Annotated in this window: 61 protein-coding genes and 1 tRNA gene (1 of these 62 cut by a window edge); 31 read left to right on the top strand and 31 right to left on the bottom strand. The window is 64.7% G+C overall.

All coding sequences use genetic code 11. The features are described from left to right. Positions 1-15 precede the first annotated feature (15 nt). The 6 genes from AC1D1F_RS03155 (at position 16) to pth (ending at position 4428) form a co-directional block, all read left to right on the top strand. Positions 16-537 (top strand): outer membrane lipoprotein LolB, encoded by a 522-nt coding sequence (locus AC1D1F_RS03155; RefSeq protein WP_477695942.1) that lies wholly within the window; start codon positions 16-18, stop codon positions 535-537. A gap of 39 nt (positions 538-576) precedes the next feature. Beyond that, positions 577-1497: a 4-(cytidine 5'-diphospho)-2-C-methyl-D-erythritol kinase gene (gene ispE, locus AC1D1F_RS03150; protein WP_477695943.1), complete on the top strand. Its 921-nt coding sequence runs from the start codon at positions 577-579 to the stop codon at positions 1495-1497. 85 nt (positions 1498-1582) lie between these two features. Continuing rightward, a tRNA-Gln gene (locus tag AC1D1F_RS03145) sits at positions 1583-1659 on the top strand. A 231-nt stretch (positions 1660-1890) separates the two neighbouring features. Further along, positions 1891-2865 carry a ribose-phosphate pyrophosphokinase gene (locus AC1D1F_RS03140; protein ID WP_477653185.1) on the top strand — a complete coding sequence of 325 codons (975 nt, stop codon included), beginning with the start codon at positions 1891-1893 and terminating at the stop codon, positions 2863-2865. 113 nt (positions 2866-2978) lie between these two features. Continuing rightward, positions 2979-3674, top strand: a complete 696-nt coding sequence (locus tag AC1D1F_RS03135; RefSeq protein WP_477653184.1) for a 50S ribosomal protein L25/general stress protein Ctc — start codon at positions 2979-2981, stop codon at positions 3672-3674. A gap of 151 nt (positions 3675-3825) precedes the next feature. Continuing rightward, complete coding sequence (gene pth, locus AC1D1F_RS03130) at positions 3826-4428, top strand: aminoacyl-tRNA hydrolase (protein ID WP_477677173.1); 603 nt, start codon at positions 3826-3828, stop codon at positions 4426-4428. Positions 4429-4469: 41 nt separating this feature from the next. On the opposite strand, the gene AC1D1F_RS03125 is transcribed toward pth, so the two are convergent. The 5 genes from AC1D1F_RS03125 to AC1D1F_RS03105 all read right to left on the bottom strand — a co-directional run bounded on the left by AC1D1F_RS03125 (position 4470) and on the right by AC1D1F_RS03105 (position 8865). Continuing rightward, the gene (locus tag AC1D1F_RS03125) at positions 4470-4739 is read right to left on the bottom strand and encodes a YfhL family 4Fe-4S dicluster ferredoxin (RefSeq protein ID WP_477653182.1); all 270 of its coding nucleotides are present in this window, start codon (positions 4737-4739) and stop codon (positions 4470-4472) included. A gap of 2 nt (positions 4740-4741) precedes the next feature. Beyond that, entirely contained in the window at positions 4742-5242 is a 501-nt protein-coding gene (gene coaD, locus AC1D1F_RS03120; protein ID WP_477677172.1) for a pantetheine-phosphate adenylyltransferase, read from the bottom strand. 89 nt (positions 5243-5331) lie between these two features. After that, on the bottom strand, positions 5332-5985 hold the full coding sequence (gene rsmD / locus AC1D1F_RS03115; RefSeq protein ID WP_477677171.1) for a 16S rRNA (guanine(966)-N(2))-methyltransferase RsmD: 654 nt from the start codon (positions 5983-5985) through the stop codon (positions 5332-5334). Further along, the gene (locus AC1D1F_RS03110; protein WP_477696008.1) at positions 5982-7346 is read right to left on the bottom strand and encodes a M16 family metallopeptidase; all 1365 of its coding nucleotides are present in this window, start codon (positions 7344-7346) and stop codon (positions 5982-5984) included. Before AC1D1F_RS03110 ends, rsmD begins: the two co-directional genes overlap by 4 nt. A 19-nt stretch (positions 7347-7365) precedes the next feature. Further along, positions 7366-8865: a M16 family metallopeptidase gene (locus tag AC1D1F_RS03105; RefSeq protein WP_477695944.1), complete on the bottom strand. Its 1500-nt coding sequence runs from the start codon at positions 8863-8865 to the stop codon at positions 7366-7368. 73 nt (positions 8866-8938) lie between these two features. On the opposite strand from AC1D1F_RS03105, the gene ftsY reads away from it, so the two are divergent. Beyond that, the gene (gene ftsY / locus AC1D1F_RS03100) at positions 8939-10063 is read left to right on the top strand and encodes a signal recognition particle-docking protein FtsY (protein WP_477677170.1); all 1125 of its coding nucleotides are present in this window, start codon (positions 8939-8941) and stop codon (positions 10061-10063) included. A 9-nt stretch (positions 10064-10072) separates the two neighbouring features. Here the strand turns inward: ftsY and AC1D1F_RS03095 are convergent, their stop codons facing one another. The 3 genes from AC1D1F_RS03095 to AC1D1F_RS03085 are packed head-to-tail and all read right to left on the bottom strand — an operon-like array spanning position 10073 to position 12764. After that, positions 10073-11086 (bottom strand): YeiH family protein, encoded by a 1014-nt coding sequence (locus AC1D1F_RS03095; RefSeq protein WP_477677169.1) that lies wholly within the window; start codon positions 11084-11086, stop codon positions 10073-10075. A 50-nt stretch (positions 11087-11136) separates the two neighbouring features. Beyond that, positions 11137-11916: an inositol monophosphatase family protein gene (locus tag AC1D1F_RS03090; protein WP_477677168.1), complete on the bottom strand. Its 780-nt coding sequence runs from the start codon at positions 11914-11916 to the stop codon at positions 11137-11139. A 2-nt stretch (positions 11917-11918) separates the two neighbouring features. Beyond that, entirely contained in the window at positions 11919-12764 is an 846-nt protein-coding gene (locus AC1D1F_RS03085; RefSeq protein WP_477677167.1) for a GntR family transcriptional regulator, read from the bottom strand. Positions 12765-12832: 68 nt separating this feature from the next. Here AC1D1F_RS03085 and AC1D1F_RS03080 point away from each other — a divergent pair, with 68 nt between their 5' ends. The 9 genes from AC1D1F_RS03080 (at position 12833) to AC1D1F_RS03040 (ending at position 21563) form a co-directional block, all read left to right on the top strand. Beyond that, positions 12833-13114 (top strand): UxaA family hydrolase, encoded by a 282-nt coding sequence (locus AC1D1F_RS03080; RefSeq protein WP_007862870.1) that lies wholly within the window; start codon positions 12833-12835, stop codon positions 13112-13114. Between the two features lie 151 nt (positions 13115-13265). After that, positions 13266-14441, top strand: coding sequence for a UxaA family hydrolase (locus tag AC1D1F_RS03075; protein ID WP_477677166.1), 1176 nt, complete (start codon positions 13266-13268; stop codon positions 14439-14441). A gap of 13 nt (positions 14442-14454) precedes the next feature. Beyond that, positions 14455-15381 carry a hydroxyacid dehydrogenase gene (locus tag AC1D1F_RS03070; protein WP_477677165.1) on the top strand — a complete coding sequence of 309 codons (927 nt, stop codon included), beginning with the start codon at positions 14455-14457 and terminating at the stop codon, positions 15379-15381. Then, positions 15381-16391 carry an Ldh family oxidoreductase gene (locus tag AC1D1F_RS03065; RefSeq protein WP_477700655.1) on the top strand — a complete coding sequence of 337 codons (1011 nt, stop codon included), beginning with the start codon at positions 15381-15383 and terminating at the stop codon, positions 16389-16391. Before AC1D1F_RS03070 ends, AC1D1F_RS03065 begins: the two co-directional genes overlap by 1 nt. Before the next feature lie 26 nt (positions 16392-16417). Further along, positions 16418-17392 carry a Bug family tripartite tricarboxylate transporter substrate binding protein gene (locus AC1D1F_RS03060; protein WP_477677164.1) on the top strand — a complete coding sequence of 325 codons (975 nt, stop codon included), beginning with the start codon at positions 16418-16420 and terminating at the stop codon, positions 17390-17392. Positions 17393-17528: 136 nt separating this feature from the next. Beyond that, positions 17529-17993, top strand: a complete 465-nt coding sequence (locus tag AC1D1F_RS03055) for an Mpo1 family 2-hydroxy fatty acid dioxygenase (protein ID WP_477695945.1) — start codon at positions 17529-17531, stop codon at positions 17991-17993. Positions 17994-18075: 82 nt separating this feature from the next. Then, the gene (locus AC1D1F_RS03050; RefSeq protein ID WP_477677162.1) at positions 18076-18363 is read left to right on the top strand and encodes a hypothetical protein; all 288 of its coding nucleotides are present in this window, start codon (positions 18076-18078) and stop codon (positions 18361-18363) included. Positions 18364-18612: 249 nt separating this feature from the next. Next, positions 18613-19548, top strand: a complete 936-nt coding sequence (rpoH, locus tag AC1D1F_RS03045) for an RNA polymerase sigma factor RpoH (protein WP_436156763.1) — start codon at positions 18613-18615, stop codon at positions 19546-19548. A 215-nt stretch (positions 19549-19763) separates the two neighbouring features. Next, positions 19764-21563, top strand: coding sequence for a 7TM diverse intracellular signaling domain-containing protein (locus AC1D1F_RS03040; protein WP_477695946.1), 1800 nt, complete (start codon positions 19764-19766; stop codon positions 21561-21563). Between the two features lie 18 nt (positions 21564-21581). On the opposite strand, the gene AC1D1F_RS03035 is transcribed toward AC1D1F_RS03040, so the two are convergent. The 5 genes from AC1D1F_RS03035 to AC1D1F_RS03015 form a co-directional block, all read right to left on the bottom strand. Continuing rightward, entirely contained in the window at positions 21582-22211 is a 630-nt protein-coding gene (locus AC1D1F_RS03035) for an SCO family protein (RefSeq protein ID WP_477675969.1), read from the bottom strand. Between the two features lie 13 nt (positions 22212-22224). Continuing rightward, entirely contained in the window at positions 22225-23145 is a 921-nt protein-coding gene (gene cyoE, locus AC1D1F_RS03030; protein ID WP_477675968.1) for a heme o synthase, read from the bottom strand. Between the two features lie 9 nt (positions 23146-23154). After that, positions 23155-24288: a COX15/CtaA family protein gene (locus tag AC1D1F_RS03025; RefSeq protein ID WP_477675967.1), complete on the bottom strand. Its 1134-nt coding sequence runs from the start codon at positions 24286-24288 to the stop codon at positions 23155-23157. A 38-nt stretch (positions 24289-24326) separates the two neighbouring features. Continuing rightward, positions 24327-24959 (bottom strand): hypothetical protein, encoded by a 633-nt coding sequence (locus AC1D1F_RS03020; RefSeq protein ID WP_477675972.1) that lies wholly within the window; start codon positions 24957-24959, stop codon positions 24327-24329. Positions 24960-25027: 68 nt separating this feature from the next. After that, on the bottom strand, positions 25028-25786 hold the full coding sequence (locus AC1D1F_RS03015) for an SURF1 family protein (protein WP_477675966.1): 759 nt from the start codon (positions 25784-25786) through the stop codon (positions 25028-25030). An 18-nt stretch (positions 25787-25804) separates the two neighbouring features. Between AC1D1F_RS03015 and AC1D1F_RS03010 the strand changes: the two genes are divergently transcribed. After that, positions 25805-26035, top strand: coding sequence for a twin transmembrane helix small protein (locus AC1D1F_RS03010; RefSeq protein WP_477675965.1), 231 nt, complete (start codon positions 25805-25807; stop codon positions 26033-26035). Positions 26036-26118: 83 nt separating this feature from the next. Here the strand turns inward: AC1D1F_RS03010 and AC1D1F_RS03005 are convergent, their stop codons facing one another. The 8 genes from AC1D1F_RS03005 to AC1D1F_RS02970 form a co-directional block, all read right to left on the bottom strand. Then, positions 26119-27036, bottom strand: coding sequence for a cytochrome c oxidase subunit 3 (locus AC1D1F_RS03005; protein WP_477675964.1), 918 nt, complete (start codon positions 27034-27036; stop codon positions 26119-26121). A 77-nt stretch (positions 27037-27113) separates the two neighbouring features. Continuing rightward, entirely contained in the window at positions 27114-27326 is a 213-nt protein-coding gene (locus AC1D1F_RS03000) for a DUF2970 domain-containing protein (RefSeq protein WP_477675963.1), read from the bottom strand. Further along, a complete protein-coding gene (locus tag AC1D1F_RS02995; protein ID WP_477675962.1) occupies positions 27323-27934 on the bottom strand; it encodes a cytochrome c oxidase assembly protein in 612 nt (203 codons plus the stop codon). The genes AC1D1F_RS03000 and AC1D1F_RS02995 overlap by 4 nt, the downstream gene beginning before the upstream one ends. Positions 27935-27955: 21 nt before the next feature. Further along, positions 27956-28069, bottom strand: a complete 114-nt coding sequence (locus tag AC1D1F_RS02990; protein WP_477675961.1) for a cytochrome oxidase small assembly protein — start codon at positions 28067-28069, stop codon at positions 27956-27958. 22 nt (positions 28070-28091) lie between these two features. Beyond that, positions 28092-29726 (bottom strand): cytochrome c oxidase subunit I, encoded by a 1635-nt coding sequence (ctaD, locus tag AC1D1F_RS02985; RefSeq protein WP_477675960.1) that lies wholly within the window; start codon positions 29724-29726, stop codon positions 28092-28094. Between the two features lie 100 nt (positions 29727-29826). Next, positions 29827-31002 carry a cytochrome c oxidase subunit II gene (coxB, locus tag AC1D1F_RS02980; RefSeq protein ID WP_477675971.1) on the bottom strand — a complete coding sequence of 392 codons (1176 nt, stop codon included), beginning with the start codon at positions 31000-31002 and terminating at the stop codon, positions 29827-29829. A gap of 137 nt (positions 31003-31139) precedes the next feature. Further along, positions 31140-31640, bottom strand: a complete 501-nt coding sequence (locus tag AC1D1F_RS02975) for a DUF2244 domain-containing protein (protein ID WP_477653152.1) — start codon at positions 31638-31640, stop codon at positions 31140-31142. Positions 31641-31828: 188 nt separating this feature from the next. Beyond that, complete coding sequence (locus AC1D1F_RS02970; RefSeq protein WP_477675959.1) at positions 31829-32731, bottom strand: methyltransferase domain-containing protein; 903 nt, start codon at positions 32729-32731, stop codon at positions 31829-31831. A gap of 71 nt (positions 32732-32802) precedes the next feature. Between AC1D1F_RS02970 and AC1D1F_RS02965 the strand changes: the two genes are divergently transcribed. The 3 genes from AC1D1F_RS02965 (at position 32803) to AC1D1F_RS02955 (ending at position 34601) form a co-directional block, all read left to right on the top strand. Then, positions 32803-33579, top strand: a complete 777-nt coding sequence (locus AC1D1F_RS02965; protein ID WP_477675958.1) for a ComF family protein — start codon at positions 32803-32805, stop codon at positions 33577-33579. A 44-nt stretch (positions 33580-33623) separates the two neighbouring features. Continuing rightward, positions 33624-34100: a tRNA (uridine(34)/cytosine(34)/5-carboxymethylaminomethyluridine(34)-2'-O)-methyltransferase TrmL gene (trmL, locus tag AC1D1F_RS02960; RefSeq protein ID WP_477675957.1), complete on the top strand. Its 477-nt coding sequence runs from the start codon at positions 33624-33626 to the stop codon at positions 34098-34100. Between the two features lie 180 nt (positions 34101-34280). Further along, a complete protein-coding gene (locus AC1D1F_RS02955) occupies positions 34281-34601 on the top strand; it encodes a hypothetical protein (RefSeq protein ID WP_477653148.1) in 321 nt (106 codons plus the stop codon). A gap of 21 nt (positions 34602-34622) precedes the next feature. On the opposite strand, the gene AC1D1F_RS02950 is transcribed toward AC1D1F_RS02955, so the two are convergent. Both AC1D1F_RS02950 and AC1D1F_RS02945 read right to left on the bottom strand, forming a co-directional pair. Continuing rightward, the gene (locus tag AC1D1F_RS02950) at positions 34623-35078 is read right to left on the bottom strand and encodes a MaoC family dehydratase (protein WP_477675956.1); all 456 of its coding nucleotides are present in this window, start codon (positions 35076-35078) and stop codon (positions 34623-34625) included. A 72-nt stretch (positions 35079-35150) separates the two neighbouring features. Next, positions 35151-35768: a nucleotide-binding protein gene (locus AC1D1F_RS02945; RefSeq protein ID WP_477675955.1), complete on the bottom strand. Its 618-nt coding sequence runs from the start codon at positions 35766-35768 to the stop codon at positions 35151-35153. Positions 35769-35839: 71 nt separating this feature from the next. Between AC1D1F_RS02945 and kefF the strand changes: the two genes are divergently transcribed. Both kefF and kefC read left to right on the top strand, forming a co-directional pair. Further along, the gene (gene kefF, locus AC1D1F_RS02940; protein ID WP_477675954.1) at positions 35840-36538 is read left to right on the top strand and encodes a glutathione-regulated potassium-efflux system oxidoreductase KefF; all 699 of its coding nucleotides are present in this window, start codon (positions 35840-35842) and stop codon (positions 36536-36538) included. Next, on the top strand, positions 36538-38388 hold the full coding sequence (gene kefC / locus AC1D1F_RS02935; RefSeq protein ID WP_477695948.1) for a glutathione-regulated potassium-efflux system protein KefC: 1851 nt from the start codon (positions 36538-36540) through the stop codon (positions 38386-38388). Before kefF ends, kefC begins: the two co-directional genes overlap by 1 nt. Positions 38389-38448: 60 nt before the next feature. Here kefC and AC1D1F_RS02930 read toward each other — a convergent pair whose 3' ends face one another. The 6 genes from AC1D1F_RS02930 to AC1D1F_RS02905 all read right to left on the bottom strand — a co-directional run bounded on the left by AC1D1F_RS02930 (position 38449) and on the right by AC1D1F_RS02905 (position 45462). After that, a complete protein-coding gene (locus AC1D1F_RS02930) occupies positions 38449-40632 on the bottom strand; it encodes a serine/threonine-protein kinase (RefSeq protein ID WP_477675952.1) in 2184 nt (727 codons plus the stop codon). Positions 40633-40805: 173 nt separating this feature from the next. Beyond that, entirely contained in the window at positions 40806-41696 is an 891-nt protein-coding gene (locus AC1D1F_RS02925; RefSeq protein ID WP_436156578.1) for an adenylate/guanylate cyclase domain-containing protein, read from the bottom strand. 281 nt (positions 41697-41977) lie between these two features. Then, positions 41978-42733, bottom strand: a complete 756-nt coding sequence (locus AC1D1F_RS02920; protein WP_477675950.1) for a sulfite exporter TauE/SafE family protein — start codon at positions 42731-42733, stop codon at positions 41978-41980. Positions 42734-42866: 133 nt separating this feature from the next. After that, positions 42867-44069: a 3-oxoadipyl-CoA thiolase gene (pcaF, locus tag AC1D1F_RS02915; protein ID WP_477695949.1), complete on the bottom strand. Its 1203-nt coding sequence runs from the start codon at positions 44067-44069 to the stop codon at positions 42867-42869. Positions 44070-44098: 29 nt separating this feature from the next. Then, the gene (locus tag AC1D1F_RS02910; RefSeq protein WP_477678503.1) at positions 44099-44749 is read right to left on the bottom strand and encodes a 3-oxoacid CoA-transferase subunit B; all 651 of its coding nucleotides are present in this window, start codon (positions 44747-44749) and stop codon (positions 44099-44101) included. Continuing rightward, a complete protein-coding gene (locus AC1D1F_RS02905; protein WP_477678504.1) occupies positions 44746-45462 on the bottom strand; it encodes a 3-oxoacid CoA-transferase subunit A in 717 nt (238 codons plus the stop codon). Before AC1D1F_RS02905 ends, AC1D1F_RS02910 begins: the two co-directional genes overlap by 4 nt. Positions 45463-45574: 112 nt before the next feature. Here AC1D1F_RS02905 and AC1D1F_RS02900 point away from each other — a divergent pair, with 112 nt between their 5' ends. Then, positions 45575-46378, top strand: a complete 804-nt coding sequence (locus tag AC1D1F_RS02900; protein WP_477678505.1) for an IclR family transcriptional regulator — start codon at positions 45575-45577, stop codon at positions 46376-46378. A 15-nt stretch (positions 46379-46393) separates the two neighbouring features. Here AC1D1F_RS02900 and AC1D1F_RS02895 read toward each other — a convergent pair whose 3' ends face one another. Continuing rightward, positions 46394-46615 (bottom strand): hypothetical protein, encoded by a 222-nt coding sequence (locus AC1D1F_RS02895; RefSeq protein WP_477678506.1) that lies wholly within the window; start codon positions 46613-46615, stop codon positions 46394-46396. A 194-nt stretch (positions 46616-46809) separates the two neighbouring features. On the opposite strand from AC1D1F_RS02895, the gene AC1D1F_RS02890 reads away from it, so the two are divergent. After that, a complete protein-coding gene (locus tag AC1D1F_RS02890; protein ID WP_477678507.1) occupies positions 46810-47244 on the top strand; it encodes a DUF1841 family protein in 435 nt (144 codons plus the stop codon). 55 nt (positions 47245-47299) lie between these two features. Here AC1D1F_RS02890 and AC1D1F_RS02885 read toward each other — a convergent pair whose 3' ends face one another. Then, entirely contained in the window at positions 47300-48034 is a 735-nt protein-coding gene (locus tag AC1D1F_RS02885; RefSeq protein ID WP_477678508.1) for a c-type cytochrome, read from the bottom strand. 135 nt (positions 48035-48169) lie between these two features. Here AC1D1F_RS02885 and AC1D1F_RS02880 point away from each other — a divergent pair, with 135 nt between their 5' ends. The 7 genes from AC1D1F_RS02880 to AC1D1F_RS02850 form a co-directional block, all read left to right on the top strand. Further along, on the top strand, positions 48170-49024 hold the full coding sequence (locus AC1D1F_RS02880; protein ID WP_436156569.1) for an AAA family ATPase: 855 nt from the start codon (positions 48170-48172) through the stop codon (positions 49022-49024). Positions 49025-49039: 15 nt separating this feature from the next. Then, positions 49040-49261, top strand: a complete 222-nt coding sequence (locus tag AC1D1F_RS02875) for a hypothetical protein (RefSeq protein WP_477678510.1) — start codon at positions 49040-49042, stop codon at positions 49259-49261. A 28-nt stretch (positions 49262-49289) separates the two neighbouring features. Beyond that, positions 49290-50066: a hypothetical protein gene (locus tag AC1D1F_RS02870; protein WP_477695950.1), complete on the top strand. Its 777-nt coding sequence runs from the start codon at positions 49290-49292 to the stop codon at positions 50064-50066. Between the two features lie 31 nt (positions 50067-50097). Then, on the top strand, positions 50098-50685 hold the full coding sequence (locus AC1D1F_RS02865) for a GNAT family N-acetyltransferase (protein WP_477679047.1): 588 nt from the start codon (positions 50098-50100) through the stop codon (positions 50683-50685). 21 nt (positions 50686-50706) lie between these two features. Continuing rightward, positions 50707-51921, top strand: a complete 1215-nt coding sequence (locus AC1D1F_RS02860; RefSeq protein WP_477679048.1) for a vWA domain-containing protein — start codon at positions 50707-50709, stop codon at positions 51919-51921. A gap of 109 nt (positions 51922-52030) precedes the next feature. Further along, positions 52031-53971: an autotransporter assembly complex protein TamA gene (locus AC1D1F_RS02855; protein ID WP_477695951.1), complete on the top strand. Its 1941-nt coding sequence runs from the start codon at positions 52031-52033 to the stop codon at positions 53969-53971. Beyond that, positions 53971-54274: the 5' portion of a translocation/assembly module TamB domain-containing protein gene (locus tag AC1D1F_RS02850; protein ID WP_477695952.1), read on the top strand. The gene runs 3656 nt beyond the window's last position; 304 of the gene's 3960 nt are visible here — the first part of the coding sequence; its start codon is at positions 53971-53973; its stop codon lies off the right edge, out of view. Before AC1D1F_RS02855 ends, AC1D1F_RS02850 begins: the two co-directional genes overlap by 1 nt.

The following is a 54274-nucleotide window of genomic DNA, read 5'->3' as shown; positions in this document are numbered from 1 at the left end:
GCCGGGATACCCATCTTGCCGCCCACCCTCCGCACGCGCCTGGCCCGGCTGGCCCTTGGTTTTGCGACCCTCTTCACCGTGTTTTTCGTTGCCGGCTGCGCGCAAATGCCCAGGGCAACAGCCCAGGATGGACTGAAAAACGATTTCTGGACCGGCCGTATCAGCCTGCAGGTGCAGAGTGAGCCGGCACAGTCTTTTTCGGCCAGCTTCGAGCTCAAAGGCCGGGCCGAACGCGGTGAACTCACGCTGATCAGTCCCTTGGGCAATGTGCTGGGCGTGCTGCGCTGGTCGCCCGGCGAAGCGGTACTGGACTCGGGCGGCGGCAAAGTCCAGCGTTTTGCCTCCGTCGATGAGTTGATGGCCCAGGCCACGGGTGCGGCCGTACCGATAGATGCGCTGTTTGCCTGGCTGCGCGGCGACAATGCCGCCGCCGCCGGTTGGTCGGCCGACCTCTCACGCCGCCAGGAAGGCCGCATTTCGGCCAAAAGGTCCCAGCCGGCGCCGCAGGCCGACCTGCGTGTCGTGCTCGATCAGTAATAGCCCTCCCGCCGCCCTCCCCGGCCTTCGCTCTTTTTCATGACCTCCATCGCTCCCGCCTCAGGTACCGCGCCGCCGCTCAAGGCCCTGTATGACGTGCCGGCACCCGCCAAGCTCAATCTTTTCCTGCACATCACCGGCCGCAGGCCGGACGGCTACCACCTGCTGCAGTCCGTTTTCATGCTGATCGACTGGTGCGATACCCTGCACTTTGAGCTGCGCACTGACGGTCGGATCAGCCGGGAGGACCTGGAAACGGACGGCCACACGGCAGAAGCTTTGCCCACGGACGACCTTGCGGTGCGGGCCGCGCGGGCATTGCAGGCCGCCTGCGGCACCTCGCTGGGCGTCCACATCGGCCTGCAAAAGCGGATTCCCTCACAGGCCGGCATGGGCGGAGGTTCGTCGGATGCGGCCAGTTGCCTGCTGGCTCTGCAACGGCTGTGGGGCGTGCGCCTGCCGCCGCAGGAGCTGCGCGCCCTGGCCCTCTCGCTGGGCGCTGACGTGCCTTTTTTCCTTTCGGGCGGCCATGCCTGGGTGGAGGGCATAGGCGAAAAAATCACGCCGCTGGCCCTGCCCTCGGCTCGTTTTCTGGTGGTCAAACCGGCGGCCGGGCTCCCCACACAAGGTATTTTCAGCGCGCCGTGGCTCAAACGTGACACAGAAACTGCTACAATCCAAGGCTTTGCTGCAAATGCTGAAGGCCAGTCGAAATCGTTTGATTTCGGATTCGGCCGCAACGACTTGCAGCCGGTAGCGCAGGGGATGTGCCCGCAGATTGGCCAATCGCTCGATTGGCTGAAAAGCAGGCAACTCCAGGGGCGCATGACCGGCTCCGGAAGTGCTGTATTTGCGCAACTGCCGCATGAAATGGATTTGCCGGACACCTCGGGATTGCCTGAGGGCTGGAAAGTCCGCCAATGCGGTAATTTGGAGGCGCATCCCCTGGCCGGTTGGTAAAATAACCGCTCTCGAAATGTGTTTCCAAGCGACCATAAATGAATAAGTTATAGGTCTGTTGTTGGCAACAACAACTGTCCTGTGTAGGGGTGTCGCCAAGCTGGTTAAGGCACCGGATTTTGATTCCGGCATTCGCAGGTTCGAATCCTTCCACCCCTGCCAAATTTAAGACTGAGGGCCACAGCCCCGGTGTCGCGGACCCGCCCGGCGCGGGCCTGCGTGACTCCTGACAGACCCGCATGATGTGTATCAGCGGGTCTGTATGTTTTTGGAAACACGGCAGCCAAGCGGCGCTCACTGCCAAGCCCGTAGCAACGTGTTGTCCCCCGTGCGTATTTTGCTTCGATCAGAAATTTCAGCCACGTTCAAGTCCTTGTAGCAGCTGGGCCCCACATGCAAACGCACCATCCCGACTTCATGGTTTTTACCGGCAATGCCAATCCGAGCATGGCCCTTGAGATCTCCCAGCACCTGGGCATTTCGCTGGGCGCGGCCCATGTGGGTCGTTTTTCGGATGGTGAGGTCACCGTCGAGATTCAGCAGAACGTGCGGGCTCGCGATGTGTTTGTGGTTCAGTCGACCTGCGCGCCGACCAACGACAACCTGATGGAATTGCTCATCATGGTCGACGCGCTGAAGCGGGCTTCGGCCGAGCGCATCGCCGCGGTGATCCCGTATTTCGGCTATGCGCGGCAAGACCGCCGCCCGCGTTCGGCGCGTGTGCCGATCACGGCCAAGGTGGTGGCCAACATGCTGCAGGCCGTGGGCGTGTCGCGTGTCTTGACGATGGACCTGCACGCCGACCAGATCCAGGGCTTTTTCGACATCCCGGTCGACAACATTTATGCGTCGCCGGTGCTGCTGGGCGATTTGCGCCAGAAGAATTACGCCGACCTGATGGTCGTTTCGCCCGACGTGGGCGGTGTGGTGCGGGCCCGGGCGCTGGCCAAGCAGCTGGGCTGCGACATGGCCATCATCGACAAACGCCGCCCCAAGGCGAACGTGTCGGAAGTGATGCACGTGATCGGCGATATCGAAGGCCGCAACTGCGTGATCATGGACGACATGATCGACACGGCCGGCACGCTGGTCAAGGCGGCCGAAGTGCTCAAGGAGCGCGGCGCCAAGAAGGTTTACGCGTATTGCACGCACCCGATTTTTTCGGGCCCGGCCATAGACCGCATCGCCAAGGGCGACGCGCTTGATGAAGTGGTGATCACCAACACCATTCCGCTGAGCCCCAATGCAGAAGGCTGCAAGAAGATTCGCCAGCTCTCCGTGGCGCCGCTGATCGCTGAGACCATACAGCGCATCGCCAAGGGAGAGTCGGTCATGAGTTTGTTTTCGGACCAGGACAACCTGTTCTGAGCTGAAACAAAAAGCGGCTGCACGGCCCGCGAAGCCTCAAGCTTCACGGAATCCAGGCAGCTTTTTAAAGCAGAGCGAGACTGGTCGCGGTCCGTTCTTTATTGGAGTTGATTATGAAATTCGTCGCTTTTGAGCGCGCAAAGCAGGGCACGGGTGCGAGCCGCCGTCTCCGCATCACGGGCCGCACGCCCGGTATTGTTTACGGTGGCACCGGTGAACCCACGCTGATCGAACTCGATCACAACGCGTTGTTCCACGCCATCAAGAAAGAAGCGTTCCATGCTTCCATCCTCGAGATGGAACTGGCCGGCAAAGAACAAAAAGTTCTGCTGCGCGACCTGCAAATGCACCCGTACAAGCAGCAGATCCTGCACATCGACTTCCAGCGCGTGGAAGCCAAGACCAAGATGACCGTCAAAGTGCCCGTGCACTACAGCGGTGAAGAAGAGTCGCCGGCCGTCAAGACCGAGAACTGCCTGGTCAACCACGTGATCACCGAGCTGACCGTCTCCTGCTTCCCGGCCGACATCCCCGAATTCATCGCCGTCGACCTGAAGGGCCTGAAGAAGGGCTCGCCGCTGCACGTCAAGGACATCACGCTGCCAAAGGGCGTGAAGTTTGTCGCCAAGGGCCAGGAAAACCCGGTTCTGGTGTCCGTGTCCGCCGTTTCCGACGAAGCCGAGGCCGATGCCGCAGCAGCCGCTGCAGCAGCCGCACCGGTGGACCCGAAAGCCGCCAAGGCCGCCGCCGCCAAGGAAGCCAAAGCCGGCGCCAAGGCTGACGCCGCCAAGCCTGCCGCCAAGAAGTAATTCGCTTCAAGCGCAGGCCTGAAAAGGCCAACGGCCCTTGTCCTCTTGCGGGACAAGGGCCGTTTTTCTTTCTCACTAGGATTCTGAACCGCAAGCCTCCGCAAAAGGCCGGGCTATGCGCACCTAGAATCGAGCGGATGGAAATCTCCAAATGATCAAATTGTTCGTCGGTCTGGGCAATCCCGGTCCTGAATATGAGGCTACCCGCCACAACGCCGGCTTCTGGTGGATAGACGCCCTCTCGCGGGAGCTCAAAGCCCCTCTCAGCCTCGAAAAAGGCTACCACGGCCAGGTTGCACGCATCACGGTGAACGGCCAGAACGTCTGGCTGCTCAAGCCGCTGACCTTCATGAACGTGTCGGGCAAGTCGGTCGCGGCGCTGGCGCGGTTTTTCAAGCTCGCGCCCGAGGAAGTGCTGGTAGCTCACGACGAGATGGACATCGTGCCGGGGCAAGTCAAACTCAAGTTCGGCGGCAGCCACGCCGGCCACAACGGCCTGCGCGACATCCACGCGCAGCTGGGCACACCCGACTACTGGCGCCTGCGCATAGGCGTGGGCCACCCCGGCGTCAAGGCCGAAGTGGTCGACTGGGTGCTGAAAAAGCCTTCGGCCGAGCACCGCATCGCCATTGAAGACTGCATCACCCGTTGCCTCAAGGCGGTGCCGGAGCTGCTCAAGGGCGAGATGGAAAAGGCCACGATGATGATCCACACCAGCACGCCGCCGCGGCCCAAACCGCCACGCAAGGTTTAGAACCGGAATCCGAAGCCAATCCGAAGACTGGGGTTAAATCTTCAGCGTGCCGCGATGATGGGAATCACGGCCTGCAGGCGCTGGTATTTTTCCCACAGGGTTTCCCGCGTTTCAATGTGCTGCGGATTCAGGGGAATGCAGGCCACGGGGCAGACCTGCACGCACTGCGGTTCGTCGAAATGGCCGACGCATTCGGTGCATTTGTGCGGGTCGATCTCGTAGATCTCTTTGCCCAGATAGATGGCCTGGTTGGGGCATTCGGGCTCGCAGACGTCGCAGTTGATGCATTCGTCGGTGATCATCAAGGCCATGTTCAGCCCCCTTTCGCTGCCCGGTGCGCGACCGCGAGGGCCGACGCCACCGCGGGGCTCACCATCTGGGCCACGTCGCCGCCCAGCTTGCTGATCTCGCGCACCAGCGTGCTGCTGATGCATTGCAGCGGCGCGTCAGGTAGCAAAAACACGGTTTCCACCTGGGGGCGCAGCTTGCGGTTCATGGCCGCCATCTGGGCTTCGTAATCAAAGTCCGTCAGGTTGCGGATACCGCGCACCACGGCCGAGGCTTTTTGCGCCGCGCAAAAATCCATGATCAGGCCGTCAAAAGGCAGCACGGCCACGCCGGCAATGCCCTGCGTTTCGGCCTGTACTTGCGCCACGCGGGCCTCCAGCGAAAACAGGGTTTTCTTGTGGTGGGCCGCGGCCACGGCGATGACGATCTGGTCAAACAGCCCGGCCGCGCGGCGCACCACGTCGCCATGGCCCAGCGTGAAAGGGTCAAAAGTGCCGGAGTAGACAGCGATGCGCGGGGTGGCCATGCTGGAATTATGCCCGCCCCACCGCTGCAACCGGCCGGCTGGCCCCCGTAACCACGCGGCAGGCAAGGCTGCCGGACTCGTGAGCGGTATCAGGCCGCTGGCGCGCCCAGCCCGGCCAGCAGGTGGAAATGCACGGCACCGGCCTTGCCGTTGCGGTGCAGCTTGAGGCCCAGGGGCAGCAATTCCTCCTCAGTCCAGGCTTTGGGGGACTCCAGGTACACCAGGCCGGTTGGGCCTATGGCCCGTGCCGCGGCTTGCAGTGCGGATTCGAACAGCGTGGACTCAAAAGGCGGGTCCAGCAGCACCAGTTGCAGGCTGCCGGGGGCAACGCGCTTGAGCGCACTGAGCCCGTCGCCGCGCTCGATGTGGCACATCTCAGCCTTGAGCCTGGCCTGCACCGCCTTGAGCTGCAGCACCAGAGCCGGGTCCTGCTCGCACAGCAGCACGTCGGCAGCGCCGCGTGAGGCGGCCTCAAAACCCAGCGCGCCGGTTCCGGCGAACACGTCCATGCAGCGCCAGCCCGTCAAGTCCTGGCCCAGCCAGTTGAACAAGGTTTCGCGCACGCGGTCAGGCGTGGGACGCAGGCCGGGCTTGCTGGGAACCGGCAGCTTGGTGCGTTTGTACAGCCCGCCGATGATGCGGATTTCGCCGGGCGGCACGGTCTTGCGGCCCACCACCTTGCCGCCCTTGGGACGCGGTTTTTTGCCGGCGGGGGTTTCTGTGGGTGCGGGAGTGTATTTCATGGTGCGGCGCCGAGGATAACAGTGACCATTTTCTCAGGCTGCAGCTTGCGCGCAAAGGCGGCCTTGATGTCGGCCACCGTCACCTTGTCCACCTGCTGCGTCCAGGTGTCCAGGTAATCCAGCGGCAGCTTGTTCCAGGCGATGCTTGCGATGTTGTCCAGCAGCTTGCGGTTGCTGTCGATGCGCAGCGCAAAACCGCCTATGAGGTTGTCCTTGGCGGCCTTCAGTTCGGCCTCGGTGGGGCCGTCGGCGACAAAGTCCTTGACCACCTCATGCGCCAGCTTCACCGCCTGGCCGGCCTGATCGGGCCGCGTCTGCAGGCTCACAGTGAAGCTGCCGGCATGCAGGCCGGGCGAGAAATAGCTGGTAACGCCGTAAGTCAGCCCCCGCTTTTCACGCACTTCCCGCGTCAGGCGCGAGACAAAACCGCCGCCGCCCAGGATGTAGTTGCCGATGGTCAGCGCGAAATAATCCGGGTCGGTGCGCTTGAAGCCGGGCTGGCCTATCAGCACATGGGCCTGCGCCGAATCAAAGGGAATGCGCTTTTCCTCGGCCTGGGCCAGCGGCGCCACTTCGGCCACCTCCGGCAAGGGCGGCAGGCCGGCGCACGCCACCTGAGGCAGGCGCGACAGCAGGCGCGCCGCGATCACATCGGCCTGCGCGCGCGTCACGGCGCCCACCATGCTGACGCGCGCGCGGCAAGCCGCCACGCCGGCGCTGTAGAAAGCGCGCATGTCGGCCACGCTGATGCGCGCCAGCGTGGCCTCGGTCACCTCATAGCCGTAGGGGTGCGTGCCGTACACCGCTTTCGCGTAGGCACGGGCAATGATGCTGCCGGGCCGGGTGTAGGACTCCTTGAGCGAGGCCACCATGCGCTCGCGTTCACGCTGCCAGATGGCGTTGGGGAAGGACGGCTCGGCGATCTGGCGCGCCGCAAGCGCCACGGCCTTGTCGAGCAGCTCGGGGTCAGTCAGGGAGCGCAACGAAAAACCCAGGCGCTCACCCGTGGCGCTGACGCCGAACTGTGCCCCCAGGTCGGCCCAGGCCTCGCTGAGCGCATTTTCGTCCATGGCGGGCTCGCCGTTTCTGGCTTCCAGGCCCTTGTCCAGCATGGTCATGGTCATGCTCGCCAGGCCCGCCTGGGCGGCCGGGTCGCGCCGGGTGCCTGCATCAAAATCGATCTGCACATCCAGCATGGCGATGGCCGGGCTTTCGACCAGGTAGACCTGGGCGCCGTTCGTTTGTGTCCATTGCTGGATGGGGATGGCCGCACCGGCCGTTGCCTGCAGGCACAGGCAAAAAAAGCCGGCAACCCAGAGGGTGAGAGAGCTGCGAGCCCTGTTTTTCGTGGCGATGTTCATGAGGATTCGGGTGTCGGGTTCAGGAGCCGTCATGGCGGATGGGGAGCGCCGGCTTGCGGGGTTTGCGATTGGGGTCTACGGGTTGCGGCAGCAAGGTGACCTGGGTCATCTGGTCGTCGCCGAAGTATTTGGCGGCTACCGCCTGCACTTCGGCGGTAGTGACGCGGCGCAGGCCGGCAATCACACGCTCGCTGCCGTCCAGCGGCAAGCCCTGTACCCAGTTGGAGCCCAGTTCGCGCGCCTGGCTGAACACGGAGTCGAGCTTGTAGATCTCGCTGGCCACCCACTGCGTTTTGACGCGCTTGAGTTCCGCCTCGCTCACGCCTTCGCGCGCGACGAGCGCCACTTCGCGGCGCAGGGCCTCGGCCACCTGCTGGGTGGTCTTGCCGTCCGCGGGAACGCCGTCGAGCACAAAAAGCTGCGGCCCCCGCCCCATCAGGCCATTGGAGGCGCCCGCGCCGTCGGACACCCGGTTGTCGCCCTGCACCAGGGCCCGCTCCAGGCGCGCACCGCCATAGCCGTCGAGCACCGCGGCCAGCACGGTGAGTGCCAGCGCGTCGCGGCTGCCCGCAGCCGTCGGCGAAACCGGTGCGCCGGCGACCGCATCCGCGAGGTCGGCCGGCTCCAGCTTGGGCACCTTGAAAGACATGCCGACGTAAGCCTGGCTCGCCGGGGCCTTGTAGTCGAGGCGGCGCAGGCCATCCTGCTCGGGCTCTTCGCGAGGCTTACGCACGGGCACCGGCCGGGCGGGGATGCCGCCGTAGTATTTCTCGACCAGTTTCCTGACCTGGGCGACTTCCACGTCGCCCGCCACTACCACGGCCGCATTGGCCGGCACATACCAGCGCCGGTGGAAATCGCGCACGTCGGCCGGCGTCATGGCGTCCAGGTCGCTCATCCAGCCGACGACAGGGCGCCGGTAGGGCGAGGTCATGAAGGCCATGGCCGCGCCTTGCTCGTACAGCATGGCGCGCGGCGAATCCTCGGTGCGCAGGCGGCGCTCCTCCTTGACCACCTCGATCTCGCGCTTGAACTCTTCGTCGGGCCACTGCATGTGGGCAAAGCGGTCGGCCTCCAGGCGCATCACCTCTTCAAGCTTGCCGGCGGGAATCTGCTGGTGGTAACCGGTGCTGTCGCGGCTGGTGAAGGCGTTTTCGCGGCCGCCCAGCGCGGCAACCCGCTTGGAAAAATCGCCGGGTTTCACCGTCGGCGTGCCCTTGAACATCATGTGCTCCAGCGCATGGGCCACACCGGAGGTGCCGTCCACCTCATCCATGGAGCCGACCCGCACCCACAGCATGTGCGCCACCGTGGGTGCTCTACGGTCGGGTTTGACAATCACCGTGAGGCCATTGGCCAGCGTGAATTTCTCCACCACCGGCACGGCGGCGGGCGTCTGCGCGAAGGCGGCGCCCCCAAGGCACAGCGCCAGCAGAAGAGCCGGGGCACGGGGAAAGCGAAAAACAGGGGGGGAAAGGGGTACTGGGGGCGTCAAAAGGGTTTGTCTGGGGTGTTTCATAGAATAGCTGGGTGGCGCCGCACGTTGCCCCGCAATGGTGCAACAGCCCACTAGGACTCCGCAAGCATACCCAATGTTCAGTTTTTTCAAGAAAAAATCCCCGCCCCCCGCCGCCGCGCCTTCTCCGGCCCCTGATGCCCCGCCCGCCGTGGCCGCGGACAGCGCAGCGGTGGCCGCCCCTACGCCGGCGCCCGCCGGGGGTGGGTTGATAGGCAGCGCGCTGGTCACACCCATCGCCATTCCGGTCCCGGGCGCCATCGCGCCGGAGCGTGAGCGCTGGCTGGGCAAGCTGCAGGCCGGCCTGCGCAAGACCGGCTCCAGCATCTCCACCGTGTTCACCGGCAGCCGCATCGATGATGCGCTTTACGAAGATCTGGAAACCGCCTTGCTGATGGCCGACGCCGGCACCAAGGCCACCGAACACCTGCTGGCCGACGTCAAGCGCCGGGTGCGCGAAGGCGGCATGACCCACCCCGTGGCCGTCAAGAACGCGCTGGTGGACTCCATCGCGCAACTGCTCAAACCGCTGGAGCAGCCGCTGGTGATTGGCCAGTACCAGCCCACCGTGATCATGGTGACCGGCGTGAACGGCGCCGGCAAGACCACCTCCATCGGCAAGCTCACGCGCCACCTGGCCACCGAGGGCGCTTCGGTGCTGCTGGCGGCGGCCGACACCTTTCGCGCGGCCGCGCGCGAGCAGCTCAGCGTCTGGGCCGACCGCAACACGGTCGAGATCGTGAGCCAGGAAGGCGGCGACCCGGCCGCCGTGAGTTTCGACGCCGTGAGCGCCGGCAAGGCGCGCGGCAAGGATGTGGTGCTGGTCGACACCGCCGGCCGCCTGCCCACACAGCTGCACCTGATGGAAGAGCTGCGCAAGATCAAGCGTGTGGTGCAAAAGGCCGACGCCACGGCTCCCCACGAAGTGCTGCTGGTCATCGACGGCAACACCGGCCAGAACGCGCTGGCCCAGGTCAAGGCCTTTGACGACACGCTGCAACTGACGGGCCTCATCGTGACCAAACTGGACGGGACGGCCAAGGGCGGCGTGCTGGCGGCCATCGCGCTGTGGGCCCGCGAACGTGCCCTGGCTTCGCCGGCGTTGCGCCCCGTCTCGGTGTATTTCATCGGCGTGGGCGAGCAGCTTGAAGACCTGGAAACCTTCAACGCGCGCGAATTCGCACAGGCCCTGCTGGGCTGAAGCGCTTCTTCAGGCGCCGCCAAGCCGCAGCAGCAATACCGCTGCCACCACAAAGACCACGATAAAGACGGTTTCGGTCACCAGCAGCGCGACCGGCTTCCAGCCCAGCTTAAGCAGGTCCTCGAAGCTGGTCTTGACACCAGCGGCAGCGATCGCCGTCACCAGCATCCAGCGTGAGGCGTCACCGGCCAGTTGAACCAGCGGCGGGCTGATGAATCCGGCGCTGGCCAGCATCACCAGCACGACAAAGGCCAGCAAAAATCCCGGCACCAGCGGCACTTCGGTTTCCGGCACCTTCACGGCCGGATGCTTGCGGTACATCACCGCCACCGCCAGCACCACGGGCATCAGCATCATGACGCGGAACAGCTTGACCACCGTCGCCGTGTCGCCGGCCTGCGGGCCCAGCATCATGCCGGCCGCCACTACCTGGGCCACGTCGTGGATGGAGCCGCCCAGCACGATGCCGGCCTGCCCCGGCAGCAGGCCTATGGCCTGGAGGCTGAAGGGGTAGACCACCATGGCCAGCGTCGACAGCACCGTGACGCCCACGACGGCCAGCAGCGTGAAGCGCTCGTTTTCCTTGGTCTGGGGCAGCACGGACGAAATCGCCAGCGCCGCCGACGCGCCGCAAATCGCCACCGCGCCGCCCGAGAGCAGGCCCTCGTCGCGCGAGCACTTGAGCCAGCTCGCCAGCAGCAGGCCCAGCCCTATCGTGAGCAGCACCGCCAGCACGATCACCGCCGCGGTCCCCAGGCCCAGCTGGGCCACTTGCGAAAACGTGATGCGCGCGCCCAGCAAGGCCACTCCGACGCGCAGCACCACCCGGCCGCAAAAACCTATGCCTTTGGCCGTCTGCGGATTGCTGTTGAGGAAATGAAAAGCCAGGCCTATCAGCAGCGCATACAGCAGCTGCGGCCCGCCGTAATGCTCGGATACGAAGGTGGCCGCCAGCGCAATCACCATGCATACCATCACACCGGGGAAATACGAAGCCAGCTGCACGCGCCATTTGAGAATCATCGGGACCCAGTCAAAATAATCAGGAAGAGATCAGCGAGGCGACGCCCGCCTCATGGGCGCTTGAGCACGCCTTCGAGCAAGGCGGCGCCGGCCGGGCTGCCGGCCACCAGCATGCGGCTTTCCAGCAGCGGCAGGCCGTCCATCGCATGCATCACGGCACCGGCTTCGCGCAACAGCACCGCGCCGGCCGCCGCGTCCCAGGCGCCCATGCCGCGCTCCCAGAAAGCGTCGGCCCTGCCGGCCGCGACATAGGCCAGCTCCAGCACCATCGCGCCGCTGCGGCGAACCTGCCCGAAGGTCTTCAGCACGCGGCCGAACTCGGCGAGGTAGTCGTCCATGAAGGGCGCGCCGGGTTTGGGAAATACCGTGGCGACCAGGCACTGGCCCGGCAGGTGCGGCCCGGCGCAGGCGATGCGCTGTCCGTTCAGCCACGCACCCAGGCCGTTCGCGGCCGTGAAGACTTCATCGCGCGAAGGATCGACCACCACGCCCAGCACCGGCTCGCGGCCCACGCAGAGCGCGATCGACACCGCGTATTGCGGATAGCCGCGCGCAAAATTCGCCGTGCCGTCAATCGGGTCGACCAGCCAGGTGGGCGCGTCCGTCAACTCGCCGTCGCCCTCCTCGCCGACAAAGTGCCCTTCCGGCAGGGCCTGCTGCAAGGCTTCCTGCAGGTCCTCTTCCACCTCGCAGTCAAAGCGTGTGACCCAGTCACCGGGTGCTTTCTGGCTGACGTCCGCCGGCTGCAGGGCAGCCCGCGCCTGCCCGATACGGGCGGCCGCCTCCATGCCGGCAAGCCGGGCTTTTTCGAGCAGAAAAACAAGGTCCATGCTCATGCTTTCTTGGACAGCACACTGACGTAGTCGTGTGCCTGGGTGTTGATGGTCGACACGCGGTACTCCACCGGCTTGTCGCCAAAGGTCAATGCCAGCCGGTGCACTTCCATCACCGGGGCGCCCGCCGCCACACCCAGCACACGGGCCGTGGCCTTGTCGGCCGCCGCCGCGCGTGCGCGCTCCTGGGCGCGCAGCACGGTGATGCCGAAGTCGGTCTGGTAGAGCGCGTAAATCGTGCTGGGCCTTTCGACAAAACGCTTTTCGGTGAGGTTGCGAAAGAGGGCCGCCGAAATCGAGAGCCTGTCGTGCATCACCACGCGGCCGCGCAAGGCGAGCCGGTTCTCTACCCTGAACACGGCCTCGCCGGCCTTGATGCGCAGGGCGGAGGCTTCGAACTCGGTCGCCCGCTCGCGCGCAAAGGCGATGCAATCGATCTCAGGATAGTCACGCTCAAGCGCCTCTTCTTCGTCACCGAAGTTCCAGCGCGGCTCCACATGGAAAAACTGGAACATGAAGCGCGCACTGGTGTGCGGCGCCACAAAAGTGCCCTTGCCCTGCCGACGCACCAGCACGTGCTCATGCACCAGTTCGTCCACCGCATGGCGCAAAGTGCCCACGCTCACCTGCAAAATCCCGGCGATTTCGGCCTCGCTGGGCAGGGGTTTACCCGGACCGTAGTGCCCCGCTTCTATGAGCTTTTGCAGTTCGCGCTTGACCTGGCGGTACAGCGGCAGCGTGTCCCCGCCCGCCAGCGGGCGCAGGGGAGTGGATAGTTTTTTTTCGGTCACGGCCGCCATTGAAACACCGATGGCCGGGTCGTACAAGTCATATATATGAGTCAATTGACAAGGTCGTGGGCGTCCATAAAACTGGCGGCTCGAATTAACCCAGGCCCCTTGATGGAGAACCCATGATTCATTTTGTATTGCATGACGCCAAAGACACCGTGGCCGTTGTGGTGGTGGAAGGTGTGAAAGCAGGAACCGCCATGACCGGCTGGATCATGGACGAGGACCGCATGATCAACGTGCAGGCCCAGCAGGACATCCCCATAGGCCACAAGGTGGCGCTCAAGGACATGGCCGTCGGCGATACGGTGCTGAAGTACGGCATCGACATGGGCAAGGTCGTCGCCAACATCAAGGCGGGCCAGCACGCACATGTCCATAACATCAAAACCAAACGCTGGTAATTGATGGCGCTCCCGGCTACTGCGCGGGCGGGATGCTGCGTTGCAAATCCTCGCCGAGCACCGGCCCGGCTCCGGTTTGCGCCTTGCCTGCCGCCCGCTCGCTACGCCGGGCGCACCATCAATTCGATCATTTTTTGAAAAAGGATTTTCCATGTCAGTCATTAACAAAGACACCACATTCCTGGGCTATCGCCGCGAGAACGGCCGCGTCGGCGTGCGCAACCACGTCATCATCCTGCCGCTGGACGACCTGTCCAATGCGGCGGCCGAAGCCGTGGCCCACAACATCAAGGGCAGCATGGCGATCCCGCACCCTTACGGTCGCCTGCAGTTCGGCGCCGACCTGGAGCTGCACTTCCGCACGCTGATAGGCGCGGGCTGCAACCCCAACGTTGCCGCCGTGGTGGTGATCGGCATTGAAGACAGCTGGACCAAGAAGGTGGTCGACGGCATTGCGACCACCGGCAAGCCGGTGATCGGCTTCGGCATCGAAGGCCACGGCGACCACGAAACCATCATGAAGGCATCCAAGGCGGCGCGCGAATACGTGCAGTGGGCCAGCGAGAAGCAGCGCGAGGTCTGCGGCATCTCCGAACTCTGGGTTTCCACCAAGTGCGGCGAGTCCGACACCACATCCGGCTGCGGCGCCAACCCCACGGTGGGCAACGCCTTCGACAAGCTGCACCCCCTGGGCAACTACCTGTGCTTCGGCGAGACCTCGGAAATCACCGGCGGCGAAAAAATCGTGGCCGACCGCTGCGCCAATGACGCGGTGCGCGACCAGTTCATGTTCATGTTCAACCGCTACCAGGACATGATCAACCGCCACAAGACCAGCGACCTGTCCGATTCGCAGCCGACCAAGGGCAATATCGCCGGCGGCCTGACGACCATCGAGGAAAAAGCCCTGGGCAATATCCAGAAGATCGGCAAGGTCTGCACCGTGGACGGCGTCATCGACAAGGCCGAGAAGCCGACGCACCCCGGCCTGTGGTTCATGGACTCGTCCAGCGCCGCCGCCGAGATGGTGACCTTGTGCGCAGCCTCCGGTTATGCCGTGCACTTCTTCCCCACGGGCCAGGGCAATGTGATCGGCAACGCCATCGTTCCGGTGATCAAGATCTGCTCGAACCCGCGCACCGTGCGCCTGATGAGCGAGCACATCGACGTGGACACCTCGGGCCTGCTGCAGCGCGAGATCACGCTGGACCAGGCCGGTGACAAGCTGCTGGAGAACATGCTGCGCACGGCCAACGGCCGCCTGACCGCAGCTGAAGCGCTTGGCCACCGGGAGTTCGTGCTGACGCGCCTGTTCGAATCAGCCTGAACACGGAGGATGCATGGCGCGCATTGTCATCTGCGAATTCATGGACGAGCGCGCCGTGGCGCGGCTTGAAGCGGCGCACGAGGTACTCTACGAGCCGCAGTTGGTGAGCGATGCCGCCCGCCTGCGCGCCGAGGCAGCCAAAGCCGACGCGCTGGTCGTGCGCAACCTCACGCAGGTGCGCGGCGAACTGCTGGCCGCGCTTACGCGCTGCAAGGTGGTGGGCCGGCTCGGCGTTGGGCTGGACAACATCGACGTGCCGGCCTGCGAGGCCAGGGGCATCAAGGTGATCCCAGCCACCGGCGCCAATGCGCTCAGCGTGGCCGAATACGTGATCGCCAGCACCATGCTGCTGCTGCGCGGTGCTTTTGCTTCCAGCGCGGCGGTGGCCGCTGGCGAATGGCCGCGCGCAGCGCTGGGCAACGGGCGCGAAACCGCCGGGCAAACCTTGGGCATCATCGGTTTTGGCTCCATAGGCCAGACCACGGCACGACTGGCACGTGGCCTTGGCATGCAAGTGATCGCTTACGACGCCATGCTGGCGCCCGATGCGCCCGTCTTCGCGCAAGCCGGCGTGCGTTATGCCGGGCTGGACGAACTCATCAGCAACGCGGATGCCGTCACATTGCACGTGCCCCTGGTTGATACGACGCGTGGGCTGTTCAGCGCGGCACGCATTGGCCAGATGAAAAAAGGCGCCGTGCTGATCAATACGTCGCGAGGCCACATCGTGGACATCGCAGCTGTCAGCGCGGCACTGCGGTCGGGGCACCTGGGCGGTGCGGCCATCGATGTATTCGACGTCGAGCCCCTGCCGGTGAGCGCGGCCTTGCAAAGTTGCCCCAACCTGTTGCTTACACCACACATTTCGGGTGTAAGCATGCAATCAAATGCACGCGTATCGTTCATGATCGCGGACAAGGTGCTGGAGAACCTGAAGTAATGGTCCAACTGTCTATTGAAGAAGCAACCCGCCTTGCCACGCTGGCGCTGCGCAAGGCAGGCGCGGCGGAGGCCATGGCGGCCACCACCGCGAGAGCACTGGTTCGCGCCGAAACGCAAGGGCTCGCGTCGCATGGTTTAAGCCGCGTGCCGCAATACGCCACCCATCTTCGCAACGGCCGGGCAGACGGCCATGCCGTGGCCGTCGTGGCGCACAAAAAAGGTGCGGCCGTATTGGTGGATGCAAGGCAGGGCCTCGCCTTCCCCGCCTGCGACCTGGCAATCTCCACCGCCATCACAACCGCCCGGGAACTGGGCGTGTGTTTTGTCGGGGTGACCAACAGCCACCATTGCGGCGTCTTGGTGGACCATCTGCGCGCCGCAACCGATGCGGGCCTGGTGGGCCTGGGCTTTGCCAATGCGCCGGCGGCCATGCCGGCGGCGGGCGGCAAGCATCCGGTCTTTGGGACCAACCCGATTGCCGCCGCCTTTCCCCGCAGGAATGCCGACCCCCTGTTGATTGACCTGTCACTGAGCGAAGTAGCGCGCGGCAAGGTCATGGTTGCGGCCAAGGAAGGCAAGGCCATTCCGCTGGGCTGGGCGCTGGATGCACAAGGCCGGCCCACAACGGACGCACAGGCGGCCCTGGAGGGCTCCATGCTGCCGCTGGGTGCCGTGAGCAGCCCCAAAGGTTCCATGCTGGCGTTGATGGTGGAGCTGTTGGTGACAGCCGTGATTGGCGCGCAGTTCGCTTTTGAGGCATCATCGTTTTTCGTCGATGAAGGTAATCAGCCGCGCATCGGCCAGGCTTTCATCCTGATTGACCCGGGCGCGCTTGCAGGCACAGACACTTATTTTGAACGCATGGAAACCGTAATCGCCGAAATGCTGTTGGATGACGGCGTACGCCTGGCCGGCGCGCGGCGTCTCGCACTCGAAACGAAAGCACTACAGACGGGACTCAACATTCCCGACGCACTCAAATCACAGTTGGATCAGTTAGTGGGTTAACAATTATTCAATCAACAGGAGTAGGCATGAAACGTCGCGACATCGTATTGGCATCAGCAGGTGCAGCCCTGACAGGCGTTCCGGGCCTGGGGATGGCTCAACAGGCCTTTCCCAAACCGGGCAGCACCATCAAGTATGTGGTCCCGTTCACGCCCGGCGGCCTGACCGACATGATGGCCCGCACGGTCGCCCAAAAGCTGTCTGAAGCGTGGAAAACTCCAGTGATTGTCGAAAACAAGGCCGGCGGAAACGCACAGATCGGCGCCGAACTGGTCGCCAAATCACCGCCCGACGGCAATACCATCCTGGCCATCACGTTGACGCACGCCGCGAACGTGTCTCTCTATCCCAATGCGGCTTACAGTTTCACCAAGGACCTGCGCCCTGTCGCCTTGCTGGCCAATTCGCCGATGCTTGTGGTTGTTCCCGCTGCCAGTCCGATCAAGGACTTCAAGGACCTGATGGCGGTGTCCAAAACCAAGCAGCTGAGCGCGGGCTCGAGCGGCAACGGTACTCCGGCACACCTGACCATGGCCTTGTTCTGCGAGCTGAACAAAACGAAGATGATCCATGTGCCCTACCGCGGCGGCGCGCCATCGATGGTCGACCTGATCGGTGGCCAGCTGGACGTGATTTTTTCCAACTATCCGGAATCGATCGCTCACGTCAAAGGCGGCAAACTGCGCGCGATCGCGATCTGCAGCCTGGGCCGGCACCCGGGGGTGCCTGATGTCCCGACTGCTTTCGAGGCCGGTATGACTGGCCTCTTTGTCGAAAACTGGACGGGAGCCATGCTCCCGGCCAAGACACCGGATGACATCGTGGACAAATTCTCGCGCGAGATGATCAAGATCATGTACAGCGCGGAAGTGGAAGAGCGCGCCAAGCAGCAAGGCTTTCGTGTCTCACAAAAGGGTTCAGAAGAGTTCGGCCGCTTCCTGAAAAGCGAAATAGACCGCTGGAGCCGGATTATCAAGACCGCGAAAATCACGCCGACCTGATCGGCAGGCACAGCCGCTAAGTACAAAGTTCGCAGGCCGCTCGCGGCCTGCGTTACGTTGTGTAAATCGCCGCTCCGGTTCTGGCGGCCTGGCGGAAAATCCGCCCCACAGGCGATCCCCGCCGCTGGAGACATACATGAACGACATAGCGGACATCCCCGATGCCGTTGCCGGGCCGCGCAAGGTTGACCAATTGCTGGCGCACTATGGCGAAAGCCACCGGAACCCGCGCAACGAACTGATCCATTTCATCGCCATTCCGCTCATCATGCTGAGCCTGGTCGGCATGCTGTTTGCGCTGCATCCCTATGTGGCTTATGCCTTTGTCGCGGCCAGCATGGTGTACTACGCCCGTCTGTCCGCGGTGTTCTTCGCGACCATGGCGCTGTGGTCTGCGGTGTTCCTGGGCGTGATATTTGCCATGGGCTCGCTGGTGCTGCCGATCTGTATCGCCATTTTTGTCGGCGCCTGGATCTTGCAGTTCATAGGCCACAAGATAGAAGGCAAAAAGCCCTCGTTTTTTGAAGACATCCAGTATCTCTGGGTCGGCCCGCTGTTTGTACTGAGCAAGCTGTTCGCCAGGCTGGGCATTCGCTGGTGATCCATCCAGCATGCTTCCCAGCTTGAAATAGCAGCTCCCGGCTCCACCTATAAGGTTTAAACCTTTTAACGGGTGCTCCGCCTTGATCAGCAAAATCCTGCGTTTTTTCCTCAAACTGGTGCTGGGCCTGTTTGCGGCGGTGTTCGCCGTCAGCCTGCTGGTCGCCGCGCTGATCGTCGTTGCCCTCAGCCTGCTGAAGTCGCTGGTTACCGGCCGCAAGCCGGCACCTGCCATGGTGTTCGGCCGCTTCCAGCGCTACTCGCCCCAGGGTATGTGGCCGGGTGGCGCAGGCCGCGACGCCGGCAACGCGTCAGCTGACGTTGTCGACGTCGAGGTACGTGAAGTGCGCGACGACAAGCGCCTGCCCTGAGCGCCTGCCGCTTTTTCTTGCTGTCTCACCCGTTCCGGGGCATTACCAGCGTTTACATCCCGGAAACCAAAAGCTCCCGAACCAAAACCGCCCCCTTTGGTCATACTGCATACCAAGGGTTACTACTTATTAGCCTTGCGCTATCCGAGTCATTGAACCTATTGCTTAGCACTCGCTCCAACAGAGTGCTAATATTTAGCACTAGAGAAAAGGAGTTCTGCAGTGTCATATGCTCTTTCCCCCCAATCGCTGACCGCTGCCGTGGCCGTGCCCCAGACGGGCGCCGTCGCAGCCGTCAACCCTTGGTCGCTGGTTCCCCCGCTGGGCAACCTGGACGCCTATATTTCCGCCGTCAATCGCCTGCCCATGCTCACCCTGGAGCAGGAGCAGGAATTCGCCAAAAACCTCAAGGAAAACAACGATCTTGATTCCGCCGGTAAGTTGGTGCTCTCTCACTTGCGCCTGGTGGTGTCGATTTCGCGCAAATACCTGGGTTATGGACTGCCTCACGGCGACCTGATCCAGGAAGGCAACATCGGCCTGATGAAGGCCGTGAAACGCTTCGACCCGGACCAGAACGTGCGCCTGGTGAGCTATGCCATGCACTGGATCAAGGCCGAGATCCATGAGTACATCCTGAAAAACTGGCGCATGGTCAAGGTCGCCACGACCAAGGCCCAGCGCAAGCTGTTTTTCAACCTGCGCTCCATGAAGCAGGGTTTCAAGGACGACGCCGACGTGGCGACGCACCGCGACACCCTGACCGAAGGCCAGATCGACTCCATGGCGAAGACACTGAACGTCAAGCGCGAGGAAGTCATCGAGATGGAGCAGCGCATGTCGGGTGGCGACGTGCTGCTGGACCCGAGCCCCGGCGACGACGGCGAAGACGCCTTCGGCCCCATCGCCTATTTGGCCGACGCGACGCAGGAACCGACCGCGCTGATGGAATCGCGCCAGCGCGACAATCTGGCCTCGGACGGCATCACGGCCGCGCTGGAAGAACTGGATCCGCGCGCACGCCGCATCGTGGAAGAGCGCTGGCTCAAGGTAAACGACGACGGTTCAGGCGGCATGACGCTGCATGACCTGGCCGCCGAATACAAAGTCAGCGCCGAGCGCATTCGCCAGATCGAAGTCGCCGCGATGAAGAAGATGAAAAAAGTGCTTGCGGCCTACGCATAAGCGAAGACGCATAAAAGCGGAAGCCCTCCAGGCCAGCCCGCTTCACTAAGCCCGCACCCTCCACAGTGCGGGCTTTTCTTTTTGTGGGAGCCCCCGTCTCATCCGGTTTTTGCCGCAATAAATTGCCGTTGCGCACGCACGCCACTTCGCGCAGGCGTGGAAGGCCGGCGAAAATTTAAAACTTTTTTGTCCACGCACGGCCGCACAATGAATTCGTGCGGATCTTTCACGCGCTCACCGGCAAGCCCGGACGCTTTCAGCGCTTCGTGCGCGCCCTTCTCTGCGGCAACGGCATCAGGGGAGCGCTGGCGGCGTGCCTGCTGGCTTGCGTCACGCCGGGATGGGCGCAGCACGGCGCCGACGCGCGGCTGCCGGTACTCCAGCTCAACGCGCCCGACGGCCAGATTCCCCTGGCTGAACACAGCCAGTTCTGGATCGATGCGACCGGCCAGGCCGTGCTGGAGCAGGTGGAGGCCTGGGAGTACGACCTGCCGTTCGCGATGCGCCCGGCCGGCCATACCGTCATGCTGGACGGCCAGGTGATGTGGCTGCGCTTTAACGCCATGCAGCCGGACCTATCACAGCGCTGGGCGCTGGAGGTCAGCAGCGCGGGTGTAGACCGCGTGAGCCTGCACTACCGTGACGTCGCCGGAAACTGGGTCGAACAAACGGCCGGTGACAAAATCCCGGTGAGCCAATGGCCGCGCCCCGACCGCTTCCCGGTTTTCGACCTGGACAGCGAACAAACCCGGCCGGTCACCTACTTCATACGCATCGAACATGCGCGCAGGCCGTTTTCTGCGCCTCTGTTTATTTACAAGCACCCCGCCTTGCTGGCGCAGCGCATGCAGGAGCAATTTCTGCTGGGCGCCTATTTCGGCCTCGCGCTGCTGATGGCTCTGGTGGCGGCCGCCAATGCCGTGGCCTTCAGGGACAGGAGCTTCACCGCCTACGCCGTGTACATCACCGCGCTGGCCGGGGCGCAGGCCGCGTTGCTGGGCATAGGCGGGCAATACCTCTGGCCGGACTCGGCGGTCTGGAACGACTTGTCGGCCTTCCTGCTACCGGTGCTGGCGGCCTGCAGCGGCATCTGGTTTGCCCGCGTGGTGACCCGGCCGCGGCAGTTCTCGGTCGTGCTGGACCAGCTGTCGCTCAAGCTGGTCATCGTACTGGCGGTGCTGGGCGCACTGGATATCTTGTTCCCGACACGCGCGGGCTTCCTCGCCGTCACGGCCGTCATCATCGTGGCCATGGCGCTGATCTGCGTGATGGTCTTCATGGCGTGGCGAAGCGGCGACCCCACCATGCGCTGGATCGCGCTGGGCTTTGTGCCGATGGCGTTGATGGTGCCGTTCCCCCTCCTGCGCAACCTCGGCCTGATTCCCATCAGCTTCCTCACGCAATACGGTCTCACGCTGGGTGCGGCGCTAGAGGCGCCGCTGCTGTTTTACGGCCTGCTGCAGCGGGCCGCCCAGCGCCGCGAAGCCCGGGCGCGCGCCGCTGCGCTGGCGCAGACCGAGCCGCTGACCGGCCTGAGCAACCTGCACACCTTCGAGGCGCGGCTGCAGGAGGCGCTGTTGCGCTCCAGCCGCTACCGGCACCGCAGCGCACTGCTGATGATCGATCTTTCCAACCACGGCTGGTTCGCCAAGGAGCACGGGCGGCAGATCGCCGACTACGCGCTGGTGCTGACGGGCTCCTGCCTGCGCAAGCTGGCGCGCGACATCGACATCGCGGCGCGCGTCGGCGACAGTGAATTTGCCTTGCTGATCGAGGGGCCGGTGACCGCCGCTCAGGCCGTGGCCGCGGCCACGCAACTTGCGGCGCGCGCGCTACAACCCTCCGACTTGCTGCCGGTGGGCTCGCACCTGAAACTGCATGTGGCGATTGCCATGGTGCCGGACGCGCAGTGCGGCGCGCAGCCGGATGCCGCGCTGCACCTGGCCTATATGCTCAAGTCCCTGCGAGAGATGCCGGCCAATACGCGCAAGTCCATCAAGACAGTGAACTTTTAACCCGGCCGCTCAGATCGTTCAGGCGTTCTTCAGCAGCAGGCGGATATCTGACGCCAGCGCTTCCGCGCCGCTGCCGTAGCGGTTGTACAGGCGTATGCGGCCCTTGCCGTCGAAGATGTAGCTGCCCGCGGAGTGGTCCATGGTGTAGCTGCCGGGGGTCTTGCCGTCGACCTTTTTGTAGTAAACCTTGAAGTCCTTGGCGACCTCGGGCAGCTGGGCCATGGTGGGCCGCAGCGCCAGAAAAGCCGGGTCGAAATTGCCCATATAGGCTTTGAGCAATTCGGGCGTGTCGCGCTCGGGGTCAACGGTGATGAAGATGGCCTGCAGCTTGTCGCCGTCGGTACCCAGCAGTTTTTTGACCTGGGCCAGTTCGGCCATGGAGGTCGGGCAGACGTCCGGGCACTGCGTGAAACCGAAGAACACCACCACCACCTTGCCGGGGAAATCCTTCAGCGTGCGCACCTGGCCGTTGTGGTCGGCCAGCGTGAAGCCCTGGGCGTAGTCGGCGCCTGTCAGGTCTATGCTTTTGAACTGCGGCTTGTCGGGCGCGCAGGCGGCCAGCAGGCCGGCCGTGGCGGCAAGCGCCGCGGCGCCAGCCAGGGTTTTGACGGCGCTGCGGCGCGTGGGCAAGGTGCTTGGGGTTTTCATGCGGTATCCGGTATCAGACAAGGTAGTGGTCCAGCAGCAGGGCCGCGAACAAGACCGAAAGATGGATCAGCGAAAAACGGAAAGTCTTGCGCGCCAGCGCATCGGAATAATTGCGCCACAGGCGCCAGCCGTACCAGCTGAAACCGATGCTCAGCGCCACGGCGGCCACCAGGTAGAGCCAGCCGCTCATCTTGAAGATGAAGGGCATCAGGCAGGCGGGAAACAGCACCAGCGTGTACAAAAACACCTGCAGGCGCGTGAACTCGTTGCCGTGGGTGACGGGCAGCATGGGAAGGCCGGACTTGCGGTAGTCCTCGACGCGGTAGAGCGCCAGCGCCCAAAAATGCGGCGGCGTCCACAGGAAGATGATCAGGAAAAGAATCAGCGCCTCGGGGCCGACCGAGCCCGTCATCGCGGCCCAGCCCAGCACCGGCGGCATGGCGCCCGAAGCACCGCCAATCACGATGTTCTGCGGCGTCATGGGCTTGAGGATCACGGTGTAGACCACCGCGTAACCGATGAAGGTGGCAAAGGTCAGCCACATGGTCAGCGGGTTCACCCACACATACAGGATCCAGGAGCCCAGCGCGCACAGCCCCGCTGAAAAGGACAGCGTGAGCGGGTTGCTGAGTTCACCCTTGGCCGTGGGGCGCCAGGCGGTGCGGCGCATGCGCGCGTCGATCTGCTGCTCGACCAGGCAATTGAAGGCCGCGGCGGCGCCTGCGACCAGCCAGATGCCGGCACAGGCGACCAGCGCGAGCCTGACGTCGGCCCAGCCGGGCACGCCAGGAACGGCCAGCACCATGCCGATCAGCGCGCAGAACACGATGAGCTGCACCACGCGCGGTTTGGTCAGCGCGTAGAACTGCGCGAACTTCGACGGAACATGGGGCGCGGCGGAAGCCGGAGCGGTGGACGGGGTGCTGGGGTTCATGGGGAGTCGCTAGGCATTCGATTTTGACGCATGTGCCGAAGGGGCTGCACCGCGGCCGGCAAAGACCACGCCGCTGAGCACAATGACCAGGGCCGCGGCGCCGCCGGTGTGAGACACCGCCGCGAGCAGGGGCCAGCCCAGAACCGCATTGCTGATGCCCGTGACGGCCTGCAGCAGCACGAGCCCCGCCAGCCATCGCGCGGACACGCGGAAGGCCGGGACACGGTGCAGGAAAAAGGCCAGCGCCAGGAATACGGCAAACACGAGGTAAGCCACGAGGCGGTGCACATAGTGAATAGCGGTGAGCGCCTGGAAGCTGATGTTGGCGCCGTCATGGCCCGCGCCCAGTTCGCGCCACAGCGTGAAACCCTGGCGAAAGTCCATGGCCGGCCACAGCGAGCCCTGGCAAGCCGGAAAGTCGGTGCACGCCAGCACCGCGTAATTGGTGCTGACCCAGCCGCCCAGGGCAATCTGCACCCAGAGCAAGGCGAAGGCCGCGATCACGGCCAGGCGCAGGCCGGCAGAAAGAATCGTCGTGTTGGCGCCCTGCGCCGGCGCATACCGCACAGCCTGCGCCCGCAGCAATGCCAGCAACACCAGGCCACCCAACAGGTGCAGCGTGACGATGGCCGGGAACAACTTCATGGTGACGGTCAACGCGCCAAACGCGCCCTGCAAACACACCCACACCAGCGTGACGGTGGGCCACCAGGGTGACACGGCTATGCGCTTGCGCTCCAGCCAGCTGGCCACCGTGAGCGTGAGGATCAGCACCCCGACGCCGGTGGCCAGGTAGCGGTGGATCATTTCGATCCAGGCCTTGGAATGCGTGACCGGCCCGGTCGGCATGGCGGTCTGCGCGGCCTCGATGTGCATCTGGGCGCCCACCGGGCTGACGCTGCCATAGCAGCCAGGCCAGTCGGGGCAACCCAGGCCCGAATCGGTGAGCCGGGTGAAGGCGCCGAAGATCACCAGGTCAAAGGTGAGAAACAGCGTGACCAGCGTCAGCACCCGCAGGCGCTGCGCCCACAGCGCATTCCTGTTGTGCACCCACACCCAGGCCAGCGGCCCGAGCGCGATCACCAGGCCCATGATCATCAGGCGCAGGGCGGGGCTCAGGTCGTTGAGTGCGGTGCTTGACATGGCGTGGTGAAGATAAGAGTTAGACCAGCTTTGCCGGTCTAGCGCCCTTCCTTGTCCCAGCTGCTGGAGGCTCTTAACAGCCGCTCCAGGTCACGCTTGGCCTTGGCGGCGGCGGCGGCATCCATGTCGGCCGGAAAACGCATCATCCAGTTGCCGATCGGGTCGACCAGGTAGAGGTGGTCTTCCAGGCGCTGGCCCGCGGCGGGCTCCAGCCACTTCGCGAGTTCGGCCGGGGCCACGCGCAGCACGGCGGACGAGGCCAGCGCCGGCAGCAAGGCATCGCGCACGGGCGCGTCGTCGGCCACCAGCCAGACGCGGTCCAGGCGTTCTTTTTCCTTGCCCAGCGACTCGCGCAGCTGCCGCTGGAAATACAGGTTCTGCTCGCAGCGCGCATCGCAGGCGCCGCCGGCCACGCTGATGAGCAGCCACTGGTCCTTGAGCGCCGTCAGCGTGCCGGCGCGGCCGTCGAGCGTGCGCGTGGCCAGCGGCGGCAGGGGCCGTTGCGGGTCGATCAGCTCGCCGAAGTTGCGGCGGCCTTCGGGCCGGACCACGTAGTAGGTGAAGTAGGAGGCGATCACCGGTGAGGCGCATATCAGCAGCACGGCCAGCATCTTCCAGCGGCCGGCGACGGTGCTCGGCGCGCGCGTGGCGGACTGGTCCGGCACGGGCATGGTGTGCACGGTCAGGCCCAGGGGCTGGTCCTGCGGGGCGGGCTTGGGGGAGGTGTCAGGCGTAGTGGTCACGGCAGTTGATCGCGGCTTTTTGGGCGGCGTGATGAAGTACGGGCACGAAAGGGAAGAACCAGCTGAAACCAGCCATAGAGGATGAACACCAGGGCGCAGAGGCCGAACCACTGGAAGGCATATCCGTAATGCTTGTCCACGCCGAGATTGGGCGGCGCCCATTCGCGCAACAGGCCGCCCGCGGCGCCGGTCTGCAGTAGCGAAACCTCCAGCAGCGGCAAGCCGGTTTGCGACCGGTAGGCAGGCAAGTCGAGATTTTGCCGTATACGGCCGGTCTCTATGCCCTGGAACTCATAAAGCTTGGAGGGCGGCGGGGCAATGCGGCCCTCCACCGTGACGGTGCCCGCGGGCGTCGCCACCTCGGGCAGGCGGGTGCGGTCGGCGAAATTGCGCGGCACCCAGCCGCGCTGCACCACGATGGCCTGGGACGTGCCTTCCAGCACCAGCGGCGTGAGCACCCAGAAACCGGTCTTGCCGCTCATGGGCCGGTTGTCGAGGTAGACCGTGTGCTCCGCCCGCCAGACACCTTTGAGCACGGCCGGCCGGTGGATGTCGTCTGTGATGTTTTTGGCCGTGAGCAGGGATTGCGCATCCAGCGCTGGAAGCCGGCCCTTGAACTCGATGGCGGCCTGCAGCGCCTCCTTTTGCGCGGCGCGGCGCAGCTGCCACTGGCCCAGCGAAAACGTGGTGCCGGCCACCAGCACGGCAGCCGCGGTCAGCAGCCAGAAGCGCGGGGAGTGCAAAGCTGGTGTCATGCGCCGATAATCCTGTTCATGACTTACCTCGTTGCACTGGCATTCATCGCCATCTTGGCCAGCCTGGCTTCCGCGCTTTTTTTCATGCTCAAAGGCGGCAAGGACCCCGAAGGCAGCAAACGCAAAACCAGCAACATGGCGCGCGCACTGGCGTTCCGTATCGGGTTTTCGGTGTTGCTGTTCATCTGCATTCTGATCGCCTGGAAACTCGGTTATATCCAGCCCACCGGTATCCCGGTAGGCAAATAAGCGCCACTCACACTGACAAAAAAGAACAAAGGCCGCATCAAGCGGCCTTTGGTTGAGCGGCTTTCACCGCCGTTGGTTCCGCCTTACAGCCAGTACACCAGGATGTACAGGCCCAGCCATACCACGTCCACGAAGTGCCAATACCAGGCGGCGCCTTCAAAGCCGAAATGCTTTTCAGGCGTGAAGTGGCCTTTTTGCAGGCGCAAGGTGATGAACAGCAGCATCAGCATGCCGACGAACACGTGGAAACCGTGGAAACCGGTGAGCAGGAAGAAGGTCGAACCGTACACGCCGGAAGACAGCTTCAGGTTCATCTCATGGTATGCATGGAAGTACTCATAGCCCTGCACGAACAGGAAGACCACGCCGAGTATCACCGTGGCCCACATGAAGCCGATGGTGCGGGCACGCTTGCCCTCGATCAACGCGTGGTGGGCGATGGTGATGGTGACACCGGAGCTCAGCAGCAACGCCGTGTTGACCGTCGGCAGGGAACCCATGATGCTGGCCCAGATGCCGCCGCCTATCACCAGCGGCTTCATGGCCGTGAAGGGTTCGACGATGTCTGCGGGTGACGTCGTGGCGCCGGCCACGATGGAAGGCCAGACGGCTTTGAAGTCCGGCCAGAGCAGCGCGTTCTCAAGGCTGCCCAGCGCCGGCAACGAGTGCGCGCGGGCCCACCACAGGGCGGTGAAGAAGGCGCCGAAGAACATCACTTCAGAGAAGATGAACCAGCTCATGCTCCAGCGGAAGGACATGTCGATCTTGCGGCCGTACATGCCGCTTTCGCTTTCGCCGATGGATTGGCTGAACCAGCGGAACAGCGTGACCAGCCACCACACCATGCCGACAGCCAGCGACCATTGGCCCCACTCGTGGCCGTTGATCCATTGGCTGGCACCGAGAATGACAAAAAACAGGCCGATAGACGCCATCACCGGGTGGCTCGATGGGCTGGGGACGAAATAGTGGGGGGTTGACCCGTGGGTTGCTGATGACATCGCTCGACTCCTGTTTTTCTCTCGAATTTCCAATAATTTCTTGATTCACACCGTGATGGGCTGGCGGATACCCGGCCTCAGTGCGCGACCATCCACTTGGCCAGCAGCACCAGGACGGTGACAAACACCACCACGGCGATCAGCCCGACCACAATGATGTGGAGGGGATTCAAATTCTTCACATCTTCTTCGTAGTCGCCGCGCGCGCGCAGCCCCACGAAGGACCAGGCCACGGCCTTGACCGTGCGCCAGAAGGAGGGTTTTTTGGCAGGTGCAGCGGCCATGCTCATGCGCCTGCCTGCTTTTCAGGGACCACGGCGGCGGTCGTCGCTTTGGGCGTGACCGGCGCAGCGGGCGTCTTGCCGCCGACCTCAAAGAAAGTGTAGGACAGCGTGATGGTGCTCACGTCCTTCGACAACTTCGGGTCGATGACAAAAGCCACCGGCCACTGCTTTTTTTCGCCGGGCGCCAGGGTGTACTGGCTGAAGCAGAAGCATTCCAGCTTGTTGAAATGCGCGCCGGCCTGTGCCGGGGCATAGCTGGGAATGGCCTGGGCCGACATGGTCCGGTTCTGCACGTTCTGGAACTCGTACATCACCGTGGTCAATTCGCCCGGATGTACCTGCAGCGTGTTTTTCGCGGGCTTGAAATGCCAGGGACCGCGCGAGTTCGCGTCGAACTCGACCGTGATGGTGCGGCTGAAGTCCACCTGGGTATTCGCCGGCTGGCTGGAAGTCGCCCCGGGAATCTGGCGGTCGGAGAGGGCCAGCACGTTGATGCCGGTCATCTCGCAGATCGCCTTGTAAATGGGCACCAGCGCGTAACCGAAGGCAAACATGCCGAGCACGATCACGCCCAGCTTGCCCATCATGTTGAAGTTTTCGCGCTTGAGCCGCATCACAGTGGTACCGGTTTTGGCTCAGCGGCCCAGAAAAATCATTTTGGCCATGAAACCCAGAAAAAAGACGATCGCGACCGAGGCCAGTATCAGGGCCAGCCTCAGGTTGCTCTTCTTTTGTTCAGGTGTCGCCATGGCCGTTACCGATGGGGTTCAATCAGCCGATCACGCGGGTTGCCGAGGCATCCAGCTTGGGCGGGGTTTCATAGGTATGGAAAGGCGCAGGAGATGGGACTTCCCACTCCAGGCCTTCGGCGCCCTTGCCGCCTTCGTCCACCCAGGGGTTCTGTTTGGCCGGTGCGCCCTTGCCGCGCATCGTGGGCACCACGATGAACAGGAAGAAATAGACCTGTGCGAAGCCGAAGAAGAAGGCGCCCACGCTGGCCACGGCGTTGAAGTCGGCAAACTGCATGGGGTAGTCGGCGTAGCGGCGCGGCATGCCGGCCAGGCCCAGGAAGTGCATCGGGAAGAAGGTCACGTTGAAGGAAATCAGCGACCACCAGAAGTGGATCTTGCCGCGGGTTTCGTTGTACATGACGCCGGTCCATTTGGGCGACCAGTAGTAGTAGCCGGCAAACAGCGCGTAGAGCGAGCCGGCCACCAGCACGTAGTGGAAGTGGGCCACGACGTAATACGTGTCCTGCAGCTGCGTGTCGATAGGCGCGACCGAGAGGATCACGCCGGTCAGGCCGCCGATGGTGAACACGAAGATGAAACCTACCGCGAAAAGCATGGGGGTTTCAAAGGTCATGGACCCGCGCCACATGGTGGCGATCCAGTTGAACACCTTCACGCCCGTGGGCACGGCGATCAGCATGGTGGAATACATGAAGAACAGCTGGCCCGTGACCGGCATGCCGGTGGTGAACATGTGGTGCGCCCACACGACGAAGCTCAGGATGGCGATGGAACCGGTGGCGTACACCATGGAGGCGTAGCCGAACAGGCGCTTGCGCGAGAAGGCGGGAATGATCTGGCTGATGATGCCGAAGGCCGGCAAGATCATGATGTAGACCTCGGGGTGGCCGAAGAACCAGAAGATGTGCTGGTACATCACCGGGTCGCCGCCGCCGGCTGGGTTGAAGAAGCTGGTGCCGAAGTGGCGGTCGGTCAGCGTCATGGTGATGGCGCCTGCCAGCACCGGCATCACGGCGATCAGCAGGTAGGCGGTGATCAGCCAGGTCCAGCAGAACATCGGCATCTTCATCAGCGTCATGCCGGGAGCGCGCATATTCAGGATGGTGACGATGATGTTGATCGAGCCCATGATGGACGAAGCGCCCAGGATGTGCATCGCAAAAATACCGGCGTCCATGGACGGGCCCATCTGCAGCGTGAGCGGCGCATAGAGCGTCCAGCCCGCGGCGGGGGCGCCACCGGGCATGAAGAAGGAGCCGCCCAGCATCAGGCCGGCAGGAATCATCAGCCAGAAGCTGAAGTTGTTCATGCGGGCAAACGCCATGTCTGCCGCGCCGATCTGCAGCGGGATCATCCAGTTGGCGAAGCCCACGAAGGCCGGCATGATGGCGCCGAACACCATGATCAGGCCGTGCATGGTGGTGAGCTGGTTGAACAGTTCGGGATTGACCAGTTGCAGGCCGGGCTGGAACAGCTCGGCGCGGATCATCAGGGCCAGCACGCCGCCGAACATCAACATGAAGAAACTGAACAGCAGGTACAACGTTCCGATATCTTTATGGTTGGTCGCGAAGACCCAACGGCGCCAGCCCGCTGGGGCGTGGTCGTGGTGGTCATCATGCGCGTGGTCGTGATGGTCTAGAACTGCACTCATCTTGGCTTCCTTTGGTGGCTTTGGCCTGTAGCTTTATCTTGGCGGCCGGCGCACATATGAATATGGCGCCGGCGAATTCTGGTCGTGGGGGCGGATCGGCTTACTTGCGGGCAGCCTGCACTTCGGCGGGCTGGACGATCTGGCCGGTCTGGTTGGACCAGTTATTCTTGGTGTAAGTGATCACGGCGGCGATGTCGGTGTCACTGAGCGACTTCCATGGAGGCATGGCGCCGGGACCGCCCTTGCCGTTCAGCACGATGTCGATCTGCTTGAGCTTGTCGGCGTCCAGGACCACAGGAGAGCCGTCCAGGGGCTTGACCGGACCGGCGCCCTTGCCGGTGGCCAGATGGCAGATTGCGCAATTGGCATAGACCTTTTCGCCGCGGGCCTTGAGGTCGACCAGCGTCCAGACTTTGGAAGGATCATCGGCCTTGGCGGCGGCTTCCTTGGCCTTGACGGCGACCCAGGCGCTGTAATCGGCGGCGGACACAACCTTCACGTGGATGGGCATGTAGGCGTGTTCCTTGCCGCAGAGCTCCTGGCACTGGCCGTAGTAGTCGCCCACTTGCTCGGCGCGGAACCAGGTGTCGCGCACGAAGCCGGGAATCGCATCCTGCTTGATGCCGAAGGCCGGCACCGCGAAGGCGTGGATCACGTCGCTGGCGGTGGTGATGATACGGATTTTCTTGTTGACGGGAACGACCAGCGGGTTGTCGACCTTGAGCAGGTAGTTGTCAGGCGCTTCGCCGGCCTTGGGGCCGCCGTTGTCGGACATTTCGCGGTGCGTGTTGTCGAGCGTGGAAACGAAGCCGATGCCTTCGCCTTCGCCCTTGATGTAGTCATAGCCCCATTTCCACTGGATGCCGGTGGCCTTGATGGTGAGGTCGGCGGCGGTGGTGTCCTTCTGGGCGACCAGCACCTTGGTGGCCGGCAGGGCCATGGCGATCACGATGATGAAGGGAACGACGGTCCAGGCGATTTCAACGGCGGTGGATTCGTGGAAGTTGGCTGATTTGTGGCCCACCGACTTGCGGTGCTTCAGGATGGAATAGAACATCACCCCGAACACCGCCACGAAGATCACGAGGCAGATGGCCATCATGAACCAGTGCAGCCATTGCTGCTCTTCGGCGATCTTGGTCACGGCCGGGTGCAGGTTCAGCTGGTTGACGGCCGGTCCGCCCTTCAGGTCGTTGACGGCGTAAGCGGCGGTGCTGACCCAGGCGGCCGCAGATACCAGAATTGCGCCTGCATGCTGCATGCCAAGCCGTGTCATTTTGCTCATGGTGTTGCTTACGTTCATCGTGATCACTTTTTCTGCTTCAATTACCGACCAAATTAACCGGCTGATTATAAAGTTAGCGGCGGGTCCCCCCGCCGCACCTGAACTGACGCGAGACTTTCAGCGCCTCTTCAACCGCCCCGCAACGCCATCCGGATCTCGCGGGCCAAGGCCGGCCGCAGTTCAGGCCGCACATGCCGCCCCACCTGCACCGACCGTCCCTGCCCCGACACTTCGATCAGCGAGCCGTCTCCATCCTTGGGCTCGATTCGCACCCATTCGCGGTTGAACTCCGCCCGCTCGGTGCGCCCCGCCGTTTCCAGTTCCACCACCAGCTGCCCGCCTTCGAGGACGATTTTTTCACCGTCCCCCGCATGGCGGGCATACACCACAAAAGCCGCGCCCACCGCCAGCAGCTCGGCCCAGGCAAAAGGCATCACCATGGTGGCGCCCTGGGCCCAGAAGAATGCCGCGATGCCCAGCGAAACGCCGCACAGCGACACGTAAAGCCACCCGAGCTGGGCCGGGGTGAGTGAACAGTGACGCTTGAGAAGCCACAGCACAGCATCGTGGCTGTGGGTGCCCTGCGCGGGCGGGGTGGCAAAACGAAACGCTGGCGTTGGCTGCAGCATGCGGCAACCCCCCAAAAAAACAACGGTCTGTGCCGGGCACGGGCCGCATGAGGCTCGGGAACATCCCCAAAATTCTGTTGTGAATTGTAGCCGGTTTGCCCTGCCGCTCCCCTGAAAAAGCCCCTGAACCGGCGCTCGCGGCAGGCGCCATGGGCGCCCGCGCAACGGCCCGGCCCCGAAGCAAGTTCTCAAGCGCCGGGCCGCCCGCCCTGCAGCATGCTGCGCATGTCGGCCACCGACACCGCGCTGAGCGCGCTGACCTTGACCTTGGGCGGCGCCTTCAGCGCGTGGCCGTAAATGACTTCGAAGGTCAGCGACAGGCGCCCGTCTTCGCCTTTGACGAGCTGGCGGCCCAGCGCGTCTTCAAGCCGCGCCTTCCAGGCCCGTCCGCGCAGGGCCGGAAAGCGCCCAGGGTGGAAGTTGCGGCCCAGCTCGGTGAGATCCTGCAGCAGTCGCGCCGGTGTCGCATAAGTCAATGTGATGCGCTCCATGTCCATCACCGGTTCGGCAAAACCGGTCTGCACCAGCATGTCGCCCCAGTCGTGCATGTCGGTCAACTCGTGGCCCGCGGGCGGCCAGCCCAGTTGCGCGTAGACCTCGCGCAGCTCTTTCGCGGTGTCGGGGCCCAGGCATGAAAACATCAGGAAACCGTTGACCTTGAGCGCCTGGTGCCATTGCGCCAGCAAGGCCTGCGGGTCGGCCGATTCGTGCAGCGCCATATTGGCCCACAGCATGTCGGCGCTGCCGGGCGGCGGCGCTTCGAAGCGCACCGGGGCTGCGGTCCAGCGCCGTGGCTTCCACCAGGGGGCCACGATGTGCTTTATGGCCTGCTGTTGGCGCTCCGGCCCGTTTTCCAGCACGAAGGCCGTCGCACCCGGATAGGTTTTCGCCAGTTGCGCATGGGCCTGCAGCCCGCCGCGCAGCGCGCCCCAATGCACCCAGGTTTGAGGCTGCAGCTTGATCCACTGCAGGCGGTCCATCATGCGGCGCGCCACTTCCTCATGCAGCCACGGCGAGGCCAAAGGCGCGCTGCGCTCCCAGCGGCTCACGGCAATTGGGTCCAACGTGGGCGGGCGTTCGGTGGGGGTCATGGAGGAAGGCAAAGGAAGAGAACGTGTATCGCTGAAAAGTACGCGAGTATATTGACACGGTGTTCACACGCTTGCTTGCTCCCTCCGCATTCCTGTCACGCATTCCCGGCTTTGCTTCAGGCTTTGCCTCCGGCATCGCGAGCCAGTGCGCGGTCTGCCGCAGCTGGCCCGCGCGGCAGGTATGCGGGCCTTGCGTGGCCCGTTTTGCGCCGCCGGCACTGCGCTGCATGTGCTGCGCCCTTGCCTTGCCGGCCGATCTTTCCGGAGGCCTTCGAACAGGCCCGCCGCTATGCGGCACCTGTGCCATCGAAGCGCCCCCGCTGGACCGCGCCTTCGCTGGCGTGGCCTATGCCTACCCCTGGTCCACGCTGGTCGCCGGCTACAAGTTCGGCGAGCGGCATGGCTGGGCCGCTTTTTTCGCCGGCCTGCTGCTGCAGTCGCCCGGCCTTGCCCAGGTGTTTGGCGAACTGGGGCCCGAAGACTGGCTGCTTCCGATCCCGCTGTCGGCTGAGCGCTTGCAGGCACGCGGCTTCAATCAGGCCTGGGAGCTGTGCGCCGCGCTGGCCCGGCAGACACAGACACCCGCCCGCCCCGACGCCGGGCTGCTGCTGCGCGTCAGGCACACGCGCCCGCAAAGCCAGCTCAAACGCAAGGAGCGGCTGGCCAACGTCAGGAGCGCCTTCCAGGTCGACCCGCTGCGCGCGGCGGAACTGCGGGACCGGCGCGTGCTGCTGGTGGACGACGTGATGACCAGCGGCGCCTCGCTGTACACCGCCGCGCAGGCTTTGCGCGACGCGGGCGCCGCGCATGTCACAGCGGTCGTTTTTGCCCGAACCGCACCCGCGTAGGGCCTGGCCCTAGAATCCCGGGCTCCGCTTCACCGGTCTCCCGCATGTTCAATATCGTTCTGGTCGAACCCGAAATCCCGCCCAACACCGGCAACGTGATCCGGCTGGCGGCCAACACCGGCTGCCGGCTGCACCTGGTGGAGCCGCTGGGCTTTTCGATGGACGACAAGCACATGCGCCGCGCCGGACTCGATTACCACGAGTACGCGCAGCTGCTGCGCCATGCCAGCTGGCTGGCCATGCTCGAAAGTGAGCAACCACCCGCGGACCGCCTGTTTGCCATGACCACCCGGGGTTCGGGCAGCATCTACGACGTGCGTTTCCAGCCCGGCGACTGGCTGGTGTTTGGGTCGGAAACCCGCGGCCTGGCGCCGGAGCTGCGGGACTCCTTTGCCCCTGCCCAGCGCCTCAAAGTGCCCATGCGGCCCGGCCAGCGCAGCCTGAACCTCTCCAACAGCGTGGCCGTCACGGTGTTTGAGGCCTGGCGGCAGAATGGTTTTGGCGGCGCGGCGCAAGCCTGACGACCGGCTGACGGCCTGCCAACCGTCCATCTGAGGCCGGTCCAAATGCCTTGCCAGGAACTAGGTACAAACCCTATGATTCACCCTTCGACTTTTTTAAGCGCGTGGATGCCGACACCCGGCGATTCCGGCCTTATCCCTTCCCATAGCCCCAGTTCACAAGACTGGCTGGAGTCTTCAGTGAACATGGTCATCAAGCGTATTTTTGGCAGGGCGGCGCCTGCTTTTTCCGATTCGGGGCGCCCCGTCGACCGCGTACCGCTGGAACAGGTCCGCGAAAGCCTGCTGGCCTTGCTGCACGACTGCCGCGACATGCGCTCCCAGCGGGTCATCTACCAGATCAACGTGGCCAAGACGCCGGCCGAACTGTGGCTGCTGCGCAGCGACCTGCACCAGTGCATCGCCCAGGCGCATAGCCAGGGTGAAGCGGCGGAGCGCATCAACAGCCTGATCGAAGTGTTTGAGGGCTGGCTGCCGGCCGGCCAGCTGCTGCGCATCTAGGCGCCCGGACTCCCCGCCCGCTCAGGGATAGCGCCGCACCAGCGACTCGGCCACGCACACCGGTTTGGCCGAGCCCTCACGTTCCACCGTCACCTCCCAGGTCATCTGCATGCCGTCGCCGGCAATGGCCTCGGTCGCCAGCAGCTTCATGCGCCCCCGCAGGCGGCTGCCCACCGGCACCGGCGCCGTGAAGCGCACCTTGTTGAGGCCATAGTTCACGCCCATGCGCGAGCCGGTGATGTCAAAAGACGACTCAAAAAAGCGCGGCAGCAGCGACAAGGTCAAAAAGCCGTGCGCGATCGGCCCGCCAAACGGCCCGGCGGCGGCTTTTTCGACATCGACGTGTATCCACTGGTGGTCGCCCGTGGCTTCGGCAAACAGGTTGACCTGCTGCTGGGTGATGGTGATCCAGTCGCTGACGGCGACTTCCTGGCCGGTGCAGGCGGCCAGTTCGGCCAATGTCTCAAAAATTCTCATGGCGCCACTGTAACGGCACCCATGCGCGCGCTTTGTCGGCTCAGCGACAAGCCGCCGCGCAAAAACCCGCTCTCAGCGGTCCAGCCACTGGCAGATGGCTTTCCACTGTTCCATGTCTTTTTCAACCCGGCTGGGCGCCACGTCGAACAGGGTCAGGCCGCGGGCCGCCAGGTGGATGTAGTTCTGCGTGTCGCGCAGGTAGCCCAGCACCGGTAGCCCCAGGCCTTCGACGAAGGCGCGCAGCTTGTCGGCGGCGATGGTGCGCGAATCCACGCGCATGCCGACGATGCCCACCTGCATCTTGCCGGCGTGTTTGTGTTCGGCGAGCTGGTCCAGGAAGGTGCGAGTGGCGAAGATGTCGAACACGCTGGGCTGCAGCGGCACGATGACCTTGTCGGCCAGCTTGAGGACGTCGTTGAAGCGCCAGCCGTGCAGGCCGCCGGGGGTGTCCAGCACCACGTGCGTCGTGCCCCTGGGCGGCTTGACGATCAGGTCGGCGTTCACATCCCAGGTGGCGATCTGCCGGGCGGCCGGCGGCCTGAGGCCCAGCCACAGCCGCGAAGACTGCTGCCGGTCGGCATCCCCCAGCATGACCGAATGGCCCTGGCTGGCGAAATATCCGGCAACGTTGGTGGCCAGCGTCGTTTTGCCGACGCCCCCCTTCGGATTGGCGATCACAACCACGGGCATGCGAATCTCCTCGGTTTGGAACTTGTCGTTCCTGGGAACTCTTGGTCTTGCTTTTCCGCTATGGTAACGGCATGGACAGCGTTATCACAACCACAGAAAAACCCACGGGCCAGACCGCCAACCCTGACATTTATGTCATTGCAGCCCATCCGGCCTGGCGCGAATCGCGGGTCAACCGCCCCCTGATGGAGGCCGCGCGGGCCCAGCCCCGCGTGCGGGTGCAAGACCTTTACTCGAGTTATCCGGACTACGCCATCGACGTGCCCAGGGAGCAGGCCGCCCTGGAACGCGCGCAGCTGGTGGTGCTGCTGCACCCCATCCAGTGGTATTCCATGCCCCCGCTGCAAAAGCTCTGGCTCGACGACGTCTTCAGCTACGGCTGGGCTTACGGCGAAGGCCACGGCGACGAGAACCACGGCAAGGGCCGGGCGCTGCAAGGCAAGGACTTGTGGCTGGTCGCCACCACCGGCGGCCCCGAGGACTCCTACCACCCGCAAGGCTACAACCGCTACTTTTTTGACGCTTTCCTGCCCCCGTATGAACAAAGTGCGGCGCTGTGCGGCATGCGCTTTTTGCCGCCGCTGGTGCTGCACGGCGCCCATAGCGTCGACCGGCAAACCGTCGCCAGCCACATCGCCACCTTCAGCCAGCGCCTGCAAAGCTACCCGGACTGGCCCGAACTCGAAGACCTGGAGCAGTGTGCCGCCTGCGTGGTGCCCATGAAGGACCGGCTTGTCGAGCACGAAGCCGCTGCCGTGAGGGCCCTCTGATGGAGCACGCGCCAACCTGGCTGGTCAACAGCTTTATCTATCTTGCGGCCGCGGTGATCTCGGTGCCCCTGGCCAAAAAACTCGGCCTCGGTTCCATCATCGGCTACCTGGCCGCCGGCATAGGCATAGGCCCCTGGGGCCTGGGCCTGGTCACCAATGTGCAGGACATCCTGCATTTCGCCGAATTCGGCGTGGTGCTGATGCTGTTCCTGATCGGCCTTGAACTCGAACCCAAACGCCTGTGGAACCTGCGCCGGCCCATCTTCGGCTGGGGCAGCGCGCAGGTGCTCGGCTGCGCCGCCCTGCTCACCGGCACGGCCATGGCCTTCGGCGTGGGCTGGCAGACGGCGCTGGTTGCCGGGCTGGGCCTGGCGCTGTCGTCGACCGCGATCGCGCTGCAGGCCATGGGCGAGCGCCACCTGATGCCGACCTCGAGCGGGCAGGCGGGCTTTTCCATCCTGCTGTTCCAGGACGTGGCGGCCATCCCCATCCTGGCGCTGCTGCCGCTGCTGGGCGCCATGGCCGGCGACAACGAGGCCGTCAGCCACAGCGGCCGGGCACTCGAAGCGCTGAAGATCGTCGGCGCCATCGCCGCCATCATCCTGGGCGGCCGCCTGCTGTTGCGCCCCCTGCTGCGCTGGATCGCCAACAGCGGCACGCCCGAGATCTTCACGGCTGCTTCGCTGCTGCTGGTGGTCAGCATCGCGGCGCTGATGCAGTTCGTCGGCCTGTCCATGGCGCTGGGCGCCTTCCTGGCCGGCGTGCTGCTGGCGGAAAGCGAATACCGGCGCGAGCTGGAAACCGACATCGAGCCCTTCAAGGGCCTGTTGCTGGGCCTGTTTTTCATCGCCGTGGGCATGAGCATCGATTTCGGCGTGCTGTTGCGCTCGCCCGGCCTGATGGCCGCCATCCTGGTGGGCTTTCTGGGCCTGAAGCTGGCCGTGATCTACGGCCTGGCCAAACTCATGAAACTGCCCTTCCAGGAGCGCCCGGTGTTCGCGGTGCTGCTGGCGCAGGGCGGCGAGTTCGCCTTCGTGGTGTTCCAGGCGGCCGCCGGCGCACAGGTGTTTTCCGCCGAGACCGCATCGCTGCTGATAGGCGCGGTGGCGCTGTCCATGCTGCTGAGCCCGCTGCTGCTGGTGGCCGTCGACAAATTCTGGGTGCCGCGCTACGCCAACTGCAACCTGCCCCAGATGGAGGAAATCTCCGAGCAGCAGGAAGCGCCCATCATCATCGCCGGCTTCGGCCGCTACGGCCAGATCGTCGGCCGCATGCTGCTGGCCCAGGGCATCCCGGCCACCGTGCTGGACCACGACGCCGAGATGATAGAAACCGTGCGCGCCTTCGGTTACCGCGTCTTCTACGGCGACGCCACGCGCCTGGACCTGCTACGCACCGCCGGCGCGGCCACCGCCAAGATCCTGGTGTTGTCGGTGGACGACATGGAGCAGTCGCTCAAGATCGTCGACATCGCGCGCGAGAACTTCCCGCAGATGCAGATCGTCGCCCGCGCGCGCGACGTGACGCACTGGAACGCGCTTCGCGACCGCGGCGTGATGCTGGTCGAACGCGAGGTCTTCGAGTCCAGCCTGCGCAGCGCGCGCAGCGTGCTGGAGCTACTGGGCCAGCCGCCGCACGAGGCGCGCCAGGCCGCCATGCGTTTTCGCCAGCACAACCTCGACCTGTTTGAACGCATGTACCCGCACCGCAAGGACCGCACCAAGGTCATCGCCGTGGCCACACAGGGGCGGCTGCAGCTGGAAGAACAACTGGCCCAGGAGCGCCAGCAACAGGCGCAGCGCCGGCCCGCCGGCTGGCAGGACGGCCCGGAAGCGCCGAAGGCGGAATAAACAGGCAAGCGGCAGGAAAGAGCCTCTTGAGAGATCCCCGCCTCGCGCTTGGCTCTTGAGTTAGCGCCTGAGCTGTTCGGCCTCGCGCCGCCGCTGTTCCATCGCGCGGCGCTCCACACACACCGCATGGTTGGTGAAAGCCGGCTTGGCGCATTGATCGTTCATGCAGATCTGGAAACCGATGAGCATGCGGTCTTCGCAGGCCTTGCGCGGGTCGCCGGACGACACGGACGGCGCCGGTGCGGCGGCATGCTCGGCGGCCGCGGGCACAGCTGCGGTACCACCGGTTTTGGCCTGCGCGGCTTGCTGTTTGGCAAGCCGTTCCTTCTCCAGGGCAGCCTTCCTGGCCGCGAGGGCCTGGGCCGCCGCGGCCTTGGACGCCGGTGACAGGGGTGCGGCAGCCGCCACCGGGGCCGAAGCCGGCGCCGCCGCGGGCTGGGCCTGCGCGGCCTGCACCACCGGCTCCGCAGCCTTCGCCGTCGCGGGCGGGGCACCGGCATCGACCGCAGCCGCCGGCTGGACGGACTCGGCAACCGGCACCTTCGGTTTGCTGAACTGTTTGATGCCGATGCCCAGAATGGCAAGACCCACCAGCCCCGCCACGCCCAAGGCAAGGTAGCGCGACGTCGGTACTGAAGTCTTGGCGGTGGCGGTGGCTGGCTCTGCCGGGCGGGATTTGCGCCTGGACTCCGTCTTCGACGGCCTGGCGGAGGACTCGGTGGCGGCAACCGGCGCCGCAAGCTTGTTTGCGGCGACTGCGGCCACGGCGCGCGCCGCGGCAGGCTTGGCTTCTGTTGGTGCCAGGGCGGCGTCGCTGAACACGGTTTCAGGCCACTCGGAAGCTTGTTCCTGCACTTGCGGCTGTTGTACCTGCGGCTGCGCTGGCGGCTCGGCCTGCGCCGGCATGGCCATGACCGGCGCGCCCAGGCGCGTGGCATCCGGGTCGTCCGCGGCGGGTGCGGGCGGCATGGCGGGAGATGTCACCGGCGCCTGCGCCGCGGCTTCCTCCAGCGCCTTCCAGGCCATGTCGGTCGACGTGCCCGAACTACTTGCCCCGGGGACGGACGCGTCCTGGCCCGCCGGTCGCGGAACGATCAAGGTGCCGGTGCCCAGGCGCCTGCCGATGTCGGAATCCTCACCACCGGGCACGCCCATCTTCTTCAGGCGGCGGCGCGCCAGGTCGGCATAGATGCCGGAAGGGAACCTGGTGAGAAAGCCCTGGATGTCCTCGACATCCATGGATTCCTTGATCTCTTTCCAGTAAACCAGCTCGAGTTCCTGCGTCACCACCGAGATGTTGGCGCTGGTACCGGACTGCAGGTCGACCAGCGCCTCGCCGGCCAGCAGCGTCGACGTCCAGGTCGAGTTGGTACCCGGCCCGGGCGGCAGCGCCGGCGGCAGCACCTTGGTGTCGGCCGCTTCGCGGGCTGCGGCCTGCAGCGCCGCGAGGAAGTCCTGGGCGCTCGCATAACGCTGGTCGCGCGACTTGGCCAGGGCTTTGGCTACCACCGCATCGATCGCCGCGGGCAGCTTGGGGTTGAAGCTGCTGGGCGCGGCGGGCGTGTGGCCCACGATCTGCTGGATGGTGGAGAAATCGGTGTCGCCGTCGAAGGGCCGCTTGCCCGTCAGCAGCTGGTACAGCACGATGCCGGCGGCGAACAGGTCGGCCCGCGCGTCTATGGGACGGCCCTGCACCTGCTCGGGCGACATGTATTTGAGCGTGCCCACCATGGAGCCCTGCGTGCGCGTGGCCTCGCCCGAATCCTGGATGCGCGCCACGCCGAAGTCGGTGAGCTTGACCCGCCCGCTGGTCTCTATCAGCAGGTTGGCCGGCTTGATGTCGCGGTGGACGATGCTTTGCCGGTGCGCGTAATCCAGCGCCGACAGCAGGTCGCCCATGATGCCCAGGGTCTGCTCCAAGGTGTAGAGGTCACCCCTGTCCAGGTGGTGTTTAAGGTCGTCGCCGTCGACGAACTCCATCACCAGGAAAGCGATATCGCCGTCGCGGTCGGAATCGTAGACGCTGACGATGTGCGGGTGCTGCAGGCGCGCCGCCGAGCGGGCCTCGGTGCGAAAACGCACTTCGTATTCGGCGGCCGCCTCTTCCGAGAGGTTCTCCACCTTGATGGTCTTGATCGCCACGCGCCGGTCCAGGTTCGGGTCGCGTCCCTCGTACACCAGCCCCATCGCGCCCTTGCCGAGGACGCTGATCAGATCGTATCGGCCAAGCTTCTTGAGACTCATGAGGAGATGGAATTGGGCGAAATGGGCTGGGTGGCAAAAAAGGCGGGATGGCCTGCGGGCTGCCCAGAAGCCCGGCTACGTCTTGAAACAAAAATCGATTCTAGCTTGCATCGCCGGGAGGGCAAACCTTTGAAAAACAGTAACTTTTTCCGGCCCGCCGCAGCCATCGGCGATCAGGTGCGTATCGAAAACGCCACCAGCGGCGCGTTGTCGTCCTTGCGGTCGCAGCCCGGCACGATGTGGCCGCTGCCCACCAGGTAGCACTCGGTGCGCCGCAGCACCACGGCTTCGCTCTGGTTGCCCAGGTAGACCCAGGTGCCGTAGCTGGAGGCGTCGGTCAGCACAAATTGCCCGCCGCGCCACTCCAGCGTGGCATGCATGCGCGAGACGCGCGGGTCGTTCAGGTTCAGCGCCGCGTCGGCGCCCCGGCCCAGCGCCAGCTTGCTGCTTTTGGCGTCCAGCCGCACGGTCTGCCCGGCAAAGCTGAGCTCCAGGAAGGCCTGGCTGGGCGAGGCGAACATGGAGCGCCCGGCCATGGTGGCGTCTTCGTCGCGGCCGGTCTGCCATTCGACCCGATAGACGTGGCTGGCTTCAGCCCGGCCGCGCAGGTACATCGGGCCCATGCTGCGCAGGGCGGCCCTTTGCACCGGCAGCAGCGCCGTCCAGACGTTTTCGGTGGTGAGGATTTGCGCGGCGCCGGCCAGGTCGGCCAGACGGGCGGCGGAGTTCACGGTGTCACCGAAGCAGTCGCCGTCGATCTCGACCACTTCGCCCGACTCAATGCCCATCTGCATCTGCACCGGTGCGCCGCTGCCGCCGGGCTTGATGGGCTTTTCCTGCAGGCGCTTCTGGATGCTGATGCAGGCCGAGAGCGCGTCGCCTTCATTCGGGAACACCACGAACAGGCCGTCGCCCAGCAGCTTGACGACCCGGCCCTGGTGCTGCTGGAACACCTGGCTGAGCACGCCGATGAGCTGCGTCACGAAACGCGACGCGGTCTCATCGCCCAGCCGTTCAAACATGCTGGTGCTGCCCACGAGATCGGCAAAGACAACGGTGGTCATGAAGGGAAGGTCAACTGCAATGTAAGCATATTGTTCTCATGCCCGCGATTCTCACAGAAATTCGCGAAATGCATGCCGGTAAAAGTCCCTGGGGCCGGGCTAAAACCTATTGAGGCATGGGGCCGCACTGGCGTCACACTGGACGCGAGAGGCGATTCGAGCTAAGGGACTGCTCACAAAACCCAGCGAAGCGGTCCTGGCTAGGCGCGTCGCCGCAGACAGTGCTACAGCACGGCAAGGCGGCGCAACAACGCCAGGAGGGTTTTTGAGCGGTCCCTCTCTCAATGGAAGCCGTCCCAGAGCAGCTTGCAGCCGGTCAACAGCATGCCGACATAGAGCAGGCGGTAAAACAACACCGGGCTGATGCTTCGCGCCATGCGCACGCCCATCCACACACCCAGCGGCGCCAGCGGCAGCAAGGCCAGCGAGGTCGCCATGTTGCGCAGGTCCAGCAGGCCCAGCCAGGCATAAGGAATCCACTTGGACAGGTTGATGACAAAAAAGAAGGCCGCCATGGTGGCCGTGAACTTCACCGGGCTCAGGCGCATGGGGATCACGTAGGCGCTCAGCGGCGGCCCGCCGGCGTGGGAGACAAAGCTGGTGAAGCCCGAAGTCACCGTCAGGATCGCCCCCAGCCAGCGCGGCGGCGGCGGGCTGTTGGGCCGGGGCGGGAACAGCAGGCGCTGCGCCAAAAACAACAAGGTGAATATTCCCACCAGGGCCGCGACCACCTTGGCGTCCAGCACCTTGAACAGCAGCGCCCCCACCAGCGTGCCCACCAGGCCGAAGGGAACCAGGAATTTGAGGAACTTGAAATCGAAGTCGCGGCGAAAGGCCGCCAGGCCCAGCAGGTCCATCAGCAGCAGCACCGGCATCAGGATGGCGGCGGCCTGCGGCACCGTGACCGCCAGCGCCATCACCGGCACCGCCAGGGATCCGAAGCCCGCGCCGAAGCCGCTTTTGCTAACGCCCAGCATCAGCACGGCGGGAACGGCAACGGCGTAGAAGAAGGGATCGGTGATCAGCGGGAAGCTCACGGCGTGTCTTTCGGTTTACCAACGCTCAACGCCGTGGCGTGCAGGCGTGAAAGGCAAAGGAACGGGAGGCGCCATGTTATCCGGCAACGCGGCCCACCACAGGGCAGGCCGCGCGGGAGTTCACTGAAGCCGCTCAGACGCGCTCAAGAATCACCGCGATGCCCTGGCCCACGCCTATGCACATGGTGGCCAGCGCATAGCGCCCGCCGCCCTTGTGCAGCTGGTTGACGGCCGTGGTCGCCAGCCGCGCGCCCGAGGCGCCCAGCGGGTGGCCCAGCGCGATCGCGCCGCCGTTGGGGTTGACGCGTGGGTCGTCGTCCCGCACGCCCAGCATGCGCAGCACGGCCAGGCCTTGCGCGGCAAACGCTTCGTTGAGTTCGATCACGTCCATCTGCGCCATCGTGAGGCCGGTCAGCGCCAGCACTTTTTGCGTGGCCGGCGCCGGACCTATGCCCATGATGCGCGGCGCGACGCCGGCTGTCGCCATCCCAACCACTCGCGCCTTCGGCGTGAGGCCATTCTTTGCGGCGGTGGCCTCATCGGCCAGCAGCAGCGCGCAGGCGCCGTCGTTCACGCCGCTGGCATTGCCGGCGGTCACCGTGCCGTCGGGCCGCACCACGCCCTTGAGCTTGGCCAGCGCTTCGAGCGAAGTCTCGCGCGGGTGTTCGTCCTTGCTGACCACAATCGGGTCGCCTTTTTTCTGGGCAATCGTCACTGGCGTGATCTCGGCGTCGAAGTAGCCGGCCTTTTGCGCGGCCACGGCTTTCAGCTGGCTGGCCAGCGCCATCTTGTCCTGGTCTTCGCGGCTGATCTTGTAATCGGTCGCCACGTTCTCGGCGGTTTCGGGCATGGCGTCCACGCCGTACTTTTCCTTCATCAGCTTGTTGATGAAACGCCAGCCGATCGTCGTGTCATAGACCGCGTTGGCGCGGCTGAAAGCGCTTTCGGCCTTGGGCATTACAAAGGGGGCGCGGCTCATGCTTTCAACGCCGCCGGCGATCATCAAGGTGGCCTCGCCCGACTTGATGGCGCGCGCCGCCGTGCCCAGCGCGTCCAGGCCCGAGCCGCACAGGCGGTTGATGGTGGCGCCCGGCACGTCCATGGGCAGGCCGGCCAGCAAGGCTGCCATGCGCGCCACGTTGCGATTGTCTTCGCCGGCCTGGTTGGCGCAGCCGTAGATCACGTCGGTGACGGCCTGCCAGTCCACCTTGGGGTTGCGCGCCATCAGCGCCTTCAGCGGGGTCGCGCCCAGGTCGTCGGTGCGCACGCTGCTCAGGGCGCCGCCGTAGCGGCCGAAGGGGGTGCGGATCGCGTCGCAGATAAAAGCTTGGGTCATGGTGTGTCTTTTTCCGAAGAGGGTGAAGTTCAGGCGGCCGCAATCGGCAGGCCGACCAGTATTTCGAGTTCCGCGTGCGTGAGGCCTTCGACGGTGTCGATCAGCTTCAGGCCCTGCGGCGTGCATTCCAGTGTCGCGAGATCTGAATACACACGCTTGACGCAGCCTATGCCGGTCAGCGGGTAGCTGCATTGGCTCACCAGCTTGCTGGCGCCCTGCTTGGTCAGCAAATCCATCATGACCCAGGTCTGCCGCGCGCCTATGGCCAGGTCCATGGCGCCGCCCACCGCCGGAATCGCGCCGGGCTCGCCGGTGCTCCAGTTGGCGAGGTCGCCGGTGGCCGAGACCTGGAAGGCGCCCAGCACGCAGATGTCGAGGTGGCCGCCGCGCATCATCGCGAAGCTGTCGGCATGGTGAAAAAACGCGCCGCCCTTGAGCAGCGTCACCGGCTGCTTGCCGGCGTTGATCAGGTCGTAGTCTTCCTGGCCTTCGGCGGGCGCCGGGCCCATGCCGAGGATGCCGTTCTCGCTTTGCAGAATGACCTCGCGGCCGGCCGGCAAATGGTTGGCCACCAGCGTGGGCTGGCCTATACCGAGGTTGACGACGGCACCGTCAAAAATATCCTGCGCGACGCGGGCTGCGAGCTGGTCCTTGCTGCGGCGTTGGTAAGTCATGGTCATGCCGCTTTCTTGAGGCCGCCGGCTTGGGTGGCTATGCGTGGGATTTTGACGACGTGGTGGACGAAGATGCCCGGCGTCACGATGGTCTCAGGGTCAAGGTCACCGAGCTCGGCGATCTCGTGCACGGTGGCGATCGTCTTTTTGGACGCCGTCGCCATCACCGGGCCGAAGTTGCGCGCCGCCATGCGGTAAGTCAGGTTGCCCCAGCGATCGCCGCGTTCGGCCTTGATCAGGGCCACGTCGCCGTAGATCGGCATCTCGAGCACGTACTGCCGGCCGTTGATCTCGCGGGTTTCCTTGGCGCTGCCGTCGGCGTTCAGGGCCAGTTCGGTGCCATAGCCCGTGGGGCAAAAGAACGCGCCTATGCCGGCGCCCGCGGCGCGAATGCGCTCGGCCAGGTTGCCCTGTGGCACCAGTTCAAGCTCCAGCTTGCCGCTGCGGTACAGCCCGTCAAACACCTGGCTGTCGGCCTGGCGCGGAAAGCTGCAGATGATCTTGCGCACGCGCCCGGCCTTGAGCAGCGCGGCCAGGCCGACCTCCGCATTCCCCGCGTTGTTGTTCACCACCGTGAGGTCTTTGGCGCCCTGCGCGATCAGGCCGTCAATCAGCTCGTTGGGAATGCCCGCGGTGCCGAAGCCGCCTATCAGCACCGTTGAGCCGTCTTTCACATCCGCCAGCGCATCGGCGACGGAAGCGGCAATCTTGTTGATCATCCAGAAGTCTCCAGGTACGGCGGTTGCCTCACATTGAATGAGGGCCGCGTCAAATATTGTTCGACATTAGAACAAGAGTTCGTATAATGAATTTTAGGAGATTTCCCGCACCATGGCAAACGCCGCATCCACGCCCGCCACAGCCCACAAGCCGGGCGACGGCTACGTCCAGTCCTTCGCGCGCGGGCTGGAGGTCATACGCTCTTTCAGCACCGACGCGCCGCGCCAGACGCTGACAGAGGTCGCCGGGCGCAGCGGCCTGAGCCGCGCGGGCGCGCGCCGCATCCTGCTGACGCTGGAAACGCTGGGGTATGTGCACAACGACGGCAAGCTCTTCAGCCTCACGCCGCGCATCCTGGACCTGGGTTTTGCCTACCTGTCCTCCATGCCAATCTGGAACCTGGCCGAACCCGTGATGGAAGCGCTGGTCGGCGAGGTCAAGGAATCGTGCTCGGCTGCGGTGCTGGACGGCACGGACATCGTCTACGTGCTGCGCGTGCCCACGCACAAGATCATGAGCATCAGCCTGGGCGTGGGCTCGCGCCTGCCGGCTTACTGCACCTCCATGGGCCGCATGTTGTTGTCGGCCCTGCCCGGGGCCGAACTCATAAAGTGCCTGCAGGCCTCAACATTGACGGCCCGCACCAAATACACCGTGACCGACGTGAAAGAGCTGGCGGCCAAGGTCGCGCAGGCGCGCAAGCAGGGCTGGTCGCTGGTGAACCAGGAACTGGAAGAAGGGTTGGTGTCCATGGCCGCGCCCATCACCAACCGCGCCGGCCAGACAGTGGCCGCCCTCAACATCAGCGGCCAGGCCAACCGCACCAGCGCCAAGGCCATGCAGGAAAGCATGCTGCCGCAACTGCTGGCGGCGGCGCATGCGATTTCTCGCATGCTGAGCGTGCAACGCAGTTGAGGCTGATGGAACAGCTCAGTTCTTTTTAAAACCCACGACAAGTACGACCGCACCGAGAACGATGGCGCCCAGGCTCAGCCACTGCGGAATGTTGACCGACTCTTTTTCTTTCACGGTCAGCTGGATGGGGCCCAGCTTGGCGGCCGTCGTGTCCTTGGTGAAGCTGAAGCCGCCGGTGAAAAATCCGGCCAGGCCCAAAACGATCAGGACAATGCCTGTGATGCGTGCTGCGTTCATCTGAAATCTCCTCGCCGGGCTTGTGAATGGTTATGGAGTGGCCTTGCCCCGGAACTTCGCCACTGTGCTTCGTAATGTAGGCAGGGGCAGAGAAGCTGTCTGTAGGACGTAGCCAGCCAGCCCTGTGGCCCGAGCACTGAAAAGCACAACCCCAGGCCGGCATTGGAAAACACCCGCGTGATACGCTTTCGTCCATGTTCACGCCCTCACAAGCCGACGTTCGTCGCTTCTTCTGCTCCGTCTATGCCAAGGCCCGCGCCGGCCAGCCCATGGAGGCGATTGAAACCCTCGCCAGCCAGTGGATCGAAGAGCATCCCGAATACCATGCGGATTTCGCCGATGCCGACGGTGCGCTGGAAAAGATGTACGACGTCGAGGCCGGCAAGACCAATCCGTTTTTGCACCTCTCCATGCACCTGTCGATCAGCGAGCAATGCTCCATCGACCAGCCGCGCGGCATACGCCAGGCCGTGGAACTGCTGACGGCCAGGCGCAACTCCCTGCACGACGCCCACCATGAAACCATGGACTGCCTGGGACAGATGGTCTGGGAGAGCCAGCGCGCGGGGCGCCCGCCCGACGGCGCCGCGTACATAGACTGCGTTCAACGCCGGGCAACAAAAGACTGACCAACAAAAAAGCCGCTTGATGAAGCGGCTTTTTTGTTGGGCGGGATCTTCCGGCTTAGCGGAATTTCTTCTGCGGAATGGTCTTCAGGTCGCCGTCGATAGAGGCCAGGTAGTTGGCCAGCAGCTTCAACTCGGTATTGGTGTAAGGCTTGATCATGGCGCCCATGACGGCATTGCCGCGGCCGACCTTGGGGTTGCCGGGCTCCATCTTGTAGGCTTTCAGGGCCACAAAGAGATAGTCGGCGTGCTGGCCGCCGATCTTGGGGTATCCCTCGCCCGGAAGGCTGAAGTTGGTGCCGTGGCAAGACGCGCAATTGGCTTTGTCCAGCAGGGCCTTGACTTCGGCGCTGGGTTCCCTGCTGGGCTTGGCTATTTCGGGAGCCTTGGCCGATGAGGCGGCCTGGGCCGGCGCGGCGGCGGCCTTGGCCAATTCGGCTGCCTTGGCCAGCTCGGCGGCCGTCATGCCGTCGACGCTGTAGTGGGCGGCGAGGTCGGCGATGTCCTGGTCGGTCAGGGAGTCGGCGATGGCGCGCATCGTCGGATGTTTGCGTTCGCCTTTTTTGTATTCGTTGAGCGCGGCGACGATGTATTTGGCGCTCTGGCCGGAAATTTTCGGGACCTTGTAGACCTCGGGGAAGGAGGCCTGGTAACCCTGGATGCCGTGGCAGCCGATGCACATGGCATTCTTGGTTTCGCCGGCCTTGGCGTCGCCCTTGACTTCCTGGGCCAGGCTGGCAGCCGTCGCACAAGAGACAGCAACGGCGAATATCGTGGTGAACAGCTTATTCATTTTGCGCGCACAATCAGGTGGGAATTCATCTTATAAACAACCCCGGATTATATCTGGGCCTGTTGCCCCCAAGCACCGGCTGTTTTTCAAACCAAGAGAATAGCCCCCCAAACCCGCCCACATTGACGCCAGACCATGAAATTCCAAGGATCCAAGAACTACGTCGCCACCCAGGACCTGATGCTTGCCGTGAACGCCGCCGCCGCCCTGAAAAAGCCGCTGCTGGTCAAGGGCGAACCCGGCACCGGCAAGACCATGCTGGCCGAGGAAGTGGCCGAGTCGCTGGGCCTGCCGCTGTTGCAATGGCACATCAAATCGACCACCAAGGCGCAGCAGGGCCTCTATGAATATGACGCGGTGTCGCGCCTGCGCGACTCGCAGCTGTCCACCGTCGACGGCGGCGAAAAAGTCAAGGACATCCACAACTACATCGTCAAGGGCGTGCTGTGGCAGGCCTTCACCTCGGAAACGCCGGTGGCGTTGCTGATCGACGAGATCGACAAGGCCGACATCGAATTCCCCAACGACCTGCTGCGCGAGATCGACCGCATGGAGTTCTATGTGTACGAAACACGCGAACTCATCAAGGCCAGGCACCGCCCGCTGGTGTTCATCACCTCCAACAACGAAAAAGAACTGCCCGACGCGTTTTTGCGCCGCTGCTTTTTCCACTACATCAAGTTCCCCGACGCCGACACCATGAAGCAGATCGTCGACGTGCATTTCCCGGATCTCAAGAAAGAGTTGCTAACGGCCGCGATGAAAACGTTTTACGACGTGCGCAACCTGCCCGGCCTCAAGAAGAAACCGTCGACCAGCGAACTGCTGGACTGGCTCAAGCTGCTGGTCGCCGAAGACATCCCGCTGGACGCCCTGCAAAGCAAGGACGACAAGGTCGCCGTGCCGCCGCTGGTGGGCGCGCTGCTCAAGAACGAGCAGGACGTGACCCTGTTCGAGAAGCTGGTTTTCATGCAGCGCAACAATCGCTGAACACGGGATTCACACATGAGCCAAAAATCCTTGCTGGTCGAAGGCCTGTCCGACGCGGTCGGTTTTGTCGGCGGTGCGCTGCTCGGCTTCTGGGCCGGCCATCTGCTCGGCTTCGATATTTTTGAATCCGGCTACGGCAACGGTGCCATCGCCGGCATCGTGCTGGTCGGCCTGGGCGGCGGCGGCGGTTTGCAAGTTGCGCGGGCCTGGCGCGCCCGCCGCAAGAAAGCCGACTGACCCGCAAACACCTGACCGGAAGACGCCCATGCAGCACTCAACAGCCCCCGTCCGCCGCGCAGCCCTCCACGGCAGTTGCCTGGCCGCATTGCTGGCCCTGGCACTTCTCCCCGCCCCGTCCCATGCCTTCTGGGGCGCCCTCGCCAAGCTCGGCTCCGCTGCCGGAAAAGGCACAGCCGCCGCCGGTGCCGCCGGCAAAGGCGCGGCCGGCGCAGCGGGCGTGGCCGGCGCTGTCGAGGTGACGCAGGGCGCCAATGCAGCGGCGAAGGCAGGCAAGGCCGCCAGCGCGGTGGAGCTGGGCGCGGGCGACGCGGCAGCCGCGGCCGGCGCCGCCGAACGCAATGCGGCGGCCGGCGCGGTGAACGCCGACGAACTGTCGCGCGCCTCAGGCCTGGGCAAGGCCGTGCCCGACGAAGTCGCCGCCATGCTGACGGCGCCCGGCCGAAAGCTCAGCGATGTGCCTGACGCCGGCACACGCTCCTGGCTGTCGCTCCCGCGCAAGCAGCTGACGGCGACGGATGCCGACTTGATGGTCCATGACTACGTAAAGCTGCTGGAAGGCCGGCCCGCCGCCGGGCCGCCAAGCCGGCGCGCCAAGGTCTCCCTCGAATCCGAGAAGGCCGCCGCCGCGCGGCCTGTGCCGCCGCATCGCCCGGCCCCGGACGTTCCCTGGCATGCCGTGGAGCTGCTGGTGCGCGCGGCCCATGCCGGCCACGCCGGCGCCAGGACCGAACTCAACAAACTGTGCCGGGACAATCCGCGCGGCCAGGCCGCCGCGGCCTGTGCCCGGCTGCAGTCCACGTGAACACACTGCCCAACAGGAAAAGGATTGCAGGATGGCCTTCGTAGAACCCGTCACTCTCACGGCGCGCGGCGTCAAGCTGGTGCCCCTTGCGCTCGAGCACGAAGCCGGCCTCAAAGCCGCGGCCGCCGACGGCGAGCTCTGGAAGCTGCGCATCACCTCCGTGCCCGAGCCGCATGAAACCCGCGGCTACATAGAGACCGCGCTGGCCACCGCCAACCGCTTCGCCTTCGCGGTCACCGACGCGGCCAGCGGCGAGGTGCTGGGCTCCACCAGTTACCACGACATCGTGCCCAACCTCAAGCGCGTCGAGATCGGCTACACCTGGTACGCCGCGCGCTGCCAGCGCACCCACGTCAACACCACCTGCAAGCTGCTGATGCTCACGCATGCTTTCGACACCCTGGGCTGCAACATCGTCGGCTGGCGCACCGACAACTTCAACCATTCCTCGCAGCGCGCCATCGAACGCCTGGGCGCGCGCAAGGACGGCGTGCTGCGCGGCCATGCGCTGCGCCGCGACGGCACCATACGCGACACCGTGATGTACAGCCTGGCCGCCGGCGAATGGCCGGAAGTGAAGGCGCAGTTGCTGTATTTGCTGGACAAACCCCGAACCTGAGGCGCCCGCCAAGGAGTTCTCATGCTGATCGATTTTTTCTACACCCTGCGCTCGGCCAAGCTGCCGGTCTCCGTCAAGGAATACCTGATGCTGCTCGAAGCGCTGCAGGCCGGCGTGGTCGGCCCGAACAGCGACAAGCTCGACGCCTATGCGGGTGAAGGCGCCTGGAAGATCGACGACTTCTATTACCTGAGCCGCACCGTGCTGGTAAAGGACGAAAAAAACTACGACAAGTTCGACCGCGCCTTCGCCGCCTACTTCAAGGGCGTGGAGATGCTGGCCGACTTCACCAAGGACATCCCGCTCGAATGGCTGCGCAAAAACCTCGAGCTCGAACTGAGCCCCGAGGAAAAGGCCAAGATCGAAAAAATGGGCTGGGACGAGCTCATGGAAACGCTCAAGAAGCGTTTTGAGGAACAGAAGGAACGCCACGAAGGCGGCAGCAAATGGATAGGCACGGGCGGAACCTCGCCCTTCGGCGCCAACGGCTTCAACCCCCAGGGCATACGCATAGGCCAGGAAAAAAGCCGCAACAAGAGCGCCGTGAAAGTCTGGGACCAGCGCGCCTACAAGGACTACGACGACACCCAGGAACTCGGCACGCGCAACATCAAGGTCGCGCTGCGCCGCCTGCGCAAGTTCGCGCGCCAGGGCAACGTCGAAGAGCTGGACCTCGACGACACCATACGCTCCACCGCCGCCAATGCCGGCTGGCTGGACATCAAGATGGTGCCCGAGCGCCACAACAACGTGAAGGTGCTGCTGCTGATGGACGTGGGCGGCACCATGGACGAGCACATCCACCGCGTGGAAGAAATGTTCTCGGCCGTGAAAGCCGAGTTCAAGCACCTCGAGTTTTACTACTTCCACAACTGCGTCTACGACTTCATGTGGAAGAACAACCGTCGCCGCTTCAGCGAAAAATTCCCGACCTGGGACATCATCCGCAAGTACAACAAGGACTACAAGCTCATCTTCGTCGGCGACGCGACCATGAGCCCCTACGAGATCCTGCAGCCCGGCGGCAGCGTGGAATACAACAACGAGGAAGCCGGCGCCGAATGGATGCAGCGCCTGACCAACGCCTTCCCCAAGTTCGCCTGGATCAACCCCGAGCCGCAGGGCGTCTGGCAGTACCGGCAAAGCATCGCCGTGATCCAGCAACTGGTGAACCAGCGCATGTTCCCCCTCACCATCAAAGGCCTTGAGGAAGCCATGCGGCTTTTGTCCAAATAAGGACGGTCTCCTACGCAGGCACGCGGGGGTGCTCAAGTAAACTGCCCCCGTGACCCCTCCCAGCACCCACAGTTCCCAGTGCGCACGGACGGCCACCCCGGCAGGACTGATGACAGCCAGCGCCGGCCTCATCCCTGCCCTCGCCCTCTTTGCGGCCCTGCTGGCGCCCCCGGCCGGCGCGCAGACGGCTGCGCCCATGGACAGCAGCACGGCACCGCCCTCCGGCGTCACCCAGACCGCGCCCGCCCCGCCGCCGCCCCCTGAAAAAGTCACACCCGAACCCACACCGCAAGGCGCCACCGGCCCGACCAGCGCCCAGCCCGAAGTCACGGCCTTCGACATCGCGGTGCGCGCGCCGCAGCCCGTCAAGGGCCTGCTCGAAAAACACCTCGAGCTGCAGCGCTACCGCGCCGTGACCGACCTCGACGAGGCCGAGCTGGCACGCCTCATCGTGCTGGCCGAACGCAATGTGCGCAACCTGGTCGGCACGCTCGGCTATTTCAGCCCCACGATCACCATCACGCGCGAGGGCGGCACCGTGGCGTCCGGCCAGCGGCCCACCATCGTGGTGGCCGTGGAACCCGGCCAGGCCACCACCATAGGTGCCGTGGCCATAGACTTCGCCGGCGACATCGCCGAGTCGCCGGACCGTGACGCGCAAGCCCAGCGCGCCGGCATCCTGCGCGACTGGCGCCTGTCCGTGGGCCAGCGCTTCACACAAGACGCCTGGGACAGCGCCAAGACCCAGGCCCTGCGCGACCTGGTGGCGCGCCGCTACCCCGCCGGCAAGCTGGCCGGCAGCCTGGCCGACGTCGATGCGCCCGAGCACAGCGCGGCGCTCAGCCTCAAGCTCGACTCCGGCCCGCTCTACCGCCTGGGCCCCATGCAGGTCACCGGCGTCGAACGCTACGACCCGGTGCTGGTGCCGCGCCTGGCGCGCCTGACCACCGGCGCGCCCTACGACCAATACCAGCTGGTCGAGGCGCAGCAGCGCCTGGCCGCCAGCGGCTACTTCGATTCGGCCTATATCTTTGTCGACCCCGAAAGCGACCCCAACGCCGCGCCGGTGCAGGTGCAGGTGCGGGAAGCCAAATTGCAAAAAATCATCCTCGGCGTGGGCGTCACCACCGACAGCGGCCCGCGCGCCTCGGTCGAGCACACGCACCTGCGCGTGCCCGGCACCAACTGGCGCGCCGTCACCAAGCTGCAGCTTGAAAAGAAAGCCCCCTTCGCGCAAACCGAGTGGACCTCGATTCCCGATGAATCCAACTGGCGCTGGGTGGCGCTGGCGCGCGCCGAGCGCGTCGACGACGACGAACTCGTCACGCGCTCCGGCCGCCTGCGCTTCGGCCGCACCCAGGCCGGCGACCGCATAGACCGCAACGTCTACCTGCAGTACGACAGGGCCAGCGTCAGCGGCAGCGGCCAGATCAACAGCTCCGCCGCCGACGTCGGCGACGGCTCGGCCCTCACCGCCAACTACGTCTGGACCGGCCGCTACTTCGACAGCCTGATTGCCCCCAACAAAGGCTACGGCCTGGGCTTTGAACTGGGCGCCGGCAGCACCATGGGCTCGCAGCACCTGCCCCTGGGCCGCGCCGTGGGCCGCTGGCTCGGCATCGTGCCGCTGGAGCGCGGCCGCATCGCGCTACGCGCCGAAGGCGGCGCCGTGATCGCCAAGGACTCGGCCCGCATTCCCGGCACCCTGCTGTTCCGCACCGGCGGCGACACCACCGTGCGCGGCTACGGCTACCGCGACATCGGCATCAAGCTCGACAACGGCGTCATCGGCCCCGGCCGCTACCTGGCCGTCGGCAGTGTCGAATACCAGCGCCCCATGCTGAAAGACGGCCGGCCCAGCGAGTGGGAGAACACCTTTTTCATCGACGCCGGCGCCGTCGCCGACAACCCCAAAGACATGAAACCCTCCGTCGGCATAGGCACCGGTGTGCGCTGGCGAAGCCCCATAGGCCCGCTGCAGATAGACCTTGCCTACGGCGTCAAGTCCAAGCAGCTGCGCCTGCACGTCAGCGTGGGATTTGTTTTCTGATGGACACGCCCGCCACTTCCGCTGCGCCCGCAGCACCCTCCCGGCCACCCCGACCGTCACGGCCGCCGCGCCGCTGGCTGCGCGCCACGGCCTGGGCCGCGGCCGGGGTCGCCGCGCTCGCCGTCACCGCCACAGGCGGCGCCTGGTGGTGGGCCGGCACCGACGGCTCGCTGGCCACCGCGCTGGCCTGGATCGCCCGCTCGCAACCCTTGAGCGCCGAGCGCGTCACCGGTTCGCTGCGCGGCGGCGGCCACATCGACCAGTTGGTCTGGCAGCAGGACGGCCTGCGTGTGGACGTGCGTG

The sequence above is a fragment of the Polaromonas sp. P1_H6 genome (assembly GCF_056405195.1).
This window is presented reverse-complemented; position numbering and strand designations above follow the sequence as displayed.

What these genes read in the sequence shown, in the direction of transcription:
- ispE (WP_477695943.1), top strand. Translation starts at nt 577, where the DNA reads ATGACCTCCATCGCTCCCGCCTCAGGTACCGCGCCGCCGCTCAAGGCC.
- AC1D1F_RS03140 (WP_477653185.1), top strand. Translation starts at nt 1,891, where the DNA reads ATGCAAACGCACCATCCCGACTTCATGGTTTTTACCGGCAATGCCAAT.
- AC1D1F_RS03135 (WP_477653184.1), top strand. Translation starts at nt 2,979, where the DNA reads ATGAAATTCGTCGCTTTTGAGCGCGCAAAGCAGGGCACGGGTGCGAGC.
- pth (WP_477677173.1), top strand. Translation starts at nt 3,826, where the DNA reads ATGATCAAATTGTTCGTCGGTCTGGGCAATCCCGGTCCTGAATATGAG.
- AC1D1F_RS03125 (WP_477653182.1), bottom strand. Translation starts at nt 4,739, where the DNA reads ATGGCCTTGATGATCACCGACGAATGCATCAACTGCGACGTCTGCGAG.
- coaD (WP_477677172.1), bottom strand. Translation starts at nt 5,242, where the DNA reads ATGGCCACCCCGCGCATCGCTGTCTACTCCGGCACTTTTGACCCTTTC.
- rsmD (WP_477677171.1), bottom strand. Translation starts at nt 5,985, where the DNA reads ATGAAATACACTCCCGCACCCACAGAAACCCCCGCCGGCAAAAAACCG.
- AC1D1F_RS03110 (WP_477696008.1), bottom strand. Translation starts at nt 7,346, where the DNA reads ATGAACATCGCCACGAAAAACAGGGCTCGCAGCTCTCTCACCCTCTGG.
- AC1D1F_RS03105 (WP_477695944.1), bottom strand. Translation starts at nt 8,865, where the DNA reads ATGAAACACCCCAGACAAACCCTTTTGACGCCCCCAGTACCCCTTTCC.
- ftsY (WP_477677170.1), top strand. Translation starts at nt 8,939, where the DNA reads ATGTTCAGTTTTTTCAAGAAAAAATCCCCGCCCCCCGCCGCCGCGCCT.
- AC1D1F_RS03095 (WP_477677169.1), bottom strand. Translation starts at nt 11,086, where the DNA reads ATGATTCTCAAATGGCGCGTGCAGCTGGCTTCGTATTTCCCCGGTGTG.
- AC1D1F_RS03090 (WP_477677168.1), bottom strand. Translation starts at nt 11,916, where the DNA reads ATGGACCTTGTTTTTCTGCTCGAAAAAGCCCGGCTTGCCGGCATGGAG.
- AC1D1F_RS03080 (WP_007862870.1), top strand. Translation starts at nt 12,833, where the DNA reads ATGATTCATTTTGTATTGCATGACGCCAAAGACACCGTGGCCGTTGTG.
- AC1D1F_RS03075 (WP_477677166.1), top strand. Translation starts at nt 13,266, where the DNA reads ATGTCAGTCATTAACAAAGACACCACATTCCTGGGCTATCGCCGCGAG.
- AC1D1F_RS03070 (WP_477677165.1), top strand. Translation starts at nt 14,455, where the DNA reads ATGGCGCGCATTGTCATCTGCGAATTCATGGACGAGCGCGCCGTGGCG.
- AC1D1F_RS03065 (WP_477700655.1), top strand. Translation starts at nt 15,381, where the DNA reads ATGGTCCAACTGTCTATTGAAGAAGCAACCCGCCTTGCCACGCTGGCG.
- AC1D1F_RS03060 (WP_477677164.1), top strand. Translation starts at nt 16,418, where the DNA reads ATGAAACGTCGCGACATCGTATTGGCATCAGCAGGTGCAGCCCTGACA.
- AC1D1F_RS03055 (WP_477695945.1), top strand. Translation starts at nt 17,529, where the DNA reads ATGAACGACATAGCGGACATCCCCGATGCCGTTGCCGGGCCGCGCAAG.
- AC1D1F_RS03035 (WP_477675969.1), bottom strand. Translation starts at nt 22,211, where the DNA reads ATGAAAACCCCAAGCACCTTGCCCACGCGCCGCAGCGCCGTCAAAACC.
- cyoE (WP_477675968.1), bottom strand. Translation starts at nt 23,145, where the DNA reads ATGAACCCCAGCACCCCGTCCACCGCTCCGGCTTCCGCCGCGCCCCAT.
- AC1D1F_RS03025 (WP_477675967.1), bottom strand. Translation starts at nt 24,288, where the DNA reads ATGTCAAGCACCGCACTCAACGACCTGAGCCCCGCCCTGCGCCTGATG.
- AC1D1F_RS03020 (WP_477675972.1), bottom strand. Translation starts at nt 24,959, where the DNA reads ATGCCCGTGCCGGACCAGTCCGCCACGCGCGCGCCGAGCACCGTCGCC.
- AC1D1F_RS03015 (WP_477675966.1), bottom strand. Translation starts at nt 25,786, where the DNA reads ATGACACCAGCTTTGCACTCCCCGCGCTTCTGGCTGCTGACCGCGGCT.
- AC1D1F_RS03010 (WP_477675965.1), top strand. Translation starts at nt 25,805, where the DNA reads ATGACTTACCTCGTTGCACTGGCATTCATCGCCATCTTGGCCAGCCTG.
- AC1D1F_RS03005 (WP_477675964.1), bottom strand. Translation starts at nt 27,036, where the DNA reads ATGTCATCAGCAACCCACGGGTCAACCCCCCACTATTTCGTCCCCAGC.
- AC1D1F_RS03000 (WP_477675963.1), bottom strand. Translation starts at nt 27,326, where the DNA reads ATGAGCATGGCCGCTGCACCTGCCAAAAAACCCTCCTTCTGGCGCACG.
- AC1D1F_RS02995 (WP_477675962.1), bottom strand. Translation starts at nt 27,934, where the DNA reads ATGCGGCTCAAGCGCGAAAACTTCAACATGATGGGCAAGCTGGGCGTG.
- AC1D1F_RS02990 (WP_477675961.1), bottom strand. Translation starts at nt 28,069, where the DNA reads ATGGCGACACCTGAACAAAAGAAGAGCAACCTGAGGCTGGCCCTGATA.
- ctaD (WP_477675960.1), bottom strand. Translation starts at nt 29,726, where the DNA reads ATGAGTGCAGTTCTAGACCATCACGACCACGCGCATGATGACCACCAC.
- coxB (WP_477675971.1), bottom strand. Translation starts at nt 31,002, where the DNA reads ATGACACGGCTTGGCATGCAGCATGCAGGCGCAATTCTGGTATCTGCG.
- AC1D1F_RS02975 (WP_477653152.1), bottom strand. Translation starts at nt 31,640, where the DNA reads ATGCTGCAGCCAACGCCAGCGTTTCGTTTTGCCACCCCGCCCGCGCAG.
- AC1D1F_RS02970 (WP_477675959.1), bottom strand. Translation starts at nt 32,731, where the DNA reads ATGACCCCCACCGAACGCCCGCCCACGTTGGACCCAATTGCCGTGAGC.
- trmL (WP_477675957.1), top strand. Translation starts at nt 33,624, where the DNA reads ATGTTCAATATCGTTCTGGTCGAACCCGAAATCCCGCCCAACACCGGC.
- AC1D1F_RS02950 (WP_477675956.1), bottom strand. Translation starts at nt 35,078, where the DNA reads ATGAGAATTTTTGAGACATTGGCCGAACTGGCCGCCTGCACCGGCCAG.
- AC1D1F_RS02945 (WP_477675955.1), bottom strand. Translation starts at nt 35,768, where the DNA reads ATGCCCGTGGTTGTGATCGCCAATCCGAAGGGGGGCGTCGGCAAAACG.
- kefF (WP_477675954.1), top strand. Translation starts at nt 35,840, where the DNA reads ATGGACAGCGTTATCACAACCACAGAAAAACCCACGGGCCAGACCGCC.
- kefC (WP_477695948.1), top strand. Translation starts at nt 36,538, where the DNA reads ATGGAGCACGCGCCAACCTGGCTGGTCAACAGCTTTATCTATCTTGCG.
- AC1D1F_RS02930 (WP_477675952.1), bottom strand. Translation starts at nt 40,632, where the DNA reads ATGAGTCTCAAGAAGCTTGGCCGATACGATCTGATCAGCGTCCTCGGC.
- AC1D1F_RS02925 (WP_436156578.1), bottom strand. Translation starts at nt 41,696, where the DNA reads ATGACCACCGTTGTCTTTGCCGATCTCGTGGGCAGCACCAGCATGTTT.
- pcaF (WP_477695949.1), bottom strand. Translation starts at nt 44,069, where the DNA reads ATGACCCAAGCTTTTATCTGCGACGCGATCCGCACCCCCTTCGGCCGC.
- AC1D1F_RS02910 (WP_477678503.1), bottom strand. Translation starts at nt 44,749, where the DNA reads ATGACCATGACTTACCAACGCCGCAGCAAGGACCAGCTCGCAGCCCGC.
- AC1D1F_RS02905 (WP_477678504.1), bottom strand. Translation starts at nt 45,462, where the DNA reads ATGATCAACAAGATTGCCGCTTCCGTCGCCGATGCGCTGGCGGATGTG.
- AC1D1F_RS02900 (WP_477678505.1), top strand. Translation starts at nt 45,575, where the DNA reads ATGGCAAACGCCGCATCCACGCCCGCCACAGCCCACAAGCCGGGCGAC.
- AC1D1F_RS02895 (WP_477678506.1), bottom strand. Translation starts at nt 46,615, where the DNA reads ATGAACGCAGCACGCATCACAGGCATTGTCCTGATCGTTTTGGGCCTG.
- AC1D1F_RS02890 (WP_477678507.1), top strand. Translation starts at nt 46,810, where the DNA reads ATGTTCACGCCCTCACAAGCCGACGTTCGTCGCTTCTTCTGCTCCGTC.
- AC1D1F_RS02885 (WP_477678508.1), bottom strand. Translation starts at nt 48,034, where the DNA reads ATGAATAAGCTGTTCACCACGATATTCGCCGTTGCTGTCTCTTGTGCG.
- AC1D1F_RS02880 (WP_436156569.1), top strand. Translation starts at nt 48,170, where the DNA reads ATGAAATTCCAAGGATCCAAGAACTACGTCGCCACCCAGGACCTGATG.
- AC1D1F_RS02875 (WP_477678510.1), top strand. Translation starts at nt 49,040, where the DNA reads ATGAGCCAAAAATCCTTGCTGGTCGAAGGCCTGTCCGACGCGGTCGGT.
- AC1D1F_RS02870 (WP_477695950.1), top strand. Translation starts at nt 49,290, where the DNA reads ATGCAGCACTCAACAGCCCCCGTCCGCCGCGCAGCCCTCCACGGCAGT.
- AC1D1F_RS02865 (WP_477679047.1), top strand. Translation starts at nt 50,098, where the DNA reads ATGGCCTTCGTAGAACCCGTCACTCTCACGGCGCGCGGCGTCAAGCTG.
- AC1D1F_RS02860 (WP_477679048.1), top strand. Translation starts at nt 50,707, where the DNA reads ATGCTGATCGATTTTTTCTACACCCTGCGCTCGGCCAAGCTGCCGGTC.
- AC1D1F_RS02855 (WP_477695951.1), top strand. Translation starts at nt 52,031, where the DNA reads ATGACAGCCAGCGCCGGCCTCATCCCTGCCCTCGCCCTCTTTGCGGCC.